The 54,762-nt window shown below is 53.7% G+C and carries 50 protein-coding genes and 2 tRNA genes (1 of these 52 only partly in view); 34 read left to right on the plus strand and 18 right to left on the minus strand.

All coding sequences use genetic code 11. From position 1 onward, the window contains the following. Positions 1-3,092 carry the 3' portion of a YhdP family protein gene (locus TH25_RS04325; protein WP_147252986.1) on the plus strand. 703 nt of this gene lie to the left of the window's left edge, so 3,092 of the gene's 3,795 nt are visible here — the last part of the coding sequence; the start codon falls outside the window, past its left edge; its stop codon occupies positions 3,090-3,092. A gap of 77 nt (positions 3,093-3,169) precedes the next feature. On the opposite strand, the gene tyrS is transcribed toward TH25_RS04325, so the two are convergent. Further along, the gene (gene tyrS / locus TH25_RS04330) at positions 3,170-4,423 is read right to left on the minus strand and encodes a tyrosine--tRNA ligase (RefSeq protein ID WP_114087194.1); all 1,254 of its coding nucleotides are present in this window, start codon (positions 4,421-4,423) and stop codon (positions 3,170-3,172) included. Positions 4,424-4,681: 258 nt separating this feature from the next. Here tyrS and TH25_RS04335 point away from each other — a divergent pair, with 258 nt between their 5' ends. Beyond that, positions 4,682-5,797: an anhydro-N-acetylmuramic acid kinase gene (locus TH25_RS04335; protein ID WP_114087195.1), complete on the plus strand. Its 1,116-nt coding sequence runs from the start codon at positions 4,682-4,684 to the stop codon at positions 5,795-5,797. A gap of 44 nt (positions 5,798-5,841) precedes the next feature. Here TH25_RS04335 and TH25_RS04340 read toward each other — a convergent pair whose 3' ends face one another. Continuing rightward, positions 5,842-6,480, minus strand: coding sequence for an alpha/beta hydrolase (locus tag TH25_RS04340; protein WP_114087196.1), 639 nt, complete (start codon positions 6,478-6,480; stop codon positions 5,842-5,844). Between the two features lie 244 nt (positions 6,481-6,724). Between TH25_RS04340 and cysE the strand changes: the two genes are divergently transcribed. From cysE to TH25_RS04420, 16 genes are all read left to right on the plus strand, one after another. After that, positions 6,725-7,459 (plus strand): serine O-acetyltransferase, encoded by a 735-nt coding sequence (gene cysE / locus TH25_RS04345; RefSeq protein ID WP_114087197.1) that lies wholly within the window; start codon positions 6,725-6,727, stop codon positions 7,457-7,459. A gap of 95 nt (positions 7,460-7,554) precedes the next feature. After that, the gene (locus tag TH25_RS04350; protein WP_114087198.1) at positions 7,555-8,034 is read left to right on the plus strand and encodes an Rrf2 family transcriptional regulator; all 480 of its coding nucleotides are present in this window, start codon (positions 7,555-7,557) and stop codon (positions 8,032-8,034) included. A gap of 70 nt (positions 8,035-8,104) precedes the next feature. Beyond that, a complete protein-coding gene (locus TH25_RS04355; protein ID WP_114087199.1) occupies positions 8,105-9,235 on the plus strand; it encodes a cysteine desulfurase family protein in 1,131 nt (376 codons plus the stop codon). Between the two features lie 24 nt (positions 9,236-9,259). Beyond that, complete coding sequence (locus TH25_RS04360; protein WP_114087200.1) at positions 9,260-10,483, plus strand: IscS subfamily cysteine desulfurase; 1,224 nt, start codon at positions 9,260-9,262, stop codon at positions 10,481-10,483. A gap of 59 nt (positions 10,484-10,542) precedes the next feature. Then, positions 10,543-10,947, plus strand: a complete 405-nt coding sequence (iscU, locus tag TH25_RS04365) for a Fe-S cluster assembly scaffold IscU (RefSeq protein WP_114087201.1) — start codon at positions 10,543-10,545, stop codon at positions 10,945-10,947. A gap of 41 nt (positions 10,948-10,988) precedes the next feature. Continuing rightward, on the plus strand, positions 10,989-11,330 hold the full coding sequence (locus TH25_RS04370) for a HesB/IscA family protein (RefSeq protein ID WP_114087202.1): 342 nt from the start codon (positions 10,989-10,991) through the stop codon (positions 11,328-11,330). A 220-nt stretch (positions 11,331-11,550) separates the two neighbouring features. Next, positions 11,551-12,192, plus strand: a complete 642-nt coding sequence (gene hscB, locus TH25_RS04375) for a Fe-S protein assembly co-chaperone HscB (protein ID WP_114087203.1) — start codon at positions 11,551-11,553, stop codon at positions 12,190-12,192. A gap of 21 nt (positions 12,193-12,213) precedes the next feature. Beyond that, positions 12,214-14,121, plus strand: a complete 1,908-nt coding sequence (hscA, locus tag TH25_RS04380) for a Fe-S protein assembly chaperone HscA (RefSeq protein WP_114087204.1) — start codon at positions 12,214-12,216, stop codon at positions 14,119-14,121. 114 nt (positions 14,122-14,235) lie between these two features. Further along, positions 14,236-14,571: a ferredoxin family 2Fe-2S iron-sulfur cluster binding protein gene (locus TH25_RS04385; RefSeq protein ID WP_114087205.1), complete on the plus strand. Its 336-nt coding sequence runs from the start codon at positions 14,236-14,238 to the stop codon at positions 14,569-14,571. Between the two features lie 54 nt (positions 14,572-14,625). Further along, positions 14,626-14,826 (plus strand): Fe-S cluster assembly protein IscX, encoded by a 201-nt coding sequence (gene iscX / locus TH25_RS04390; protein ID WP_473243021.1) that lies wholly within the window; start codon positions 14,626-14,628, stop codon positions 14,824-14,826. A 110-nt stretch (positions 14,827-14,936) separates the two neighbouring features. Continuing rightward, positions 14,937-15,635 carry a thiaminase II gene (gene tenA, locus TH25_RS04395; protein ID WP_114087207.1) on the plus strand — a complete coding sequence of 233 codons (699 nt, stop codon included), beginning with the start codon at positions 14,937-14,939 and terminating at the stop codon, positions 15,633-15,635. 147 nt (positions 15,636-15,782) lie between these two features. Next, entirely contained in the window at positions 15,783-16,940 is a 1,158-nt protein-coding gene (mnmA, locus tag TH25_RS04400) for a tRNA 2-thiouridine(34) synthase MnmA (RefSeq protein ID WP_114087208.1), read from the plus strand. Between the two features lie 313 nt (positions 16,941-17,253). Beyond that, a tRNA-Met gene (locus TH25_RS04405) sits at positions 17,254-17,330 on the plus strand. Positions 17,331-17,629: 299 nt separating this feature from the next. Beyond that, the gene (locus TH25_RS04410; protein ID WP_114087209.1) at positions 17,630-18,970 is read left to right on the plus strand and encodes a hypothetical protein; all 1,341 of its coding nucleotides are present in this window, start codon (positions 17,630-17,632) and stop codon (positions 18,968-18,970) included. Between the two features lie 47 nt (positions 18,971-19,017). After that, positions 19,018-19,878, plus strand: a complete 861-nt coding sequence (locus TH25_RS04415) for a DNA adenine methylase (protein ID WP_114087210.1) — start codon at positions 19,018-19,020, stop codon at positions 19,876-19,878. Between the two features lie 167 nt (positions 19,879-20,045). Beyond that, positions 20,046-20,339 carry a hypothetical protein gene (locus tag TH25_RS04420; protein WP_114087211.1) on the plus strand — a complete coding sequence of 98 codons (294 nt, stop codon included), beginning with the start codon at positions 20,046-20,048 and terminating at the stop codon, positions 20,337-20,339. 38 nt (positions 20,340-20,377) lie between these two features. Here TH25_RS04420 and TH25_RS04425 read toward each other — a convergent pair whose 3' ends face one another. Continuing rightward, positions 20,378-21,304: an AraC family transcriptional regulator gene (locus TH25_RS04425; protein ID WP_114087212.1), complete on the minus strand. Its 927-nt coding sequence runs from the start codon at positions 21,302-21,304 to the stop codon at positions 20,378-20,380. A gap of 139 nt (positions 21,305-21,443) precedes the next feature. On the opposite strand from TH25_RS04425, the gene TH25_RS04430 reads away from it, so the two are divergent. Beyond that, positions 21,444-22,331 carry an SDR family oxidoreductase gene (locus tag TH25_RS04430; protein WP_114087213.1) on the plus strand — a complete coding sequence of 296 codons (888 nt, stop codon included), beginning with the start codon at positions 21,444-21,446 and terminating at the stop codon, positions 22,329-22,331. A gap of 59 nt (positions 22,332-22,390) precedes the next feature. Here TH25_RS04430 and TH25_RS04435 read toward each other — a convergent pair whose 3' ends face one another. Continuing rightward, positions 22,391-23,290: a LysR substrate-binding domain-containing protein gene (locus TH25_RS04435; protein ID WP_114087214.1), complete on the minus strand. Its 900-nt coding sequence runs from the start codon at positions 23,288-23,290 to the stop codon at positions 22,391-22,393. A 100-nt stretch (positions 23,291-23,390) separates the two neighbouring features. On the opposite strand from TH25_RS04435, the gene TH25_RS04440 reads away from it, so the two are divergent. Continuing rightward, positions 23,391-23,669 (plus strand): hypothetical protein, encoded by a 279-nt coding sequence (locus tag TH25_RS04440; RefSeq protein ID WP_114087215.1) that lies wholly within the window; start codon positions 23,391-23,393, stop codon positions 23,667-23,669. Positions 23,670-23,750: 81 nt separating this feature from the next. Here TH25_RS04440 and TH25_RS04445 read toward each other — a convergent pair whose 3' ends face one another. The 5 genes from TH25_RS04445 to TH25_RS04465 all read right to left on the minus strand — a co-directional run bounded on the left by TH25_RS04445 (position 23,751) and on the right by TH25_RS04465 (position 27,904). After that, positions 23,751-23,963 (minus strand): alkylphosphonate utilization protein, encoded by a 213-nt coding sequence (locus TH25_RS04445; protein ID WP_073956407.1) that lies wholly within the window; start codon positions 23,961-23,963, stop codon positions 23,751-23,753. Between the two features lie 191 nt (positions 23,964-24,154). Continuing rightward, positions 24,155-25,225 carry an EAL domain-containing protein gene (locus TH25_RS04450; RefSeq protein WP_258549027.1) on the minus strand — a complete coding sequence of 357 codons (1,071 nt, stop codon included), beginning with the start codon at positions 25,223-25,225 and terminating at the stop codon, positions 24,155-24,157. 192 nt (positions 25,226-25,417) lie between these two features. Next, positions 25,418-26,458, minus strand: coding sequence for a DMT family transporter (locus tag TH25_RS04455; protein ID WP_114087216.1), 1,041 nt, complete (start codon positions 26,456-26,458; stop codon positions 25,418-25,420). A gap of 100 nt (positions 26,459-26,558) precedes the next feature. Further along, positions 26,559-26,852, minus strand: coding sequence for a hypothetical protein (locus tag TH25_RS04460; RefSeq protein ID WP_114087217.1), 294 nt, complete (start codon positions 26,850-26,852; stop codon positions 26,559-26,561). A gap of 143 nt (positions 26,853-26,995) precedes the next feature. Next, positions 26,996-27,904, minus strand: a complete 909-nt coding sequence (locus TH25_RS04465) for a DMT family transporter (protein WP_114087218.1) — start codon at positions 27,902-27,904, stop codon at positions 26,996-26,998. 195 nt (positions 27,905-28,099) lie between these two features. Here TH25_RS04465 and TH25_RS04470 point away from each other — a divergent pair, with 195 nt between their 5' ends. Continuing rightward, positions 28,100-29,041 (plus strand): AraC family transcriptional regulator, encoded by a 942-nt coding sequence (locus TH25_RS04470; protein ID WP_114087219.1) that lies wholly within the window; start codon positions 28,100-28,102, stop codon positions 29,039-29,041. Positions 29,042-29,060: 19 nt separating this feature from the next. Here the strand turns inward: TH25_RS04470 and TH25_RS04475 are convergent, their stop codons facing one another. Further along, complete coding sequence (locus TH25_RS04475; protein ID WP_114087220.1) at positions 29,061-30,647, minus strand: adenylate/guanylate cyclase domain-containing protein; 1,587 nt, start codon at positions 30,645-30,647, stop codon at positions 29,061-29,063. Between the two features lie 194 nt (positions 30,648-30,841). Between TH25_RS04475 and TH25_RS04480 the strand changes: the two genes are divergently transcribed. The 4 genes from TH25_RS04480 to TH25_RS04495 all read left to right on the plus strand — a co-directional run bounded on the left by TH25_RS04480 (position 30,842) and on the right by TH25_RS04495 (position 35,840). Further along, entirely contained in the window at positions 30,842-31,741 is a 900-nt protein-coding gene (locus TH25_RS04480; protein ID WP_181847399.1) for an AraC family transcriptional regulator, read from the plus strand. Positions 31,742-31,836: 95 nt separating this feature from the next. Continuing rightward, positions 31,837-32,733, plus strand: a complete 897-nt coding sequence (gene yddG, locus TH25_RS04485) for an aromatic amino acid exporter YddG (protein WP_114087222.1) — start codon at positions 31,837-31,839, stop codon at positions 32,731-32,733. Positions 32,734-32,921: 188 nt separating this feature from the next. Next, a complete protein-coding gene (locus TH25_RS04490) occupies positions 32,922-34,703 on the plus strand; it encodes a sulfotransferase family protein (RefSeq protein WP_181847401.1) in 1,782 nt (593 codons plus the stop codon). A gap of 159 nt (positions 34,704-34,862) precedes the next feature. Then, positions 34,863-35,840 carry an adenosine deaminase gene (locus TH25_RS04495; protein WP_114087224.1) on the plus strand — a complete coding sequence of 326 codons (978 nt, stop codon included), beginning with the start codon at positions 34,863-34,865 and terminating at the stop codon, positions 35,838-35,840. 24 nt (positions 35,841-35,864) lie between these two features. Here TH25_RS04495 and TH25_RS04500 read toward each other — a convergent pair whose 3' ends face one another. The 3 genes from TH25_RS04500 to TH25_RS04510 form a co-directional block, all read right to left on the minus strand. Then, the gene (locus TH25_RS04500) at positions 35,865-36,860 is read right to left on the minus strand and encodes an alpha/beta fold hydrolase (RefSeq protein WP_114087225.1); all 996 of its coding nucleotides are present in this window, start codon (positions 36,858-36,860) and stop codon (positions 35,865-35,867) included. A 124-nt stretch (positions 36,861-36,984) separates the two neighbouring features. Beyond that, positions 36,985-38,280: an alpha/beta hydrolase gene (locus TH25_RS04505; protein ID WP_114087226.1), complete on the minus strand. Its 1,296-nt coding sequence runs from the start codon at positions 38,278-38,280 to the stop codon at positions 36,985-36,987. A 158-nt stretch (positions 38,281-38,438) separates the two neighbouring features. Beyond that, positions 38,439-38,843, minus strand: coding sequence for an OsmC family protein (locus TH25_RS04510; RefSeq protein ID WP_114087227.1), 405 nt, complete (start codon positions 38,841-38,843; stop codon positions 38,439-38,441). Positions 38,844-39,102: 259 nt separating this feature from the next. Between TH25_RS04510 and TH25_RS04515 the strand changes: the two genes are divergently transcribed. Further along, on the plus strand, positions 39,103-39,456 hold the full coding sequence (locus TH25_RS04515; RefSeq protein ID WP_114087228.1) for a hypothetical protein: 354 nt from the start codon (positions 39,103-39,105) through the stop codon (positions 39,454-39,456). 138 nt (positions 39,457-39,594) lie between these two features. Beyond that, positions 39,595-41,310, plus strand: a complete 1,716-nt coding sequence (locus TH25_RS04520; protein ID WP_258549028.1) for a sensor domain-containing protein — start codon at positions 39,595-39,597, stop codon at positions 41,308-41,310. 205 nt (positions 41,311-41,515) lie between these two features. Here TH25_RS04520 and glnA read toward each other — a convergent pair whose 3' ends face one another. After that, positions 41,516-42,925, minus strand: coding sequence for a type I glutamate--ammonia ligase (glnA, locus tag TH25_RS04525; protein ID WP_114087229.1), 1,410 nt, complete (start codon positions 42,923-42,925; stop codon positions 41,516-41,518). A 62-nt stretch (positions 42,926-42,987) separates the two neighbouring features. Continuing rightward, positions 42,988-43,326 (minus strand): P-II family nitrogen regulator, encoded by a 339-nt coding sequence (locus tag TH25_RS04530; RefSeq protein ID WP_007091888.1) that lies wholly within the window; start codon positions 43,324-43,326, stop codon positions 42,988-42,990. Positions 43,327-43,820: 494 nt separating this feature from the next. Between TH25_RS04530 and TH25_RS04535 the strand changes: the two genes are divergently transcribed. Continuing rightward, a complete protein-coding gene (locus TH25_RS04535) occupies positions 43,821-44,987 on the plus strand; it encodes an aminotransferase (RefSeq protein ID WP_114087230.1) in 1,167 nt (388 codons plus the stop codon). A 90-nt stretch (positions 44,988-45,077) separates the two neighbouring features. On the opposite strand, the gene TH25_RS04540 is transcribed toward TH25_RS04535, so the two are convergent. After that, the gene (locus TH25_RS04540) at positions 45,078-46,082 is read right to left on the minus strand and encodes a Gfo/Idh/MocA family protein (protein ID WP_114087261.1); all 1,005 of its coding nucleotides are present in this window, start codon (positions 46,080-46,082) and stop codon (positions 45,078-45,080) included. A gap of 306 nt (positions 46,083-46,388) precedes the next feature. On the opposite strand from TH25_RS04540, the gene TH25_RS04545 reads away from it, so the two are divergent. Further along, positions 46,389-46,465 (plus strand) — tRNA-His (locus TH25_RS04545). A 179-nt stretch (positions 46,466-46,644) separates the two neighbouring features. After that, positions 46,645-47,691 (plus strand): dihydroorotase, encoded by a 1,047-nt coding sequence (gene pyrC / locus TH25_RS04550; RefSeq protein WP_114087231.1) that lies wholly within the window; start codon positions 46,645-46,647, stop codon positions 47,689-47,691. Between the two features lie 92 nt (positions 47,692-47,783). On the opposite strand, the gene TH25_RS04555 is transcribed toward pyrC, so the two are convergent. Continuing rightward, positions 47,784-48,659, minus strand: coding sequence for a putative metalloprotease CJM1_0395 family protein (locus TH25_RS04555; protein ID WP_258549029.1), 876 nt, complete (start codon positions 48,657-48,659; stop codon positions 47,784-47,786). A gap of 320 nt (positions 48,660-48,979) precedes the next feature. Beyond that, a complete protein-coding gene (locus TH25_RS04560; RefSeq protein ID WP_147252987.1) occupies positions 48,980-49,213 on the minus strand; it encodes a hypothetical protein in 234 nt (77 codons plus the stop codon). A gap of 307 nt (positions 49,214-49,520) precedes the next feature. Here TH25_RS04560 and TH25_RS04565 point away from each other — a divergent pair, with 307 nt between their 5' ends. From TH25_RS04565 to TH25_RS04580, 4 genes are all read left to right on the plus strand, one after another. Next, positions 49,521-50,447, plus strand: coding sequence for a DMT family transporter (locus TH25_RS04565; protein WP_114087233.1), 927 nt, complete (start codon positions 49,521-49,523; stop codon positions 50,445-50,447). Between the two features lie 156 nt (positions 50,448-50,603). Beyond that, entirely contained in the window at positions 50,604-53,411 is a 2,808-nt protein-coding gene (gene gyrA / locus TH25_RS04570) for a DNA gyrase subunit A (protein WP_258549030.1), read from the plus strand. Between the two features lie 14 nt (positions 53,412-53,425). Further along, a complete protein-coding gene (gene coaD / locus TH25_RS04575; protein WP_114087234.1) occupies positions 53,426-53,953 on the plus strand; it encodes a pantetheine-phosphate adenylyltransferase in 528 nt (175 codons plus the stop codon). A 66-nt stretch (positions 53,954-54,019) separates the two neighbouring features. Continuing rightward, on the plus strand, positions 54,020-54,550 hold the full coding sequence (locus tag TH25_RS04580; protein WP_114087263.1) for a peptidylprolyl isomerase: 531 nt from the start codon (positions 54,020-54,022) through the stop codon (positions 54,548-54,550). Positions 54,551-54,762 lie beyond the last annotated feature (212 nt).

Raw genomic sequence — 54,762 nt, forward strand, 5'->3', positions numbered from 1 at the left:
GGCAGGTCGATAGTGAAAGTGGATCTGAGCAACAGGCAGGGCAGCTTGGCAAATCAGAAGTCGAGGGGGCTGCGGATGCCGAAAATGCAGGTGATGCGGGCGATGAAACCGAACAGGAACTGGTTTCCGGTAGTGCCCTGATGCGACGTGTTGTTGCCATTTTGTCAGGCGAGGCGGCGGATTTTCCGGCAGCGGCCTATTTTGAAAGCTTCGGTATTTATGATGCCGATCTCAGGGTTGAGGACCGCCTGCTGGGTGTAACCTGGTCGGCCCCGAAATCGCAAATTCGTCTGGCGCGCCGCCCCGGCGGGATTGATGCGGACATGAAGCTGTCCATTAATGCCGGTGCTTTGACAACCGATTTAACGGCAACCGCCAGCTACTCTACCCATGACGAACGTATTGCCTTAAAGGCGCATATTGGCAAGGTTATTCCGGCCTCGCTTTCGACGATTTCGTCCGACTTTATTGGCTTGGACCGTTTTGATTTGCCGGTATCAGGCACCTTTGACGCCGATCTTGGCGCGGATGGCAGCGTCTTTGACATTGTTGCCAATCTTGATGTCGGTGCGGGTCGGGTACAACTGCCCACACCACTGAATTCGGTTTACGATATTGATGGGGGCCAGGCGACGGTTCAATACCAGCCGGGAAAGCTGGTCTTTCGTAACGTCAGTGTGACCACGGGCAAAACCGGCATTAAGGTAAATTCCGAAATTGATCATCCGCTGGGCAATTGGGCGGTACAATTGACAGCAGAGGCGACGGATGTTGCAACCGACGATCTGAACAATTTATGGCCCGAAACACTGGGTGACAATCCGCGCGACTGGGTTATCAAAAATCTTTCAGGCGGTGGTGTTCAGGTTGCCACGATCAATCTGGCCATGCACCGGGGGGATGATGGCGCGGCTGCGATAGATCATATCAAGGGTGATATGACGATGTCGGATATCGACGTGCAGTATCTGCCCGGTATGCCCAAGGTGCAAAAGGCCGCGGGCCGGGCGGAATTTGATGCCAGCAGCTTTAGCATTTTTGTCGATAAAGGGGTTGCTGACGGTATCACCGTTGATAGTGCCAAGCTGGTTTTCTCCAAACTTGATACCGATAATGAATGGGCGGATATCGAATTTGTTGCACATGGAGGTGTGCGCGACGCCCTTAAGCTGATTGACCATGAACCACTGGGATTTGCCAAAAAGCTCCAGATCGATCCCGGTCAATTATCCGGGCAGCAGGCCACCCGGGTAGAACTTTCGTTTCCGTTGCTATCGGATTTGTCGTTTGATGATGTCAAGGTCGCGGCCGCATCCCGCCTTGAAAAGGTTGCCGTTAAAAAGGCGTTTCGCAATCTGTCTCTTAAGGATGGCAATTTTGAACTCCAGGTCAATACCAAGGGGCTGGAGCTTTCGGGGGATGCGGCAATTGGCACCGGGCATAATACCATTAACTGGGTTGAAAGTTTCGATGGTCAAACCCCGCTGACCAGTCATTATCAGATCGGTGGTACATTTGACCTGGCGGCCCTGAATGATATTGGCATTGATGTTTCGTCGTTTCTTTCGGGCAAGGCGGATGGTGATGTTGAAATCAGGGTAATCCGGGCCGGTGGTGTTGAAGTGATCGCCAAAGGCGACCTTGCCAACAGCGTGATGGACCTGAAAGAAGCCGATTACCACAAGGATGCAGGCCAGCCGTCAAAACTGGCATTTGATATTCTGTTTACGGCTGATGGCGGTGGAAAGGTTCGGAATGTCGATTTGACGGCACCCGATGTCGCCATTCTCGCCAGTGGTTACTGGCGCGGTGACAATGCCCTGGATGACAAATTGCATTTCAATATTGCCAATGCGCATTTCCGTGAAAACAGCGCTGTAAGCGGCACCTTTGTGGTCAATAATGCCAGTGCTCTAAAAATTGACCTGGCAGGCGATCAGCTTGACTTGCGGCCTTTCCTGACCGCCAGGGGGGTGGCAAAGGAACCAACTGCCGACACCTCGGACAGCAGGATGGATGGGGCGGCCAGTACCACGGGCATGGGCGGTGAATTTTCGGCAATCGACATAAACCTCAAGGCCAGCCGTTTTTATGCCAAGGGGGAAACCCCGGTGATCGAAGATGGTCGCATTACCTATCGACGTAAAAATGATGATTCAGAAATCGACGTGAAAGCCGCGCGTTTTGATGCGCGTCCGTGGCTGGTTTCGCGCTCTTCGCAAAAACCGGCCAAACCTTCCGATGCTGATGAAAAAGCCAAATCGGCCAATAAAGGTCCGGATAGTGGCGGGATAGGGCAGGAAACCACGCGTCAGGGCGGCAAGATGGAAATCTATCTTGATGTTGACGAGTTGCTGGCCGCCCGCGACCAGGTTGTCAAAAAACTTAAAGGCTCCATTCATGTCGAAGGCGAGGAATGGCGCTCGATTGTTTTGAATGGCAAACTTGATGGCACGGCCAATGTGTTTGCCCAGGTTGAACCGCTTGCCGATGGCAAGCGCAAGGTGCAGCTTACAGCCGATGATGCCGGGCGTTTTCTGGCCGCGATAGACCTGTATGGCGATATGCGTGAGGGGAAAATGAAGGTTCAGGGCACGGTGGATGATCATGCCTATTCACAGCCCTTTACCGGCACTGCCCATATTGAAAATTTCCGCATTGTGAATGCACCGCTTGCCGCGCGTGTGTTAAATGCCGCTTCGTTGCTGGGGCTGGTTGACTCCCTTCAGGGCAAAGGCATTACCTTTGATGCGATGGATGGTGATTTTACCTATGCCAGCAATGTGCTGACCCTGACCAAGGTTGCGGCAAACGGTTCTGCCATCGGTGTTACGGCGAATGGCAATATCGATCTGGCACAGGATAAAATCAAACTGGCAGGATCCATCGTACCGTTTTATGCGCTGAATTCCGTGTTGGGTAAAATCCCGCTGATTGGCGATTTGCTCGTTGGCGAGGAAGGGGGGGGTGTGTTTGCGCCGACCTATACGGTTGAGGGACCAATTGAAAATCCCGATATATCGGTGAACCCGCTTTCAACCTTTGTGCCCGGCGTTTTCCGCAATTTGATCACCGGTGCCAAGCCCGGATAAACCGGCCCAGTTAACGAAAAAACGCCCGGCCGTTCTGGCGCGGGCGTTTTTCACGGTTTTGTTGTCAGTGTGGGTTATTAAACTGGCCGCACCAATACATGGCGTTTTTTACCAGCCGAAAGTTTGATGACACCGGTTTCATCAATTGCATCGGCACCGATGATCCGGTTTTCATCATCAACCTTTTCATCATTGATTTTGGCACCACCGCCTTTGACCAGGCGGCGGGCTTCTCCGCCCGATTTGGCAAGGTCGGCCCGGCGGAACAGGTCAAACGCCGGAATACCGGCATCCAGGTCAGCCCTGGCAATTTCAACGGTTGGCAGGCTGTCGGTCAGAACGCCTTCTTCAAAGGTTTTGCGCGCGGTTTCGGCAGCGGCAAGGGCGGCTTCTTCGCCCCGGCACAGCTTGACAGCTTCAAATGCCAGGACTTTTTTGGCATCGTTAATCGCCGCACCTTCAAGTTTGGCATATTCATCGATCTGTTCTAGCGAAAGCTCGGTGAACAGCTTCATGAATTTGATGACGTCGGCATCTTCTGTGTTGCGCCAGAACTGGTAATAATCATAGGCCGAAAGGCGTTCTTCATTCAGCCATACCGCACCTGATGCGGTTTTGCCCATTTTGGCACCCGATGCGGTGGTGATCAGCGGGGTGGTCAGGCCAAATAGCGAACTGTCATCCACACGACGGCCCAGTTCAACACCATTCACGATATTGCCCCACTGGTCCGACCCACCCATTTGCAGGACGCAACCATATTTGCGCTGCAGTTCGACAAAGTCATAGGCCTGCAGGATCATATAGTTGAATTCAAGGAAACTAAGCGACTGTTCACGGTCCAGACGCAGCTTGACGGAATCAAAGCTGAGCATGCGATTGACCGAAAAATGACGGCCAAAATCACGCAGGAATTCGATGTAATTGATTTTATCGAGCCAATCGGCATTGTTGACCATCACCGCATCGGTCGGGCCATCGCCAAACGTCATGAATTGCTGAAAAACCCGTTTTATGCCTGCCATGTTATTGGCAATGATTTCGTCGGTCAGAACCGGGCGGGCATCATCACGGCCGGTCGGATCGCCAACGCGGGTGGTGCCGCCGCCCATCAGGACAATCGGCTTGTGGCCGGTTTTTTGCAGCCAGCGCAGCATCATGATCGACACCAGGGATCCGACATGCAGGCTGTCAGCGGTGCAGTCATAACCCACATAGCACACCACCTTCTTTTCTGACGCATAGGCATCAAGGCCTTCAAGATCAGTGCACTGGTGGATGTAACCGCGATCGTTCATGACGCGGAGAAAGTCAGACTTGAGTTCAGTCATGGTTTTTGCGCTATGTTGGTTGTGATCAAAATTGCGAGCCGCCAGTTTTGGCGGAGGCGATGATCTAGCACATTCCGGGCAAAAGGAGCAATAATGCAACCTGTTTGAGTTGCCGATCTTTGCTCTGCTGTGGCTTGTTGCGCATTTTCTGTTCAAAAAATGAATAAAATACCTCTCGCTGTGGTGCATGGATTGAGTCTTGTCGCGTTTCGATATTTGGCGATAAGCTGCCTTTCCCGGTGAGGAGTGAGGGACGAGATGAAAAACGACTGGATCACGGCAATCGGCATGATGAGTGGCACGTCACTGGATGGTGTTGATGCCGCCCTGATTGAAACCGATGGCGTTGAGGTGCGTCGCCTTGGGCAGTCGGTGTTTGTGCCTTATACCCCGGAATTGCGTGACCGCATGCGGGGCTGTTTTGGCAATCGTAGCGCCACCAATTCAGAACATGTCGTTGCCGACGATCTGACCCGGGTACATATTGATGCCGTTGACATGTTGCTGGGCAAGGCAGGTTTGTCGCCCGGTGACATCGGTGTGATCGGTTTTCACGGGCAAACCGTGTTTCATGAGCCGGCATCCGGCCTGACCCGGCAAATCGGAACGCCTGATATGCTGGCCGAAAAAACCGGCATCCCCGTTGTTGCCGATTTTCGCCTGGCCGATGTGGCTGCTGGTGGCGAAGGTGCCCCCTTGGCACCGGTTTATCATGCCGCATTGATAAAAAGTGCGGGTGTCGAGGCGCCTGTTGCGGTGCTTAATATCGGTGGTGTATCGAATGTAACCTGGATTGGTGCGGATGACGCGCTGCTGGCCTTTGATTGCGGGCCGGGCAATGCGCGCATTGATGACTGGATGCTGCGCCATACCCGCAATCCGGTGGATTTAAACGGGGCGACGGCGGCATCAGGCCGGGGGGATCTGATGGTCGAGGTCAGCTTCCTTGAAGACCCGTATTTTGACCGTACTCCGCCCAAGTCACTGGATCGGGAAGATATGGCGTCTCTTCTCGACGGGCTGGTGATCGAGGCAAAACTCAATGTCGCGGACGGTGCGGCCACACTGGCCAATTGCACAGTGGCGGCGATTGTTGCCGGTGTGAATCATTTGCCCGTTGCCCCAAAAAGCTGGTTTGTCTGCGGCGGCGGACGTCACAATGATTATGTGATGGCACAACTTGGCGCCCGCCTTGGCGTGCCGGTACGATCGGTCGATGAACTTGATTGGGATGGTGATGCCCTTGAGGCTGAATGCTTCGGGTATCTCGCCGTGCGTCACCTGCGAAACCTGCCGCTGAGTTTCCCGGGGACAACCGGGGTTCCCCAGCCATGTTGTGGTGGCAAGCTTTATATACAGAAAAAGGCCGCCTGACGCGGCGACCTTTTGTCTGTTTTCCGGTTCTGGTAGCGGGCGTATCAGGCGCCGCGTTTGTCCAGATAGGCCGATGCGTGGCGAATCACTTCATCCTGCTGTTTGGCAAAATAGTGATCGGCACCCTCGATCAGGCACATATCAACTTCAATGCCTTTTTGTGCATTCAGCTTGTCGCCCAGTTTGGTTACGGAATTGACCGGGATGTTTTCATCGCGTTTGCCGTGAATCAGAATCCCCGACGACGGGCAGGGGGCAAGGAAAGTGAAGTCGTAATCGCTGGCCGGTGCCGCAACCGAGATGAAACCGTCAATTTCCGGGCGGCGCATCAAAAGCTGCATGCCGATCCAGGCACCAAAAGAATAGCCGGCCACCCAGGTTGAGCGGGAATTGGTGTTGTAGGTTTGCATCCAGTCCAGTGCAGAGGCGGCATCCGACAGTTCGCCGATGCCATGATCATAAACGCCCTGCGAGCGGCCAACACCGCGAAAATTGAACCGCATCACCGAATAGCCGCGGTCTTTGAACATGTTAAACAGGTTAAAGCACAGCTTGTTGTTCATTGTCCCGCCCTGCTGGGGGTGCGGGTGAAGGATAAGGGCGATGGGCGAATCGTCGGCACCGTTGTGATGATAACGCCCGTCTAGGCGCCCTTCGGGGCCGTTAAAGATGACCTCAGGCATGGATCAGACAGCTCCTGTCCGCAAATGGGTGTGCAGTAGGAAGAATATACCCGAGTAGTTTTGTGAGTTTTTTTGTTCTGCTGCCATAAATTGCTTGGGGCAAATACTTGACCACGTTACTCGGTTATCCTATATTTCGGTCAACCGGACAGCCAAAACGATACGTGTTGCGTGAAACGCGGCGCTGTTTCGATGCGGTCGGTTGCCGGGAATCGAAGCTACTTATTACACAGGGGACAGCCCCATGTTCAAGATAATTCGCCAGGAAATAGATGCGATGATCGCCCGCGATCCCGCGGCGCGCTCCCGTTGGGAGGTCGTATTAAGCTATCCGGCGTTTCACGCGATCATGGGATATCGCTGTACCAACTGGTTATGGAAGCGCGGTTTTCGCATCACCGCCCGGTTTTTTTCGCAGATCATGCGCTGGCTGACCGGGATTGAAATTCATCCGGGTGCCACGATCGGCAAACGCTTTTTTATCGATCACGGCATGGGTGTTGTGATTGGTGAAACCGCCGAAATTGGCGATGATGTAACCCTGTATCAGGGCGTTACGCTGGGCGGAACGGCACCAAGTGTTGATAGTGACGGGCAGCGCGGCTTGAAACGCCACCCGACACTGGAAGACGGCGTGATTGTGGGTTCCGGGGCGCAAATTCTGGGCCCGTTTACCGTGCGCAAGAACGCCCGTATTGGCGGCAATGCCGTTGTGCTGGCCGAGGTGCCTGAAGGGGCAACCGTGGTGGGTATTCCGGCAAAAATCGTTCGCCGTGAAAAAGATGACCGGTTTTGTGCCTATGGCACGCCGGTGGGCGACCTGCCAGACCCGGTGGCGCGCGCCCTTGATGAGCTTTCGCGCGAGGTGCAGGGATTGCGCCAGCGCGTTGTGGAACTTGAAAGTGAACAAAAGCAGCAGGAGGGTTACACACCTGCTGCCAGCCCGGAAAAGCCGCGTATTGTGGCCGCTTCGGAATAGGGCTCATCTTCTGTTCGACGGCCGCGTTGCGGCAAACTGAAATCGAAAGCCTGGACATTGGTTGATAATGCGATGCACAGGCAGGAGGACATGCTGTGAAGTTAAGTACGAAAGGCCGCTATGCGGTGATGGCGATGGTGGATCTGGCAGATAGTGGCCGGGAACGCCCCGTTGCCCTTGCCGACATTGCCGAGCGTCAGGAAATTTCGCTGTCCTATCTGGAACAACTGTTTGGCAAGCTGCGCAAGGGCGGGTTGGTCCGGTCGGTGCGTGGGCCGGGTGGTGGTTACATGCTGGCGCGTTCCGCACAGGAAACCCGCATTGCCGACGTGATCCTGGCTGTGGACGAACCCATTCGCGCCACGCGCTGCAAATCCGGTTCGCCCAAGGGCTGCAAGTCCGATAAGGGCCGCTGCCTGACCCACGAATTGTGGGAAGAGTTGGGTAACCAGATTTATTTGTATTTGTCATCGGTCAGTCTGGCCGATGTGGTGGATCGCCGGATTTCCGGTGTGGGCCGGATGTTTGATCGCCGGACAAGCCAGATTCACGAACCACAGGTGGCCGCCCAGTAGGAAGGTTTGACCACCGGTTTCGCGATTTGATTTTGTTTGGCCCCGTAACGTAAAGATAGTAACCGACGTGATGAAAAAGCAGGTTTACCTGGATTACAACGCAAGTGCGCCGATGATTGCCGCCGCAAGGGATGCGGTGGTGGCAGCCCTTGATGTTGCGGGAAACCCCTCGTCGGTGCATGGGGCCGGGCGCGAGGCGCGCAAGATTATCGATCATGCGCGTCGTGACGTGGCGGACATGCTTGGTGGTGATGCCGAACGGATCATTTTTACCAGTGGTGGCACCGAAGCCAATAATCTGGCCTTAAACGGCCTGGATGATGTTGTGGTGCTGACCAGCTCTGTGGAACATCCCTCGGTAATAGAGGCCCGGCAGGATGCCCGGCGCATTCCGGTGGATGGTAACGGGGTCATTGACCTGGCCGCCTTGGAAGACATGTTAAGGGCATGTCAGGAAGCTGGCGAAAAGGTGCTGGTATCGATGATGCTGGCGAATAATGAAACCGGTGTGATCCAGCCCGTGGCGAAAGCGGCCCTTTTGGCCCGTGAATATGGTGCCAAAACCCATTGTGATGCCGTGCAGGCCATTGGCCGGATGCCGGTGGATATGGGGCAGTTGCTGGTTGATATGCTGTCTGTTTCCGCCCACAAATTTGGCGGCCCCAAGGGTGTTGGCGCGCTGGCGATTGCGCCTGGCACGATGCTGGTGCCGCAAATTCGGGGTGGCGGGCAGGAAAAATATCGCCGGGGCGGTACGGAAAATATTGCGGGCATTGCCGGCCTGGGTGCCGCAGCCCGGCAGGTAAATGTCCGCTGTGCCACTGCCGATGACATCAAAGTCAAACGGGACCGTTTGGAAAGCGAAATTCTGGCCCATGCGCCAGAAGTGGTGATTGCGGGCCAAAATGCCGAACGCCTTGGCAATACCAGTTGCCTGATCCTGCCCGGTATGCCCGGTGAAACCCAGGTGATGGCAATGGATCTGGCCGGGGTGGCAATCAGTTCGGGGTCTGCCTGTTCGTCAGGCAAGGTGCGCGAAAGCCACGTTTTGAAGGAAATGGGTGTTGCAGAACCCGGTGCGGCCATTCGGGTCAGCCTGGGGCCTGAAACAACGAACGAAGAGATCGATCTGTTTATCCGTGTTTGGAGCCGGATGCGGGACAATGCAGAGCGCAAGAAACTCGCGCGTAATGCAGCCTGAGAAAATGAGTGAGGATGCCTAAAAATGAACGAGCTTAAAGCAAAGCCGATTTATCTGGACTATCAGGCGACAACGCCGACCGACCCGCGTGTCGTGGATGCCATGCTGCCTTATTTTTATGAAAAATTCGGCAATGCCCACTCGCGCAACCATTCCTTTGGCTGGGAAGCCGAAGACGCGGTCGAGCTTGCCCGCGGGCAGGTCGCCTCGATTATCGGTGCATCATCCAAGGAAATTATTTTTACCTCGGGTGCGACGGAATCCAACAACCTGGCCCTTAAGGGCGTGATGAAGTTTTACGGCAAGAAAAAGCCGCATCTCATCACCACCGTGACGGAACATAAATGTGTTCTCGACAGTGCCCGCCATCTCGAACAGGAAGGGTACAAAGTGACCTATCTTCCGGTTCAGCAGAATGGCCTGGTTGACCTTGAGCAGCTTAAAGCCGCGATCACCGATGAAACGGCCCTGGTTTCGATCATGGCGGTTCATAACGAAATCGGTGTGATCCAGCCGCTGAAGGAAATTGGTGAAATTTGCCGCGAACGTGGTGTGTTCTTCCACTGCGATGCCGCCCAGGCAGTTGGCAAAATTCCGCTGGATGTCAATGACATGAAAATTGACCTGATGTCGATTTCGGGTCACAAGATTTATGGCCCGAAAGGCATTGGTGCCCTGTTTGTCCGCCGTCGTCCGCGGGTGCGTGTTGTCGCCCAGATCACCGGTGGTGGTCAGGAACGCGGCATGCGTTCGGGAACGTTGCCGACCCCGCTGATCGTGGGTCTTGGCAAGGCATGTGACATTGCCCAGAACGAAATGGCCGAAGAAAACGCCCGCATCATGGAATTGCGGAACTATACGCTCAACCGTTTCCGTGAACGTCTGGCCGACATTTACCTGAATGGCGACGAGGAAAACCGCGTTGCCGGAAATCTCAATATCTCTTTTGCCTATGTCGAGGGTGAAAGCCTTCTGATGGGGATCAAGAATATTGCGGTATCCTCGGGTTCCGCCTGCACCTCTGCGTCGCTCGAGCCGTCCTATGTGCTGCGTGCCCTGGGTGTTGACGAAGAACTTGCCCATACCTCGCTTCGTATCGGCATTGGTCGCTTTACCACCCGCGAAGAACTCGACCAGGCTGTTGATGCGATCTGCAACGAAGTGGAACGTCTGCGTGACATGAGCCCGCTTTGGGAAATGGCGCAGGAAGGTATCGACATAAAATCGATTGAATGGGCCGAGCATTAATCGGTAAACGTACTATATTAAAATCAAGAGAGACACAGGACTTCTAGGAGGGTTCTAAAATGGCCTACAGTGAAAAACTCATCGATCATTATGAAAACCCGCGCAATGTTGGTTCGTTTGACAAAAACGAAACCTCTGTCGGGACCGGCCTTGTTGGCGCTCCGGCATGCGGTGACGTGATGAAACTGCAGATCAAGGTTTCGGCAGAAGGCATCATTGAAGATGCGAAATTCAAAACCTTTGGCTGTGGTTCGGCAATTGCGTCCAGCTCGCTGATCACGGAATGGGTTAAGGGCAAGACGATTGCCGAAGCCGGTGCGATCAAGAACTCGCAGATTGCCGAAGAACTGGCATTGCCGCCGGTCAAAATTCACTGCTCGATCCTTGCGGAAGACGCGATCAAGGCCGCGATCAGTGATTACAACACCAAAAACGGCAAAGCCGAGGTTGAAGCGGCTGAATAAGCCGCTTTATCAACCGACGATCTGGAGACAAGGAGACCAGGATGGCATTACCGGCCCCTATCAATGTAACACCCAATGCGCTTGAGCATATCAAGGCATTGCTGGAAAGCCGCGGCAAGCCGTCTGCGGGCATTCGTCTGGGTGTTCGCAGCAAGGGTTGCTCGGGTCTGTCATACACGCTGGAATACGCCGATGACGAAAGCGGATTTGACGAAGTCGTCCAGCTTGATGACGGCGTGAAGCTGATGATTGATCCCAAGGCGATCATGTTTGTGCTGGGTACCGAAATGGATTATTCGGTCGATAAAATGGAAGAAGGTTTCGTCTTTCGTAACCCCAATGAAAAAGGGCGTTGCGGCTGCGGGGAATCCTTCCACGTTTAATGTCGCCGGGTTTCCGGCCCTGATCTGGAGGTTGGCCCCGGTGCTTGCGCCGGGGCCAACCCTTGATAGCCGCAAATTTACAGTCGGCTGACAGTCGGCATTTGAAACCCGGAAAACCCGTCAAACAGGGGACAGAACGGGTTCCATATGGCGGAAAAGTGCTGTGATCGGCAATATTGCAGTGCCGTTTGCATGACCAAAATACGATACAGGCCAGAATATGATGACTGCTGCGTCAGAACAGAGCAAATCCAACCCCAGTGGCGATAAAACCTGCTGGTCCTGCAAGGGGCCGGTGGCGGCGGTTGCGCTGTTTTGTGATACCTGCGGGGCCATTCAGGCCCCCGGGCAGTTGGATCATTTTGCCCGTTTTGACATCCCGCGTGATTTCAATGTCGATATTGATGCCGTTGAGGCCCAGTACCTCAAGCAGCAGCAGGCCCTGCACCCGGATCGTTTCGCCACCAAATCGGCGCGCGAAAAATCCCTGTCGCAGCAACAGGCCGCCAGTCTGAATGATGCCTTTGAAACCCTGAAAAACCCGGTGTCGCGTGCGGAATATATGATGCGCATGAACGGGGTGGAGCCCGAAGGCGGCGAGGGACAAACCGTAAATGACCCCGCCCTGCTGATGGAAGCAATGGAAATGCGTGAGGCCCTGGACGATGCCGGGGACCGTGCGGCGATTGATGCGATTATTCGTGATGTGCGCAAAATGGCGCGCGACTGCGAAAAGGAAGTGGCAACCGCGATCAATGGCGGGGCCTATGATGCGGCCCGCAAATTGACGACGCGGTTGCGTTATCTGTTAAAAATGGCGCAGGAAGCGCGGGCCAAAAAGGCGCGCTTGGCTGCGGCCTGACACAAAAAACGGATTGAATTTATGGCTTTGCTGACCATCCACGAACCCGGACAAACCCCGCTTCCTCACGAGGAAGAACGTAAACTGGCGGTCGGGATCGATTTGGGAACAACCAATTCGGTCGTGGCGATGTCGCGCAACGAAAAATCCGAAGTCCTGCGCAATGCCGATGGCGGATCGGCGATTGTGCCCTCGGTCGTGCACTACGCCACGGATGGCACCGTCACTGTTGGCGAGGATGCCCGTGATTTGATCGACAGCGAGGCCAGCCAGGTGGTGTCCTCGGTCAAGCGGTTGATGGGTCGGGGCCTTGAGGATGTGAAATCGGTGGCGGGAACGCTGCCGTATCATGTTGAAATTCCTGAAACGCCGACCGATGCAAATGCTGCGGAACCGCAAATGGTGCGGTTGAATGTGGGCAACCGGGTGTTAACGCCGGTCGAGGTATCGGCCGATATTTTACGCACCCTGAAATCCCGCGCCGAGCAGGCGCTGGAACAGGATGTGGAACAGGCGGTGATTACGGTACCCGCCTATTTTGACGATGCGGCGCGAACGGCCACCAAGGATGCCGCCAAACTGGCCGGGATCGAGGTTTTGCGCCTGGTCAACGAACCAACCGCAGCAGCCCTTGCCTATGGCCTCGATAACGGGGCAGAGGGGCTTTATGCCGTTTATGATCTTGGTGGCGGCACCTTTGATATTTCGCTTCTGAAAATGCAAAAGGGCGTTTTTCAGGTGAAATCCACCGGTGGTGATGCGGCCCTGGGCGGTGATGATTTTGATCATGTGATTGTCGAAACCATTTTGGCCGCCCGCAAGGAACAGGGCATTGTCGATACGATCGATTCTTCCGCGGCCAAGCGTCTGCTGAAAATTGCCCGCGCCATCAAGGAAGCCCTGACCGATCAGGACCAGGTGGATGTTGCGGTGGACATTAATGATGCCGAAACCACGCACCGCGTCACCCGTGCCGATTTTGATGCCATGATCGCGCCGATGATTGCGCGCACGGTATCGATCACCGAACAGGTGCTCGATGATGCCGATATATTGCCCGAAGATGTGAAGGGTGTGGTGCTGGTCGGTGGTTCTACGCGCGTGCCCGCAGTGCGTGAAGCTGTTGCCAGCCTGTTTGAGCAGGAGCCGCTTTCCAATATTGACCCGGACGAAGTGGTTGCCGTCGGTGCCGCCCTGCAGGCGGAGGCGCTCACGGGCGGGTCCGATAACCTGTTGTTGGATGTTATTCCGCTGTCACTGGGCCTGGAAACAATGGGCGGGATCGTTGAAAAGGTGATTGACCGCAACACGCCGATCCCGGTCGCCAAGGGCCAGGAATTCACCACCTATCAGGATGGCCAGAGTGCCATGATGATCCATGTGGTGCAGGGTGAACGCGAAATGGTCGATCAGTGCCGCTCGCTTGCGCGCTTTGTGCTCAGCGGTATTCCGCCAATGGCGGCGGGGGCGGCGCGCATCCGTGTGACTTTTCAGGTCGATGCCGATGGGTTGTTAACCGTTTCCGCCCGTGAAGAAACCACGGGGGTCGAGCAGGAAGTGGCCGTTAAGCCCACCTATGGCATTAGCGAAAACGACATGGCCAATATGCTGCGTGACAGTATGGTCCATGCCCGTGACGATATGGAACTGCGCCTGCTGACCGAAGCGCGGGTAGAGGCACGGCGCAATATTCTGGCTGTCCAGGCGGCCATGAAGGCCGATGTCGAATTGCTGGATGATGAAGACACTGCCGCCATAAACGCTGCCGTCGCTGAACTGGAAGCCGCCATGCAGGGTGATGACCGCCAGGTGATCAATGATCTGGCCGAAGCACTGGACACCGCATCGCGCCCCTTTGCCGAAAAGCGCATGGATCGGGGGATCCGCCGGGCGCTGGCGGGCCAGAATGTAAACAATGTCAGCCCGTGAAGGGCTGCTGATGAATTGACAAATTGTGTTTCCGGGGCGATTGTCCCGGCACATCGCCATAGCGGATCGATAAACAGAGATCGAAACAGATGAAATTCGAGGAGAAAGGCGCACATGCCCAAGATCGTTTTTGTAGAGCCTGACGGTACGGAAAAGGAATTCGAGGTCGCCGACGGGTTGTCCGTTCTTGAAGCCGCGCATAAAAACGGCATCGATCTGGAAGGGGCCTGTGAAGGCTCGCTGGCATGTTCGACCTGCCACGTTGTTGTCGAAGGTGACTGGTTCGACAAACTCGACGAACCCAGCGAAGACGAAGAAGATATGCTGGATCTGGCCTTTGGCCTGACCGAAACCTCGCGTCTTGGCTGTCAGATTATCATGAGCGACGAACTGGACGGTCTGCGCGTGAAGCTGCCTTCCGCGACCCGCAACATGATGGTCGATAAATAATCAGGCCTGTTTGCCGCTTGACCCGTTTTTCCTTCCTTCCCGCGAAAGGGGACGATGATGCGCTGGACAGATACCATCGATATCGCGATCGAACTTGAAGAAGCCCATCCTGACAAGGATAACCTGCATCTTCGCTTTACCGATTTGCACAAATGGGTATGTGAATTGCCGGGCTTTGATGACGATCCCGAAGCATCGAACGAAAAAATCCTTGAGGCCATCCAGATGGCCTGGATCGAGGAACGCGAAGATTAAGGCCAATTGCCGGATCTTTGCCGATTTTAAAGATGGACCAGTCCCGCCAACGCGGGCTGGTCTGATCTGTTTTTAAACCGTGATGTTTTTGCAAAACAGGATCAGATGCGATGACCAGCCCCTTTACCGACATTATCCCGCAAAGCAGCCTGTTTGGCCGTTTGCGTGCCAATGCGCCGGATGTCTGGCAAAGCTATGTGGATCATGAATTTGTCCGCAAGCTGGGCAATGGGTCCCTGGCCGAGGAATGTTTTCGCCATTACCTGATCCAGGATTACCTGTTTCTGATCCAGTTTGCCCGTGCCTATGCCCTTGCGGTCTATAAGGCCGATGACCTGGCCGCCATGCGCCAGTTTTCGCAAACGGTGTCGGCGATTCTCGATATGGAAATGAGCCTGCATCTTGAATTTTGCAAAGGCTGGGGCCTTTCCGAAAGCGATATTGTCAGCCAGCCGGAAGCCCGCGCAACGGTGGGTTATACTCGCTATGTGCTGGAAAAGGGCCATCAGGGCGATGTGATTGACCTGCATGTGGCTGTGATGCCCTGTATGGTGGGCTATGCCGAAATCGCAAACCGGTTAATCGCAAGTTCTGATACAAAACTGGACGGTAATCCTTATCGCGCATGGATTGAAATGTACGCGTCAGAGGATTTCCAGAATGTTGCCAAGGCGGAAATTGCCTTGCTCGATGCCCTGGCGCAAAAACGCGGCGGCGAAGGCCGCATTGCCGATTTGACGCAAACCTTTGCGATGGCAAGCCGCCTTGAAGCCGATTTTTGGCAAATGGGCCTTGATCTGGCAAAATAGGCGACACCGCCCATATGGGCATAACAGAACAGGCATGACGGTGCAGAAAGACCAAAAGCACCGGAAGCATGACCACGAACACCTGATCAGAGATCGACAATCTGGTCGCCATCGCCTTGACCGATGGTGGGCCAAGGGAACTTGACGATGAACAGTCTTGGAATAGACAAAGCCCCCGAAGATACCCGCGTGGTTGTAGCCATGTCGGGCGGGGTTGATAGCTCGGCCGCTGCCGCCCTTTTGAAATCCGAAGGGTATGACGTGGTGGGGATTACCCTGCAACTTTATGATATGGGCGCAAACGCACCATCGCGGGCGAAATCCTGCTGTGCCGGGCGCGATATTTACGATGCCCGCAAGGTGGCCGAGGATATTGATATTCCCTATTATGTCCTTGATTACGAAAGCCGCTTTCGCGAGGAAGTGATCGACGATTTTGCCGATAGCTATTTGCGCGGCGAAACGCCGATTCCCTGCGTGAAATGTAATCAGACCGTCAAATTCCGTGATTTGCTGGAAACCGCCCATGATCTGGGGGCGGACTGCATGGCAACCGGCCATTATGTGCAGCGCAAGCTGGGCGCAGGCGGACAGGCGGAACTGCACCGTGCAGCCGATGCCAACCGCGATCAAAGCTATTTCCTGTTCACCACCACCCAGGACCAGCTTGATTTCCTGCGATTCCCGCTGGGTCATCTGACGTCCAAGGCCGAAACCCGCGCTCTGGCTGCGCGGTTTGGCCTGGAAGTGGCCGACAAGCCCGATAGCCAGGACATTTGTTTTGTGCCCGATGGCAAATATGCCCGTTTGGTTGAAAAACTGCGTCCCGAAGCTGGCGAACCGGGCCAGATTGTCGATGTGGATGGCAATGTGATGGGTGATCATCGCGGGCTGATCCATTACACGGTCGGTCAGCGTCGCGGCCTTAATATCGGTGGTACGGCGGAACCGCTTTATGTGGTGAAACTGGTGCCCGAAACCCGGCAGGTCATTGTTGGCCCGAAATCGGCCCTGGCAAAGCACAGCATCTATATCAAGGAACTGAATTGGCTCGGTGCGGCAGCGATTGACCCCGAAGGTGTCGAGGTCGAAGTCAAACTGCGTTCCGCAATGGCGCCGGCCACGGCAACCATCTATCCGGTGGCCGACGCCCCTGGTCAGGCCCGTATTGATTTGCATGCGCCACAATTTGGCATCGCGCCGGGGCAGGCCGGTGTGATCTATCAGGGCGACCGTGTGCTGGGCGGCGGCTGGATCAGTAGCCAGGAACATAACAGTGCCACAGATGGTGCCCATGCGGCTTAAAATGGCCTCTCGGGGCTGTTGGCTGGTGTGTACTACATACACCCCTTAACCCGGATTATCGGGCGCGCTGTCATCGCAAATAACGGCGCGCCCGCTATACCATGTCATTCCGCCGGGTTTGCGCCTGCCATAGCGGGCAGGGGCGGCCCCTTGGGTCCTGTCACAGGGCGTTTTTTCAAGGCTTTGTGCCACTTGCGATTTTATCGGACTCTTTTTTGACAAAAACGTCAAAAAGGCGCTTGACGGGGGCGGTTCCCTGACGTAAAAACCGCCCCGTTCCGGACAACACGGAACGCCGAAGACAAAGCCATATGGCGGAGTAGCTCAGCTGGTTAGAGCAGCGGAATCATAATCCGCGTGTCGGGGGTTCAAGTCCCTCCTCCGCTACCAATTCAAAAGCCCGGTTCTGACGAGCCGGGCTTTTGCGTTGGTGCGTTGAAAATGGGCTATAATGCCGCGTGATTTCTCGCGTGAGTTGAGCAATGATTTTGCAAAAGTGCGATGACGATAAAGCGGGACAACCTCTCGGCCATAGTCAGCATGCTACATTTTAAAATAAAATTTTACCCGATATTTTTGCCACCTATGTAATTCCTGAACACTGTAAGGGTGGGTTGAGGGGAAAGTGTTGAAATATGTGCAATTTTTGGTAATTGTTTGATTTGTGATCGTAAAAATAGGGGGGGATGATGAGCTCAGAAAAAAAAATTAAGCTGTCCAAGCTGTATCTAGATAATGAAAACCCAAGGCATGATCCTATCGATAATGAGCCAGAAATAATTCAATATTTGCTTGATAAGCAATCCGTTAAGCCGCTAGCGAAGCACATAGCTTCTAAAGGTAGAATAAGCCCTTTGGAAAAAATTGGAGTAGTTCCACATGGGAGGGTGGCGGGGGCTTATGTCGCAGCAGAGGGAAATAGAAGGACTTGTGCGTTAAAGCTGTTGGGTGACCCTGACAAAGCACCGAAAGAGTCGGATAAGAAATTTTTCAGAAAACTTAAGTCGGAAATGTCAGATCCTATTGTGGAGCTCGACGTTGTTGTTTTTGAAGATGAAGATGAAGCTGAGCCCTGGGTGTCGCTTCGGCACGAGGGCGAGCAAGGTGGCGTAGGCACCAAGCCTTGGAATCCAGAGCAGCAGGCACGATTTCATACCAAGAAAGGTGGAGCAACCAACCCAAATCTGCAATCTTTAATGTTGTTGGAGTATGCCCTTGTAAAGGAACTGATCACAAAGCCTCAGGCTGACGGGATAAGTTTAACTACAGTTACGCGGTTCTTGAGTAATCCTGAGTTTCGACAAACGCTAGGTTTGGTTGATAATAAGTCGCTGATTATCTCTGTACCGCAAAATCAATTTGATAATGTTGTCAAAAGGTTCCTGTTGGATGCACTTGCTGATGACGATGAAAAAAAGAAGGTTCACTCTCGTACGTCTGCGGAACAAAGAAGAGAGTATGCGAAACAGCTAAGGGAAGAAGGTGTTGCCCCTACGATTAGGGAGCCCGAAAATTTAGATGTCAGAATAAACGCTGATATTAAACCCTCAGATAATCCCAAAGATGTTCGCTTGCAAGGTCCAGCTACACGAAACAATCGCAGTCCTGATCTTCGACATAAAGTGGTGCCGGCCAATTTCCGAGTTTCAATTACTGATCCTATTCTCAAGCGGCTCTATGACGAGCTCCGACTAATAGATCCCAATGTGTTTTCATTTTCTTCGGCTTATCTTGTGCGCGCTGTAATTGAGAGGTCTAGTGAGCTGTTCGTTCGCCAGAGATATGGTAGCGCACCTCCCGAGCTTCACAGAAAAATTGGAAAGGTTGTGGCGATTCTGCTCGAAGACGGAGTCGATGAACGGGAACTAAAGGTATGGCGAATTATGGCAAATGACAAGGAAAGTCGTTATTCGCCAGAGAGTATCGGGCATTTTGTCCACGGTGGCGCGGTGCCGACAAAGACGGATCTTATCCGCACGTGGGACTCAGTGCAGAGTGTTTTGGCGATGGTCTTTGACAGATTAAGATAGCCAATGTTTTTGTGGCCAAGTGTCTCAAATTTTGGTATTCCACTTTCATGCCAGTTACAGACTCACCTCTACGCTATCCCGGCGGCAAAAGTCAGCTCATTCCTTTCATCATTGACCTGATGAGAAAGAATGATTTGTTCTATGGGCAATACGCGGAACCGTTTGCGGGTGGAGCCGGCGTACCATTGAAGTTATTGTTGGATGGGTACGTCGATAAAGTTTATATAAACGATTTTGATGAAGCTATTTATTCGTTCTGGGCTTCCGTGCTTGAAGAGCCGGAAGAGTTGAGCCGAATGATTAGAGATGTGAAAGTGGATATAGATACTTGGCGTGAAATGCGAAGGATTTACTTTGATAGAAAAGAAGTAACGCGCCTTGAACTCGGGTTTTCTACATTATTTCTAAATAGAACTAATAGGTCAGGTATTATAAAAGCAGGAGTGATAGGTGGGGTGCAGCAGTTAGGAAAATACAAACTTGATTGTAGATTTAATAAAGATGACCTCATTCGAAAGATAATGAGAATAGCTGGCCGACGTGATGGCATATGTCTGACAAATCTTGACGCATTAGATTTCCTCGATACAGTAATTCCAAATACTGATAATAATATATTGGTAAATTTGGATCCTCCTTATTTCGGCAAGGGTAAGGATCTTTATGCTAATTATTATAATTTTGATGACCATCAAGCGTTGGCGGAAAAAATATATAGTTTAGGAAGAAAGTGGATTGTAACTTATGACGATGTAAGTGAAATTCGCGACCTGTATTCACATTTTCCAATGTATACAAATCAGCTAAATTATTCGGCGCAAGTAAAGCGTGTGGGAACTGAGCTGTTAGTTGCAATGCCTGGATTGGTGTTGCCAGAAGGGACGGCATTGAACCCAGTAGCTTTGTAAATGCCATGAAGATCTGCCCTTAATTATTGTCACGCAGGATCCATTTCATCTATGTTTTATGCTAGAAGAACCTGATTATGGCAATCAAAGCCTCTACTTATGACTGGAGGAACATTGAGGCGCAGGTCACTATCACTAAGGCGTTATCACCAAGCTAGGTTGTACACATGAGCGAAGAAAACCAGAATTTCAGTCCGACGGCCTGGACACCTGCGCGCTGTGTGCTTTGGGAAAGCCTGGAGGCCGAGGGGCGGCGGGAGCTTGAAGCGATTGTTGCCAAGGGCAGCGAGATTGAGATTCCTAAGAAATTCGAGGCCCAGTACGAGGCCGTGAAGGGCAGGGAAAAGAAGGTGGCGATTGCGCCTGTCGTGCTCGATTGCATGCGTCGCATCGGCTGGACCGACGCCGTGATTGAAAGCGTTTATGCGCCTTATTCCGACGAGGAAGCGCCCGCCAGTTAATTCATCTGGCGGGGTTTGTTGGCTTCGACGATCCCGCGTTATGCGGCACGAGTCTTGCTGAGTTGCTGTCCATATTGCCGGGGCGAGACGCCCATTTCACGTTTGAACGCGGTGCTAAACGCACTTTCGGATTCGTATCCCAGATCCAGTGCGATTACGGAAATCGGATCGCGGGCGGCCTCCAGTCTTTCCCCTGCCAGTAACATTCGCCAATGGGTCAGGTATGCCATTGGGCTTTTGCCAACACGTTCCCTGAATTTGGCGGCAAAGGCGGAGCGGGACATACCGGCATGATTTGCCAGAAGTGCAACACTCCAGGAATGGGCCGGATCATTGTGAATGGCATTAATGGCCGCCGCCAACTGCCGGTCAGACAGGGCAAAGAACCAGCCAACGCCGTCCTGAATAGTATCAAGGTGCTGGCGCAGCGCCTGAACCAGCATCATATGGGCAAGGTTTTGCAGCACAAGGGTGCTGCCCGGTTCGTTGCGGCGCATTTCTTCCATCATCCGTTCAATGGAATGGCGCAATGCCGCCGTTTCCTCCTGTTGGTGAATATGCACGATGGGTGGCAGCAGGGCCAAAAGCATATCGGCCTGTGTGCCATCAAGGATAAAGCGGCTGCTGGCAATCAGATAGTCGCCGCCACCCTTTACGGTGCGGATATGACCGTATGCCGAGTTTGCGGCAAAAAAATCATTGGCATTCACAGCATCGGCATCCAGGCTGCTGCCAAGAAAAAAGGCCGGTCCATGTGGCAGCAAAAAGCAGTCCCCGGTTTTAAGGTGAACCGGGTCTTTTACGCCCTGAACCGCGAGCCAGCAGTCGCCCTTCGCCACAGCCCCGGTTTTGATCCCCCGGCCCAAAGAAGGAAAATCAATGCCCCACGGCCCGGCAATATCCATGCCCGCCGACATATAGGCGCGCGGTTTGAGCAAAGACAGAACATCGGATAACGGGTCCATAGACCTTCCTTTTGGACGAATGCGAAATTATTGCGGAGTTTAACGCATAGTTCGTCCAATCGCTATCACCTATCTTGCATCTATTCAAACGGGTCATATGGCCTGGGCAGATTCAATTGATAGCAAGCAGGAGACGGCAATGCGTGTTTTCGTAACAGGGTCAACGGGGTTTGTGGGCAGTGCAGTGGTGCAGGAATTAATGGCACGGGGCCATCAGGTTTTGGGGCTGGTGCGATCAAGCACATCCGCACGGGCGCTGGCACAAACCGGGGCAGAGGTTCATCGTGGAGATCTGACCGATCGCGAAAGCCTGCGCAAGGGGGCGGCCGAGTGTGACGCGGTGATCCATACGGCCTTTAACCATGATTTTTCCAAATTTGCCGAAAATTGCGAACATGACCGCCAGGTGATTGCGGAAATGGGGGCGGTGCTGGCCGGGTCGTCCCGGCCCCTGATTGTGACATCGGGTATCGGTTTAATCGCAACCGATGGCATTGCCACCGAAGAACACCAAGTCAGCAGCAAAATCCCGCGTGTGGCATCGGAACAGGCAACACTGGCCTTGCGGGAGAAAGGGATTCGGGCATCGTTAATGCGTTTGCCACCATCGGTTCATGGCGCGGGGGATCACGGGTTTGTACCAATCCTGATTGGCCTTGCCCGGCAAAAGGGCATGGCAGCCTATATTGAAGACGGACAAAATTTGTGGCCTGCGGTGCATCGGTTTGATGCGGCAAAGGCCTATTGTGATGCGATAGAAGCGCATGATCCATTGCCGGTTTATCACGGGGTGGGTGAAGAAGGCATTGCGTTTAAGGATATCGCCAGCGCAATTGGCGCGGGGTTGAAGTTGCCGGTCAACAGCCTGACGCGAGAGGAGGCGTCCGATTATTTCAGCTGGTTCCTTCATTTTGCTGAATTGAATGTGCGAGCCTCGGCCGCCATGACCATCGGCCATCTGGGATGGAAACCCGTCGGGCCGGGCCTGTTGGAGGATATGCGCGATACTGACTATTTCGACGCATAAATCTTGTATGTACAGGCGGAAAAACCGGGGCCGTTTTGCGGTCCCGGTTTTGTTGGTTTTCAGGCAAATAAACGCATGCCACGTTCGGCGATGGTTTTAAAACCCGCCACCATATGTTCGGCCAGAACATCCTCGATTTCGCCGGTCCCTTCGCGCTTGGCCAGGGTCATGCGATATTCGCCCAAATCGGGCAGGCCATGCGCCGAACCCAGATGCACCAGTTCGGGGGAAATGACGCTGATCGGCAGCGGGGCAATGGCAAGGTCGGCCCGCACGGCGGCGATTTGGGCCTGGCAAAATTCGCTGGTATAGGCAATGCGGTAATTAAGCCCGGCATCGTCCAGCGCCTTGAGCGCCATTGCCCGCCAGTAACATCCCGGTTCTGCCAATGCCATCGGTAGCGGGCGTTTTTCCTGGGCCGTGCCATTGCGCGCGCCAAGCCAGACCAGCGGTTCGGCATGAATGGGTGGTTGCGGGTCCAGTTCGGGGTCATAGCTGAAGATGGCAATATCAAGCTCGCCCTGGGCGATGCGGCGGCGCAAATTAAGGGTTGGACCCAAATGCACATCCACCTCGACATGCGGGTGGGTGGCGGCAAAGCGGTGCAGAATTTCCGGCATCGCCACGATGCCGTTGTCATTGGGCGCACCCAAACGGATGCGCCCGCTAAATTGCGGGTGCAGGAACTTGGAAAAGGCCTCGTCATTGAGTTTCAACAACCGCCGGGCATAGCCCAGCAACACTTCCCCATCCGCGGTAAGGCGTACCTTGCGGGTTTCACGATAAAAAAGCTCCCGCCCGACCATTTCCTCCAGCTTCTTGACCTGAAGGCTGACAGCCGATGCACTGCGATGGACCAGCTCTGCTGCGCGGGAGAAATTGCCGCTTTCACAAATGGCAACAAAGGTGCGGGCCAGATCAAGGTCGAGATTGGGAAGGGTGCCTGAAATCGAATTCATGGTTCTCTCTTTTGAGTTTTACTCACAGATAAGCTTAAATCTTCTCGTTTGATTAATCAATAGCGGTGCGGCAGGGTTGATCACAACACAGGAGGTTTTGATGATGACCCAGACAATGAATGCACCTTCGTCGCTTATCCGCAGCCGTCATTTGGCCGGAAAAACCGTTGCGCGCCGAAATGTTGGTTTTTTGCGCCGCCTTTATGAATCCTGGCAAATGCGGCGGGAGGATCGTAACCGGATCCGTGCGCTGGAAAAGCTCGATGAAATGATTTTGCGCGATGTGACCGGGCTGTCGCGTGCACAGTTGGAAGTCGCACTTCGCCTGCCGGAAAACGTGGCCCGCCGCGAAATTGCCCGCCATATGTGCCGTCGGTAAATTGTGCTGCTGCCAAAAAAAGGGACGATCATGGACAGAGTGTTCTGCCTGTGATCGTCCCTGTGCTTAAAGCCGTATGGATCAGGCTTTTTTCAGAAATTCGGTTTTCAGAACAATGGTGGTTTTGCCATTGCGGCATTCCACTTCGCTGTCCTTGTTGGTCAGGCGTACATTTTTCATCAGGGTACCGCGTTTCAGGGTGGTCGAGGTTCCCTTCACTTTCAGGTCCTTGATCAGGGTGACGGAATCACCGTCATTCAATTCGGTGCCGTTGCTGTCTTTAACGTCGCTCATCGGGTCCTCGTCTATGTATCGGCGGGTTGTTGGTCATGCCGCGAAAGGGTCAGGTCGTTCTTGTAACGGGTGAAAACGGTCTGGCAACAATTAATATCTACATATTGCTTTTGTTGATTTGTGCCAAAACAAAACGGCCCGGCAAATGGACCGGTCCGTCGTTATTGTTTGCAGGCTGTTCTGCTTGGTTTTTATGCGTTGTTGTTTGCACCAAAGCGGGTGGGCGCTGGCCTGCCCAGCAAAAAGCCCTGGATATAATCCACCTTGTGATGCAGCAGGAAATCAAGTTCGGCCTGGCGTTCAACCCCTTCGGCCACCACTTCGATGCCGATCTGTTTGGCAAGGTCGATCAGTTTGCTGACAATGGCCTGTTTATAGATATCCTGATCGACATAATCGATCAGTTCACGGTCGATTTTGATAATGTCGGGCTGTAATTGCGAGAGCATGTTAAGGGTCGAATAACCGGATCCAACATCATCTAGCGCCACGCGGAACCCGGAATCCCGATAGGATTTCAAAATGGCGCGAAGATGATCCGTGCTGTGAATTTTTTCGGTTTCAATCACCTCGAATACCACTTTGCTGCGGTCAAACCCGCAGTCATCAATGATCTGAAGGGTAGAGCGCAGGCAGGAATTGGGATCGTAAATGGATGAGGGGGTGAAATTGATGAAAATATTGTCGATCCCGGCAGCATGGGCATTGCGCACATTTGCCGCCCGGGCCGCCCGGTCCAGTTGAAAAACAAGTTCCGCCGAGCTTGCTGCACCAAAAAGCCGGTCAGGCGCGATGATGTTTCCCTGACTATCAACCGCGCGGATCAGGCATTCATGGGAAAAGGGTGTTTTCAGGTTCGAGGCGGCAAAAATTGGCTGAAAAACGGAACGAAGTCGGCTTTCACTTAAAACATCAACCAGCCAGCTTGCGCCAATGCGGGCATGAATGGCGTATAATGATGTAACGCGCGCAATGTCATCTACGCCGGGTTCTGTTGTGCTGTCCATGATCAACGCCTTGGTATCCGCCATTTCTTCGGGCAAAAGAACGTTGTTCAGGGCCTGCATCACATGAGGCAGTGTTGCGATATCGAAATCGGTATACAGGGTGGAAACCGTGACGTTATTGATGACGTCATGGCCGCTTTTGCGTATTTCCGCGATGATTTTTCCACCTGTATGGGCAACAGGCGGCCAAATATAAAGTCGCCCGTGCCGGGGGAGTGGCAGGGGCATGGTGTCACATTTTTTGCAGTCAGGCACGGGCGACTTCCTTTGGAACGCGGTATTTCAAATTTTGATCAGGTTAGATGGTTTATCCGTTATTTTGTTTACATTATTGAAAATACAATGCTTCGGGTCATCTTTATCAAGCTGTATCGCTGCATTTGTGTGACCCTGTGCATTGTCGTCCGGTTCTGGTCACGAGATATTCCCTTTTTCAGGGAACAGTGTTCACTTTATTCTTCTAGAGGGTGTTGCGGATGGCGATTTGCGGGCGCTGTTAAACAGCCATGCCAATGGCCGACCATCAATAATCGCAAGGCCCAGTCCAATGACCATCATGCCGACAATATCCGTCATATGCAGTTGTTCGCCCAAAAAAGCCACCCCCAGCAGAATGGCACTTACCGGGATCAGGAATGTGACCAGTAAAAGATTGCTGGCACCGGCACGGTTTAGCAGCTTGAAATACAGAATATAGGCCAGTGCGGTCGAGATACTGGCAATACCCAGCACCGCCAGCCAAGCCGGCAGTCCCGGCATCGCCAATTGCCAGGGTTTATCAACCAGCAAAGCGATCGGGGCGAGCACGATGCTGCTGCCTGTGGTTTGCCCGGCAGCGGTGACTATTGGCGGAACGGATTTGAAACGACGGCCAAAAACACCTGCACATCCATAGGAAAAGGCGGCACCCAGTACGGCAAGCGGTGCGATGGCAGAAAGGGACAGGCTGGTTGCAGCGGACAGACCCGTGACAATAACAACTCCCATAAAGCCTGTGATGACACCGGTGATTTTCCGCCAGGTCAGCTTCTCGGTATCGGTGGCGATATGGGCGATGATCAGCGTAAAAAGTGGTGTGGTGGCGTTCAAAATGGCGGCAAGGCCACTTGCGATATGGGTCTGGCTCCAGACGATCAGGGAAAAGGGGATGACATTATTTAAAATTCCCATGATCAGAAAACTGGGCCATAGCATGGGCGCGCGCGGGATCGAAACACCGCGCAATCCAATTGCCAGCCACAGAATGGCCGTTGCAAGGGCAACCCGCGCAAGCACCAGGGTAAAGGGTGGCACCGCGCGCAGGGCAATTTCGGTAAAGAAAAACGACCCGCCCCATAAAATTGAAAGCGTGATCAAAAGAACCCAGCTTAGGCCATCCATGCTTTGCGATGCGGTGCCGGGTTCTTTTTTCTGCAAATTGGCAGGCGGCGGTGAAATGGCGGGAGGCAGGCGCCGCGATGGGGCGCCCTGGCGGGTTGCGTGCGACATGATGGCTCCGTAGCTGTGAATCTCGGGAAGATCAGGTTAAGGGAGCTTTCTGTTTGTCGCTCGCCATCTTCGGACTCTGTGCTGGCAGTGAAAGGCGGCTTTAAAACCGGACAAGATAGCGATGGTTGCGCAAATCCCGCGTGTCGCGCTCATATTGGCGGGGTGCCAGGCCAATATCGGCCCGCTGGCTGTTTGTCAGGTCGTCTACCCGCAATTTGTTTTTGCGACGGACGAGGCAGCCTGCCAAATGGTCGATAAAATCGTTCACGCCTTTAAGAAAGCGGTTAAGCCATTTGGGCCAGTCTGTGCCGGGCTTGGGGACGTGCAATGTGTGTGACGCTAAATCGACAGGCTTGGCGTTGTCGATGGCGGGCTGGCAGGGCATGTCGGACATGTTATTCCTCCTGGAATTGCAAATCTGAAAAAAGGTTTTGGCTGCAATTCCAGAAGGGTAGAGGCGGTTCTTGTGGCGTGCTCGCCGTTTTCGGAAGTGAACCTTTGTGATCCTAATGTGCGTTAGGATCGTGGTGGCCCGAATTATTGCGCAATTTCCGGTGCCGGTATTTTGCGTTTGCGCATCGGCATCCGGGCAAAAATGGTAATATTGCCCAGCAGGATCAGGGCAAGCCCGGCCGCTCCTGTTGGTGTCCAGATATAGCCTTCCAGGAAGGTTGAAACCGTAAGTGCGACCACGGGAAACAGAACCGTGACATAGGCCGCCTTGCCCGCACCAACTCGGTTAACCAGTGCCAGATAGGCCAGAAATGCAATGATCGAGCCGGGAATAGCCAGATACAGCAATCCGGCAATGTAGTACGGGTCTGTTGGTAAAACCGGCACTTCGCCGCGCAGCAAACCAAATACCAGCAATAATGCGGCACCATAGGCCATGCCCCGTACCACGGCATCGCGGGTGGGAACGCCCATTTTATGCAATTTTACCGATACCATATTGCCAGCGGCAAAAACGGCGGTACCCCCCAGGGCGCAGGCCATGCCGGTAATGGCGGCTGCATTGTGCGACAGTGTTGCCAACTGGTTGGCAAACAGGCAAACAATGCCACCCAGACCCAGGATGGCGCCTCCGACAAAGCGCATACCGGGGCGCTGGCCGTAAAACACCCAGTTCCCCAGGGCATTAAAAATGGTTGATGTGGTAAATAACACGGCGATAATGCCGCTGGCGATGTAGGACGACGCGGTATACATCAAAATGAAGTTGATGGCGAAAAGCCCGCAGCCCAATAGAAATATCCAAGGATGGGCGCGCCACGGCACCGGGCGCAGACGACCCGTCAGCCCCATAAAGCCCGCGAGGACTATCGCGGCAAGACCAAAGCGGTAGAAGATCGATATTTCAATCGGTATCGGGCCAATTTGCAGTTTGATGGCATACCAGGTAAATCCCCAGCACAGGGTGACAATGGCAAACAGGATTGCGGTCATGGGGCGCTCTTGCATTTGATGTTATTGACCGTGATATAGGCAGGAATTTGCTGCGTGGCTTTCACGATATTGCGGTCTTTTTCACAATCTTGCGCAAAAATGTCCGATGATCAGGGCAGGGCTGGTCAAAACCGGTTTGGCGGTTCAGTATAAGGGCATGGTTTGTCGCCTCCCGGCTTTGGAACACCTTATCAAATGACACTGCCCCGTTATCAGAATTACACGGTTTTTAACGAACTGAAAAACGATGCCGATATTGTGTCGGCAGGGGATTTTGGTGACGAAATTTCCGCAGTGCGCTGGCATCGGGATTCTTATGCCCAAAGCCGTTATGACGACCCGGATCATCATACACTCAGCCTGTATCTTGATGGCGGAACCGGCATTTTGCGCGAACAGGGGTCGGTGCCATTATCGGGTGGTGGTCCTGGCCGTGTGTGCGTCATGCCCGCGCATATTTCGTCGGACTGGATGGTGCGGGGGCAGGTGGAACTGTTTCATCTTTATATTCCCGTCGCTGCCTGGGATCGCGCCGTTATTCAAATGCTTGATCGCGATCCCGCCCGGATCGAATTGACAGAGAAGGTTTTCTGGATTGATCCGGCGGTTGAAAAAATGGTGCGTCAGGTGATTTTGCCGCTCGACTGGGATGCACCGGCGGATCGTCTCGTCATGTCGGCAGCGGGTTATGGTCTTTTGGGGCATTTGCTTTCTGAGTATACCGCGCAAAAACCCGGTATGAACGTTATTCGTGGCGGGTTGAGCATGGCGGTGCGTCGGCGTGTTACCGATTATATCGCCGCGCATCTGGAATGTGCTATTACGCTTGATGATCTTGCTAGTGTGGCCGGGCTTTCGGTATTTCACTTTTCACGCATGTTTCGTGCCTCGCTGGGCGAGGCCCCGCACCAGTTTGTGTTGCGCAAACGGGTCGAACAGGCGCGCCATATGCTACGTGACCGTCAATTGGGCCTGGCGGAAATTGCCGTGAGGTGTGGTTTTTCCAGCCAGGCACATTTTACCACCCGTTTTGGTCACATCGTTGGGGTTTCGCCAGCCCGCTATCGCCAGATCGTGCAAGATGGCACCCTGCGCGATCAGGAGATGACAACCGCTTTGTGGCGATTTTCACCATAAGATCAAGGGAAACAGGCGGTTACCTATCGTTGGTTTCGGGCGGGTTTGGCGACGTGTGGGTGTCTGCCACAGTGAATAGTCCGACAGGTGACTGGCGTCCGCGTATGGCATGCTCGCCCAAATCAATAAAGCTGACATCGCGCTGTAGATCACGATGAGCCATAATCAGATCGCGGGTTGTTTTGCTGATCAGGATTTCCGTCCCCGTTTCCTTGTTATAGTTTTCCAGCCGGGATGCCAGATTAGCCGTATCGCCCTGAATGGTAAAATCGATGCGGTCACTGGAACCGACCGGCCCTGCCACAACCGGCCCGGAATGAATGCCAATTCTGGTTTTCATCATCAGGTTGTCGTCCCCGAAACGGGAATTGCGGGTAATGTTGCGAATACCCAGGGCGGCGTCTAAGGCATGTATCGCATGATAAGGGTCATCGTGCAGAACATTGAAGGCGGCATGAAGGGCATCGCCGACATAATTCATGACAACGCCGCCATGATGGCGGATGGGCGCATTAACCTGGTCAAAATAGTCGTTCAGCAGGCTGATAACCTGTTGCGGTGCCAAGTTTTCCGACATGGCGGTAAAATCGCTGATGTCGCAAAACATGACGGTAGCAAATCTGAGTTCGCCTGCCGCACGCGGGTCACCGCTTTGTTCGCGCTGCAGGGCCAGTTCCACAACATCGCGGCTGACATAACGTTCAAAGGCGCGACGCATGTTTTCGCGTTCGGCAAGGCCGGCGGCCATATGGTTAAAGTCGGCGGCAAGCTGGCCGATTTCGTCGTCACTGGCAATCGGACTGCGTGCCGTGAAATCGGCCCGGGCGATTTTTTGCATCACATCACGCAGATAGCGGATGGGGCGGGTCAGGGTGCGGTTAATAAAAAACAGGCACAGGATGGCCGCCGTTTCGGTTGCAATCACATCAAGAATGACAGCCTGCTGCGTCGAAAGGCCTTGCAATGCCCTGATTTCGGGAAACAGGGTAAGGTCAAGCAAAATGGCGAGCGATGAAATCAGAGTTAACAGCAAAAAGACAATGGCCAGACGTGGCCCGATGCGGGCCTGACCGGGGGCAAAGGCAACTTGCCAGTTCTCGAACATGTTGCGTCGCACGGTTTCCGCCCGGTCAAGGGCAGCAAAATAGGCATAAATGGCAAAATGCGCGGCATAGGCAAAGCTGAACCACAAACCCGCTGTTATGCGTGTTGCCAGCGGCACGGTGCTGGCAAGTGCGGGATCATGAACCAGAAAAACGCCGCTGCCAAAGGCGGCGGTACAGTAAATCAGCCCAACACAGAAGGCCCATAAGGTGGAATGGATATGCAGGCTGTTAAGCCGTCTTTTTGCGTGTGCAAGTTGGGTCCTGTCGCCAGATTGCAGGCTTTTGATCGCCCGGTTGATAGGGCGGAACAACAGGGCCGCACCAACGGCATTTACCCCGATCAAAACGACAATATTTAACATCAGTGCGCGCGCCAGCACACTGCTGTGCCCGGAAATCAGGACATAGGCCCCGGTAAAACAGAAATCGATGGTTGCCATGCCCGCCATTGCGATGACATAGCGGCGCAGTTTGCTGGGGTGCTCGTGCTTTGCCTGCATAATATTTTCTTGTTTGGGGCGACAGGGGGATTGAAAGTGATGATGGTGTTCGCCCGTTTCGTCAAAATTGAAGCTGGAACTTTATACGTGGCGATTTGTCAGCTTGATTAATCACGATAATGTGTCGCAAAATCCGTCTGGTGATCCCGGTGTTTTATGAAAACCTTCAGGGATACGTAAACAGGAAGGAAATCGTGCTTAGTTTTCGCCATTATCGGTCTGAAACCCTGACACACAGCCATGATGATTTTCACCAGATCATCATTTCGCATCATGGTGTTTTGGATTTGGATGTTGACGGGAAAGGGGGCGAGGTCCGGGGGCGGCAAATTGCCTTTGTTCCGGCCGGGGCCAAACATGCCTATCGTGCCCAGGGCATGAACCGGTTTCTTGTCATCGATCTGGATGCCCGACTGGCGGCAAATGCGGGAATAGAACAGCTTTGGCATCAGGCAGGTGGCGGGGCCTATCTTTCGGTGGCGCGCGATATCCGTTTTGGCGACCTTGAAAATCTGCTGGCGGTAAAACCGGCTTTTAGTCAGGCCGGGTCTGACCTTTCGTACCCCGGGGCAAGGGACTTTCCCCTGATGACAGGGGTAAATGCGAATGCTGCTGTTGCCAGTTGGGAACATGCACGGGATTTGTCCGGTCAGTATCATATGTTACCGTTCCTCAATGACCTGCTGCGGGCAGCCCACACGGGCACAAAGGCCGGAAATGTCAGATATGATCCCTTGCAAGAGCAAGCAGGCGGTATCCCCCTGCGTTTGACACGGGCAATGGAATGGGCTGCCGCGCGTTTGAACGAAACTGTCAGCATTGCCGGAATGGCCCGGATTGCCGCCCTGTCTGAAAGTGCGCTTTTTGCCGCGTTCGAGCGATATGTCGGCTGTTCCCCCATGCGCTGGCTGGCGGCAGTGCGGCTTGATTTCGGGCGTGATTTGCTGGCGGACAGTAAAAATACCGAAACGATCGGCGAGATCGCAAGGCAGGTAGGGTTTCAGGATCAGGCGGCCTTTTCGCGGGCTTTTTCACGCCGTTTCGGGCGATCACCCGCGCAATATCGTAAACAGTGCCAATTAGGCGACAAGTGACGCCCCTGGAAAACAGGAGTTTGAGCAAAGACACATCCGGGATCCGCTTTTAGGATCCAAAGCCATCGATGTGACACATGTAATGGAAAACGATGATGTCTTTGCTCGCGCCGAGAACCAGGGCAACCTTGATTGGGACGATTGCCGTTTTGCTGTGGGCCTTGCTGGCTCTGTTTACCACCCAGGTTAAATCCATTCCGCCGTTTCAACTGGTCAGCCTGTGTTTTGCCATTGCCGCCATCTTTAGTGGCCTTTGGATTTCCCGCAGGGGTTTGTCATCCTTTCGTGCCTTGCGTCAACCGGTTGGGGCGTGGGTTTTGTCGGTGGGCGGCTTGTTTGGCTATCATTTTTTCTACTTTGTCGCTCTTGCCAATGCCCCTGCCGTTGATGCCAGTTTGATCGCCTATTTATGGCCTTTGTTTATCGTGCTGCTATCAGCCCTGCTGCCAGGAGAACGACTGCGCTGGTTTCATATTGCCGGGGCCATATGCGGGCTGGGCGGGGCGGCGGTACTTGTGACCAAGGGGCAGGGGGTTCATTTTGACCCCGCATTTGCTGTTGGTTATGGCGCGGCACTGGTTTGTTCCGTTTTATGGTCCGGTTATTCGGTTTTGAACCGTCGTTATCGTGCTGTTCCGGTGGAGGCCGTGTGCGGGTTTTGTGCCGGGGCGGCGATATTGGGTTTTATCACGCATGGTTTGCTTGAAACCTGGGTAACACCCGATGCCATGCAGTGGCTTGCCATCGCGGGATTGGGGCTTGGCCCGGTCGGCGTTGCCTTTTTTGTCTGGGATTACGGCACCAAACATGGCGATATTCAGGTGCTTGGTGTCTCGGCCTATGCCGCCCCGCTGTTATCGACCCTGATTTTGATCGCCGTTGGCCGTGCGCCAGCAAGCCCGGCGGTTATCTGGGGATGTTTGCTGATTGTTGGCGGCGCACTGTTGGCGTCCAAAAACATGATACGGCGACGCCCTCAAAAAGTAGTTTGAAGGTTGTTTTTTATTTCCCATTGATAAACCTGGCATTTAACTGCCGGGTTTATTTTTTGGTGGATTATTTGTGACGGTGAAACATTTTTAGATTGTGCGTCGCGATATAAATGACTTAAAGTCATAGATGCGCCGGGGAATTTCGGGGGAAATGACACCACGGTTTTAAAATGCTTCGGGACACAATTATGAAGCAAACGCATAATAAAGAATCGCTATCCTCGATGAAGGAAGCGATGGCGGGACGAGAGTTTGACAGGGCGGCGGCTATTGGCGCTAAACTGCTTAAAACCCACCCAAAAGGGGTGGAATTGCTGTTGATGACGAGCGTTGCCGAACTTCAGGGTTCGCAGCCGCGCCGTGCTTTCCCCTATTTGTCCAGATTATTGCCCATTGTGCCGGTGACGGGGCGTCATATCGGTATGGTATTGCAAAACCTGCTGGTTTTTGCGCGCGCAACAGGTGACTATCATTCAGTAATTGCGCTGGCGGAAAAACAGTATCGCCAAAACCGGCACGAACCGCTTTTTGCTGAATATCTGGCAAATGTCATTATTGAACATGACAAGTATATTTCGGCAGCGCCCACCTATTCGCCCGATATCATGCGGGCGATGACATTACTGGAAAACATTCCGCCGACATTTTCGCGTTATTATGAAAGCCAAAAGGCACTTGCCCAGCTTTATATTCGGGTTGAAATGGCCGACAAAGGCCTGGCTTTATATGATAAACTGGTGGCTGACAGACCGGATGACAGACATTTGCGTCTTTTGCAGGTTTCCGCCCAGGCCCTGAGCGGTCAGGTGGATCCGGCTGTATGCAACAGCCTTGACCTGATTGAAAATCAAGGGGAAACCAACACCCAGCCTTATCTGGTTGTGTCGTTTTTGCGCCCGCATGTTATGCCAGATCGGGCAATACCGTTTCTGGAAGGGGTGTTTGCCGATACAAAGCAACATTCGCAGCATCGTTTTAATGCGGCCTTTGCCCTTGCCCGGACTGCGGAAGTGCGCCAGCAGTTTGAAACGGCCTTTGAATGGTATCAAAAGGGGCATACCGCGCATCGCGCCGCTGTCGCCTATGATGGCCAGAAGGAACTGGCCGAGATTGACCGCATCATCGCGTTGACCAGGCAGGATGCCGCCCGCATGGCCGGGCATGATGCCATTGTGGCGAAACTTGCTGCCGATGATGACAAGGCCGCGCCCCGGCCGGTTTTTATTGTGGGAATGCCACGATCGGGCACAACCCTGACAGAACGCATTATCGGGGCACATCGTGATGTTTATGCGGCGGGTGAGGCAGGCGATTTTGCCCGTGCCGTGGCGGAAGTTGTGGGGCCGGGCGCCATTTCGACACAAATGGAGCGCATTGACGACAGGGCGGCCCGGGCCATCCGAAAAAAATACCTCGCCGCCATGAAGGGCTATGCCCCTGATGCCAAAATGGTTGCCAACAAAACACCGGCAAACTTTTTACGACTGGGGCAGATCCGCCGTGTTTTCCCTGATGCGCCGGTCATTCATTGTCAGCGGCATCCTTTGGCGACCACGCTTTCGATCTATACAACGCCATTTGCGACCCCCATGCGCTTTGCCGATAGCCTCCAGGACCTTGCGGATTATTACCGCGGCTATGAAAAGATCATGGCAGCGTTTTCATCCGTGGATGAAAACGGGCAGATTTTTGATTTGTCCTACGAGGAACTGGTGGGGGACCCGGAAACGGTTGCGCCAAATGTGCTGGCCCATTGCGGGCTGGAATGGCAGGCTGAATGTCTGGAATTTTATCGCAGCCGCCAGGCCGCCCGGACCGCCAGCCTGATGCAGGTCCGCCGACCGATCAACGCTGAATCGGTTGACAAGTGGCAGCGTTTCAAGCCCTACATCGGCCCGCTTGCCGAACTGGCCGGGACCGAAGAAAAGGTTGGCAAACCCGAAAGCGATAAACAGACCGAAGCCGCCTGACGGTTCTTTGACAGTGTTTCCCAATTGCTTATCGTTTATGCAGCCGTTCCGTTATCGGGACGGCTGTTTTGGCTTCGGGGTAAAAACAGGCTTCATTTTGCTGTGCAAAGCCGCTACCTGTGAATAATTATAAACCGTTGTTCAAACCATGAGGGCACCATGACACTGACCCTTCCCAAGGCGGAACTGCATTTGCATCTGGAAGGGGCGATGACGCCCGATCTGGTTCGATTGTTTGCCGCACGTAATGGTATCACTGTCGAAGATGGTCTTTATGACGAAAATGATCGTTATATCTGGGCCGATTTTCCGCAGTTTCTTGATTGTTATGATCGCGCCAGCGGTGTTATTCGCACGCGCCAGGATTATAGCGACCTGACCTGCCATTATCTGGTCCAACAGGCCAAAATCGGCGCGTTATATGTCGAACTGTTTTGTTCGCCCTCTCATGCGGCAATGCAGGGGCTGTCCTTTGACGATCATTTGCTGGCGGTGGCCGATGGCATTGACCAGGCCTATCAGCAAAGCGGAATTATTGGCCGTATCGTTATGACCTGTGTGCGCCATTTGGGGCCGGAACAGGCCGTTGATGTTGCCCGCCAGACGGTCGCCTGTTCGCACCCCTATATTGTTGGTTTTGGCATGGGCGGTAATGAAAGCCTTTTTACCCAAAAGGACTTTTATCCGGCTTATAAACTGGCTGCTGACGCCGGCCTTGGCTGCACCACCCACGCCGGCGAGGTTGTCGGCCCCGAAAGTGTGTGGGATGCGATTGACCATTTGCCTGTGGACCGGATTGGTCACGGTGTGCGCGCAATCGAGGACGAGAAACTGGTTGCAGAACTGGCAAAACGCGGCATTGTGCTGGAGGTTTGCCCTGGCTCCAATATCGCCCTTTCGGTTTATCCCGATTATCAAAGCCACCCTTTGCGCAAATTGTACGATGCCGGGGTCAAGGTGACGCTGGGGTCGGACGACCCGCCGTTTTTCCATACAACCCTGGCCGATGAATATCAGCGTGCCAGCGATCTTTTCGGGTTTACGGATGATGAATTGCGCGGCATGACCCGGACGGCCCTTCAGGCTGCCTATGTTGATGCGGAAACCAAAGCCGTGCTTCTTGCAAAATGTGATTAACGGGTGTTAGCGGCTGACGAATTGTCAGCCTGCTGCCTGTGCTTCGGGCATGGTGGGCACAGGGTGTTTTGCCGCGTCGTTCAGCCAGTCACCATGATGTTGAGCCACATGTTTTTCAAAAATATCCCAGAACCGGTTGCGCAATTCGTCGCGTTCCTGAAGGATTTCGTGGCGTGACCCTGCCACTTCATGCAGGGTGACATCAGGATGTTGCGAAAACAGCCGTTTGGTTGCCGCATTGCTGACGACCCGGTCATTCCCGGAAATGATCATGGTTGTTGGCGGCAGAGAACGGGCGTTTTTTTGTGTCGCTTTGCCCGCTGCTTCGGCCAACTGGAAGTCCAGTAACGCCTGGGCACGAAAACAGGCGTCAAGCCAGCCCGCCGATACACCGCCGATCATGAGCTCCGGCTGTTTGTGCAGTAACGCAAAGCTGCGTTCATAACGCCCCTGGTCCGAGGTCAGCAGATTATCGGGGTTGAAGGGTTGAAGCGGGGACAACATCTTTTGACCCGGCAGGTATTTTTTATCCATCCCGGCCTTGCACAGGCTGCCCGAGATCACCTTGGCCAGGCGTACCATCCAGTCCGGCCCTGCCAGGCCAAAGAACGGCGCAATCATCAAGGCTGATGAAAACTGTTCTGGTGCAGCAAGCAACAGATTAATGCCCACCAGGCCCCCGGTTGAATGGGTCATCAGCATGGGGCAGTCAATGTCGTGGCGTGCCTTGACATAATCGGCGACAATGTGGGCATCTTCGACATAATGGGCAATATCGCGGACATAGCCCATTTCCGGAACCGGTGTTTCACGCAGGGAACCACCCTGTCCGCGAAAATCAAAGGTTACACAGCCAATGTTGCGCGCTGCGAGGTCGCGGGCGGTTTCGCTGTAACGCTCGATGAATTCGGCCCGGCCCTGAAGAATAAAAATATGGCCGCGTGCATTTTTTGGCGACGAAATGCCATATCGCAGTTTCGTCCCGTTCGAGGACAGGCAATGCTGAATTTCAAATGGCATGCGATTGGTCTCGTCTTGGCGGCATCACAAAGGACAGGGGATAAACAAAACCCGCAATATCGGGACAGGGCTTTGCCGCAATGTTGTTGGATTAATAACTAAATGGGGTAACGATTGGAAAAGATCAATGTTCCAGCGCCTTATGGACGAAATCGGACATTTTTATCATCATGCGTCCGAAATCGGGGTTAAAGGTTCCGCGCCGTAAGGTGCCGGGCGTGGCAGAGTCCACAAGGTTGGTTTCGCCGTAAATGGCGTCCTCATTATCGGCCTTGCAGGCTTTTTGATTTTCAGGTTCGCTGTAATGGTCGCAACGGCGAAAATCGCCATTCAGGCCATAGTGTGGGTTATCGGGGCGCATGGTCAGGGCGGTATGGGCCATATTGACGGTTCGATAGTCCGGATTGGCCGATTTGACACTGTCAATATTGTCGCATATCGGCTGTATCCTGTCTTCGACAGCCTTTTCCTCGCCCTGGTACCATATCATGTAACGGTCATCAGATTCGACTTTGCCGCAAAAGAAATGCAGGGCCACTTCTGCCCGAACCGTACGATCATCCGAGGACGCGGCCATAAAAACCGGTACAGTTAGCGGTGGCAGCGTGTATTCGTCAAACGGAACGGTTAGCAGCTGAAATTCCGCTGCCGCATTCATCGGCAGGGATTCATATTTTGCCACGTCATGATCGCCGCGTTTTTCCACCCAGGGCATCACATAACGCAAATAGGGACTAAGCCATGCGAGGTCGCTATAGGCCTTGAAACCGGGCGAGAGCAATATCATCGCGGCAAGTTCCGGATCTTTGCGATGGTCCTCTGCCGCGCGCGCCAGCAATGCCGCCCCCATTGAATAGCCAACCGGGATGATGTGCCGAATATCGGTGTCAAAACTTTCAAAGCCGTATGTGACCATATTTTGCCAGTCATCGCGGCTTATGTCGCGCAAGTCGCCGGGTACGGTGCCGTGGCCTGGTAACAGAAGGCCATGCACTGTCGCGCAGGGGAACGCCTCATGCAGGGAGTTCGCAACATCACTTAGCAGATAGGGGCCATCAGAAAGCCCGTGGACCATTAAAAACCCTACGCCATCGCCATTGGTAACGGTTTTGCCTTTTTGGCGACAGGCAGCACTATCGGGTTTTATCTCGTAGGGGGCACGGATATTGACCGCTTCTTCAAGGGAATAGGGGCCAAAAGGCTGCTTTTCGTGCTTAAACCGGATGTCAGACAGGACCGTGCGAATTTTATCCCGGCTGTCGCTGATATATGCGTCATAAGGGGTGCCGGGCGGGGGCGTGGTAATGGCATGTCCGGAGGCCTCATAACGTTCAGGCCCTTTGTCGCAGGCGCTAACAAGGCAAAGACCGGCCAGAACAAGGCAGATTTGCGCACGGGCGGTGAACCTTGAAAACAGCATGAAGAGGAATCCTGTGGTGACGATAATATCCGGCCCCAATTGTAAAATAGGGGCAGGGTTATTGCTTCATATCACATGACGGCGGGACAAAAAATGGCAACGGCGTTCCTGTCGCTGCCGTTGCCATTTAAAACCGGTTGCAGGGTATCAATACCCGGTTAATCCAGCAGTTCCCAGCTATGGGTCAGTTCGGCAGCCTTTGACAGCATAATAGAGGCCGAGCAATATTTTTCAGCTGAAAGGTGAACCGCCCGTTCAATTTTGGCTTCGTTAAGGTTTTCACCGCGCACTTTGAAATGCAGATGGATTTTGGTGAAAACCTTGGGATCAGTTTCGGCGCGTTCGGCGGTGATGTCGGTTTCAACATCCTGGACGTTTTCACGCCCCTTTTGCAGGATGTGTACCACGTCGATGGACGAACAACCGGCAACCCCCAACAGCAGCATTTCCATCGGGCTGGGGCCATAACCATTTTCGCGATCACCGTCCATGACAACACCATGACCGGATCCACTGGTGCCGGTGAAAGTCAGGTTATCGAGCCATTTTACGCGTGCTTGCATTTTGCCTGTTCCTTTGCATGTCGTCCCGTTCAACGCGGGATAAAAATCCGTATGGATTTACCTCTAGCCGGACACACGGGTGCTATCAAGCCCGCAATTGGTCGAAAGAAAAGTCGTTCGGGTGATGGTAAACGGGTAAATCATGCAAATATCATAAAAAATGCCAGCTTTAGGCATTTTGTGATGATAATGAATGCGTTAATATAACCTTATGTACAATATGGTTTGCTTGGCTGTTAACCATAGGGGGCACCTCGAAATGACCGATGATCCTGGCCGCACAAAAAGCCGTTTTCGTATGGCACTTGAACATGTCATCCGGGAGATTAACCATGAGGTGATCAGTCCGGCGATCCCTGATTTGACGGTTGATGAAATTTTGCCGTTAATGGTGTCCGTCGCCCGTTCCCGGGCGGAGTATTTGCGCTATGCCTTCAAGCTGGCGGGGGATGGTAAAGCCAACCATCCTACCGAGGCGGAAGTTCTTAAATTGCGCCAGTTACGTGAGGCGTATGAGGAAATGAAGGCCGCAAGCCAGGAGCTCGAACATTGCGTTGATCGGGGATATATCGATCTGGCGGATAACCCGACGGCCAAAAAGCCTGCCAGTTGAGCGGTTATCTTCGGGTTCTGTGCGATACGGGGAATGCAGCTTGTTTTTCAACGGTAACGCCGTGTGGGCACAATATGTTTGTAAATTTGTTTTTGACGTAAGCAGGGGGTGCGCCGAAATTCGGCGCGTATAGGTGCATTGGCGATCAGCTCTGATATTGTTGCGACGGCGGCCTTGGCACGTGACGGCATCATATTTCTTTCCGCATCCGATTTGTCCATTCAGCATGCCAATCCGCATGCGCTCGATATGCTCGCCAAGGTCTCTCTTGGTCTTAAGCCGGGAACGGCGTTAAAGCAGTTTTTGGCTCTGCTCTCGCGCGAGGTAAAGTTTGACGATAGCGACGGGGTGGAAGCTGTCCGCAAGGCGTTGTCGCAAATCGGCAAGAAAGGCGAACAGGAATTACCCGGCTTTGGTGTCGGGGATATACGTGTCTCCTGGTGCAAGGTGGATGGGCCGTCGGGGATGCAGGTTTTGATGTTGCGTGACATTACGCGCAGCGAAGCCATGACCCGTGCGCTGACCGATCACAAGTTTTTCATTCAGCATCTGATCGATGTTTTGCCTATTCCGATTTATGTCAAAAATCTTGAAGGTGTGATCAATCGTTGCAACACCGCCTTCTCGGCCTTGATCGGCAGCAAACTTGACGCGGTTTTGGGGCGCAAATCGGCCGATGTTGCGCCCACCCAGCTTGATAAAACCATGCAGTCAAAGGAAAAGCCGCTTTTGACCCGTGAAGGGAATATCAGCGAAGAAATTACCTTTGAAAATCATGAAGGTATGGAAAAGACGGCGATTTTTGCCGCCTCAACCCTGAAAACCCCTGGTGGTGTGATCGGCGGAACCATTGGGTCGCTGATTGATATTACATCGCTGAAAAAGGCAGAGGCCGAAGTGGCCGGTGCGGCCGCACGATTGACCGATATTTTGCAAAAGGCCCCGATCGGGGTCGGGATTTCGGATCGGGAAACCGGCAAGTTTCTGTTTTTTAACCGCACGTTTATCGAATTGCTTGGCCTTAAAGTAGACTCTGACGGGGAAGGCGACGACGATGCTGACACCCCCGAGGAAATGAAGAAAAAGCTTCTGACCGATGCGACGGACAGTATTTTACTGTCCGAACGCTATCGTGAAAAAAGTCTTTTTGAAATGGATGCAATGGGCGAACTGCACGATGTGGAGTTGCGCATCCGCCCCCAGGGGGCGAAGGAGGCCCGCTGGCTCAAAACATCGCTGGAACCGGTACCCTTTGAGGGCCGGGAAGCCGTTTTGTGGTGGGTTGCCGACATTACCAAACAAAAAATGGCGGCGCGCGAATTGCAAAACAAGGCCAATAATGACGAATTGACCGGTCTGGCCAACCGCGCCCGTTTTATGCAGAAGCTCAACCATTGTGAATCGGTACTGCGTGGGACAGAAACCCCTGCGGCGGTGTTTTTGCTGGATCTGGATGGCTTTAAACAGGTTAACGACACGCTGGGACACGCGGCGGGGGACTATGTTTTGGTGGAAACCGCGCGTCGCCTGGTGCGGGTTGCCCGCCGGGCAGACGAAATTTCCCGTTTGGGGGGTGATGAATTTACCATGGTTTTTGTCAATAAAGGTCGGGCACCGGAAATGGCAAAAATGGCCGATGAAATTCTCAAGGCGCTGGCGGAACCCTATGTCTGGCAGGGCAAGCCCTGTCCGATTGGGGCGTCTATCGGTATTTCCGTCTTTGATGGCGGGTTTTGTGACATGAACGAACAGCTTCGCCGTGCTGACAAGGCGATGTATCAGGTCAAACTGGCGGGCAAAGGAAAATATGCCATCTATGACGCAGCCAGGGATGCTGACCTGATCGAGGAATAAACCTGTTTGTCCTTCTGTCACCCCCGTTCGCAAATCTGTGTGGACGGGGTTTTTATTGCCAAATGAACACTTCCAGTCAGTCCTTTGCCTTTATTTGACTGCGGGTTTTCGATGCCGGCAGGGTGTGGTCCGATAAAGAAGCCGATAAAGAAAACGCCCGACAAAATGCCGGGCGTTTCCAAAAACAAGGTAATTGGCGAACCAATCAGCCGCTGTAATACATGTCAAATTCGACCGGGTGCGGCGACTGTTCAAAACGGATGACTTCTTCCATTTTCAGACCGATATAGGCATCGATCAAATCGTCGCTCATCACGTCGCCCTTCTTCAGGAACTCGCGGTCCTTGTCCAGGCTTTCCAGGGCTTCACGCAGCGATGCGCAAACGGTCGGAACTTCTTTGAGTTCTTCCGGCGGAAGATCATAGAGGTTCTTGTCCATTGCTTCGCCCGGATGGATCTTGTTTTCGATGCCGTCAAGGCCAGCCATCAGCATGGCAGAGAATGCCAGGTACGGGTTGGCAAGGGCATCGGGGAAGCGGATTTCAACGCGCTTGCCCTTCGGCGAAGCGGTGTAGGGAATACGGCAGGAAGCCGAACGGTTACGGGCAGAATATGCCAGCAGAACCGGTGCTTCAAAACCCGGAACCAGACGCTTGTAGCTGTTGGTGGTCGGGTTGGTAAATGCGTTCAGCGCCTTGGCGTGCTTGATGATACCGCCAATGTAGTAAAGGGCGGTGTCAGACAGGTCAGCATAACCGTTACCGGCAAACAGCGGCTTGCCTTCGTTCCAGATCGACTGGTGGGTGTGCATGCCAGAACCGTTGTCGCCCCATACCGGCTTCGGCATGAAGGTTGCGGTTTTGCCATACTGGTGTGCAACCATGTGGATGCAGTATTTGTAGATCTGGATCGCGTCAGCATGTTCGATCAGGGTGCCAAAACCGATACCCAGTTCGTGCTGCGACGGAGCAACTTCGTGGTGGTGCTTTTCGCAACGCACGCCCATTTCGTTGATGTAGTTGACCATTTCTGCACGGATGTCGTTGGCCGAGTCAACCGGCTGTACCGGGAAGTAACCGCCCTTCGGACCCGGGCGATGGCCGCGGTTGCCGCCTTCAAATTCGGTGCCGGTGTTGTAGGGGCCTTCTTCGGAGTCAAGCTGGTAGCCCATGCCTTCGCCAGCGGTGGTCCAGCGAACGTCGTCGAACATGAAGAATTCGGGTTCGGCACCGAAATAGGCGGTATCGCCAATGCCAGCCGATTTCATGTAAGCAAGTGCGCGTTTTGCAGTCGAACGCGGGCAGCGTTCGTAACCCTGGCCGGTTGCCGGTTCGATAACGTCACAGAAAACAATCAGGGTCGGCTGTGCGGTGAACGGATCAACAACAGCGGTCGAGGGATCGGGCATCAGAACCATGTCGGATTCATTGATTTCTTTCCAGCCCGAAATGGACGAACCGTCAAACATGATGCCGTCGGTGAAAACGTCTTCATCGATCGAGCAGATGTCCTGTGCGGTGTGCTGCCATTTACCTTTGGAATCGGTAAAGCGCAGGTCCACGAACTGGATGCCTTTTTCTTTGATCAAATTCAGTACTGAAGCAGCGTCAGACATGATGCAACCCTTTAAAACTCAATAATTAGCGACCGTCGTGCAAACAGGAGTAAAATGACCGATCAGATCGCGTCATTGCCCCGTTCGCCCGTACGGATACGGATCGCGTCCTCAAGCGAGGATACGAAAATTTTACCATCGCCGATCCGGCCGGTATGGGCGGCCTGCTGGATTGCCTCGATTGCACGCTCGACCAGCGTGTCTTCGACAACAATCTCAAGCTTCACCTTCGGCAGGAAATCGACCACATATTCAGCGCCACGGTAAAGTTCCGTGTGGCCTTTTTGACGGCCAAAGCCCTTGGCTTCGGTAACGGTAATCCCTTTAAGGCCGATCTCCTGAAGGGCCTCCTTAACCTCGTCAAGCTTGAACGGCTTGATGATGGCTTCAATCTTTTTCATTAAGCGCCCTCTGCTTTTTGCGAGAGTTGCGATGAACTCGGTCAATATGGTTAGCACGGCGCGTGCCAGTTTCAAGCTACCGCTGCCGAGTGGCGATATTCTAGGGAGTCTTATGATGAAAACCTAGCAAAACCCATCGGTTAACCGAGAATTTTTGTAATTTTGTGGCTATAATTTGAGCAGTTTGCATAAATAATATGCAATTTTATGATGTTGGAACGGGCAGTCGGTAAATTTATAACATCAGTATCTGCCAGATGCCTATTTCCCTGTGCAGAACGGGCAACGACGTTTCGATATTTGGCTGGTCGATTCTATTTGCACGGGTGCACGGAGAGCCTTGCGCCGTTTTATTGTCGATTGTGACGCGCGATGCTGGTCATTGGCGTGTCATCGTGGCAGAAACGTATGAATAAACATGGATATGCGTTCCCGTTACAAAAAGTCGACCGGAACGCATGCAAACCAGAATCAGGTAAAAAGGACGGTTCACGATGTCGGATTTCATAGGCAATCCACTGTTTGCATCGGGCGGCATTACGATTTTCGAGGTGATGAGTGGGCTTGCGCGCAAACACAATGCCATCAATTTGGGGCAGGGTGCACCCGATACCGATGGCCCGGCAGATATTCGCCAGGCGGCCGCCGATGCGACAATGAACATGTCCAACCAGTATCCGTCGATGATGGGTATTCCCGAGCTGCGTGAAGCCGTTGCCCGTCACAATAAGCGGTTTTATGACCTTGATATTGATGCCGATCGCGAAGTGATGGTGACAGCAGGCGCGACCGAGGCCCTGGCAAATGCCATTCTCGGGCTGGTCGCGCCGGGCGACGAGGTTGTCCTGATCGAGCCGCTTTATGACAGTTATCTGCCGATTGTGAAACTGGCGGGCGGTATTCCCAAGCTGGTGCGGGTTACACCGCCCCATTGGGAGTTGCCGCGGGATGAGCTGGCGGCGGCCTTTTCGGATAAAACCAAACTGGTGTTGATCAATTCGCCGATGAATCCCTGCTCCAAGGTTTTTAGCGATGACGAACTGGGTTTTCTGGCAGAGCTTGTGAAACGCCATGATGCCTATGCCCTGTGTGACGAGGTTTACGAACATCTGGTGTTTGATGGCCGCAAGCATCATCCGCTAATGACCTTTCCCGGGATGCGGGATCGCTGCGTGCGTATTGGCTCTGCGGGCAAAACCTTTTCGCTGACCGGCTGGAAGGTGGGCTATATCACGGCCTGTGCGAAATTGCTGGAGCCGATCTCGAAAGCGCACCAATATCTGGTTTTTACAACACCGCCCAATTTGCAATATGGCGTGGCCTATGGCCTTAATCAGGATGACAGCTATTTTAACGGCTTTACCGCCGTTATGGAGAACAAGCGCGATTACCTGATGAAAGGATTGCGCGAGGTGGGTTTTGATGTGCTCGATTCCCAGGGTACTTATTTCATTACCTGCGATTTTCGGCCATTGGGTTTTGAGGGCGATGACGAGGCCTTTTGTCAGTATCTGATCGAAAAGGTCGGGGTGGTCGCCATCCCCGTTTCGGCCTTTTATCAACAGGGTGATGTGCGCCATTTTGTTCGTTTTTGCTTCTGCAAGCGCGAAGCCATTATGGAAGAGGCGATAGAGCGGATGAAAAAGGTTTTTGCCGCCTGATTATTCAGCCTTTTGAAAAAAGTAAGGACATCGCGAAATGGGCGATGTCCTTTTTTAATTCAGGGGTCGATCAGGTGTGTTTTGCGGCTGTTATTTGTGATCGACCATTTCCCAGCTTCCGGTACGGGCAGAGCGGGCAAGGCTGTCGAGAATTTTCATATTGTTGATCGCATCTTCGATCGGATAATCGACCTCAATGCTGCCATTGAAGATCGCCGTCGCGTTTTCGCCCTGCAGGGTATACTGGTTGCAAACCGGGAAGGAAATTTCGCGGGCTTCGTCAAAACTGGGCTGTTTTTGGGTGCCAACACGTATGACGGCGGGGTTTTCCGGCACCGGGTTATAGGGCATGACAATTTCGATACGGCCTTCGGTGCCCAGGATATGCACGCGCTGCACGGCGGCAGACTGGGTGCCACAGACAAAGCTGGCCTGAACGCCGCTGCCAAAATCGAGCAGGCCGGAAACCAGCCGGTCGGTGCCAAATTTCGGGTCTTTATCCATCAGCGAGACAACGCGCACCGGATCACGCCCGGTAATGTAGCGCGGGCCGATCACGCAATAACAGCCAATATCAAGCAATCCGCCGCCGCCAATGTCCTTTTTATTGCGCACATCGGCCGGGTTGGTGTTGTGATAGGTGAAAATGCTTTGAATGGTGGTTAATTCGCCAATCTGGCCGCTGCTAACCAGTTCCCGGGCGTGCTGCCATTGCGGGTGGTGACGCACCATAAAGGCTTCCAGCACCTGTTTGCCGCTTTTAGTGCGTGCTTCGATCAGGCGTTCGGCATCTTCGGTGTTCAGGCCGATGGGTTTTTCACAGAGAACGTGTTTTCCGGCTTCAAGCGCCTTGATGGTCCATTCAACATGCAAATGGTTGGGCAGCGGGTTGTAAACGGCTTCAATCGATGGATCGGCCAGTAATTCTTCATAAGAACCATAGGCGCGTGGAATGCGCAAATTTTCGGCGACCTCGCGGGTTTTTTCAAGGTCACGGCCGGCAATGGCCCGAATTTCCAGCTTGTCGCTTTGCTGCATTGCCGGAATGACTTTTGCCGTTCCAATATTGGCTGTGCTGATCACGCCCCACTTCATCGGATTCTCCGTTTTTTCTTTCGGCCTGCATATGATGATGAACTCGGAATATGCCGGATTCATGATATCGCGCTGATTTAATTGTTTCCATTTTGTCCTGACGCAAGAGAAATATGCGAATGAAAAATCGCCAGCCTGGTTTGATGCAGGAAAAAAGGCAAAGAATAACGTTGGAAAATCGCGGTGATTTGCGGGTTCAGGGGCAGGTGAGGGCCAGATATGAAAAAAAGTCGAAATCTCCGCTTGACGTACCATGCCCGCGGCGATAAAAACCGCGCCACACGATGGCGGTAACGCCAAATGATGGCGGGTGTAGCTCAGTCGGTTAGAGCACCAGATTGTGGCTCTGGGGGCCGTGGGTTCAAATCCCATCACTCGCCCCATTGTGAAAAGGTCAGGCTTAACAGCCTGGCCTTTTGTCTTTTGCGGCATATGACCGTTAAAATGCCTGTTGGTCGATGTTTATAATTCCCAAAAAAAACGTCATCTGGTACTGAGCAACCACGCATTGCCCGCTGGCCTTGCCGGTTGCGCCTGAATCTGATGTCCGAGGAGGTTTTTTATGTCGTCCCATCGCATTACCATCCATCGCCCGGATGACTGGCACCTTCATTTGCGTGATGGCGACATGCTGCGCGCGGTTCTGCCCGAAACCAGCGCCCATTTCGCCCGCGCCATTATTATGCCCAATCTGGTGCCGCCGGTTCTGACCAGGGCCGATGCCATCGCCTATCGCAACCGCATTGTTGATGCGCTTCCTGCCGGTCATGATTTTAGCCCGCTGATGACCCTGTATCTGACCGAGGGGACCGACCCGGACGATGTTGAGGCAGCCTATAAGGAAGGTGTTATCAGCGCGCTAAAACTTTATCCTGCCGGGGCAACCACCAATTCCGCCAGTGGGGTGCGCGACTTTGAAAAGGCGATGCCGGTGCTCGAACGTATGGCGGCATTGGGTATTCCGCTTTGCGTGCATGGTGAAGTGACCGACCCTGATATTGATATTTTCGACCGTGAAGCGGTGTTCATTGACCGTATTTTGGCCCCGCTGCGCAAGCGTCTGCCTGAATTGCGCATTATTATGGAACACATCACCACGCAGGATGGTGTCGATTTTGTCAAATCTAATGACACCAATGTTGGCGCGACGATCACGACCCATCATTTGATCATTAACCGCAACGCCATTCTGGTTGGCGGGATCCACCCGCATATGTATTGCCTGCCGGTGGCAAAGCGCGAAAAGCACCGTTTGGCCTTGCGCGCGGCAGCTACCTCGGGGGATGCCCGTTTCTTCCTGGGGACCGATTCCGCCCCGCATACCGATGATCGCAAGGAAAGTGCCTGTGGCTGTGCCGGTATTTTTACCGCCAATAATACCGTCCAGTTGCTGGCACATGTTTTTGAAGAAGAGGGGGCCCTTGACAAGCTGGAGGCCTTTGCCTCGCTGAATGGCCCGGCTTTTTATGGTTTGCCGGTCAATGACGCCAAAATTACCCTGGAAAAGCGCGATGTCCCGGCCAGCTTTGCCGACAAGATTAACACCAAAGACGGCCTGGTAACGGTGTTTAACCCCGGCTTTGACGTTTACTGGCATTACGCGAAATAGGCTGTCAGTACGTTATTGTGACATGACATTAAAGCGTCTGTTGTGGCAGGCGCTTTTTTCGTTGCGGGCTGGGGGTAGGGGCAGCGGCAGATTTATGCAACCAGCCCGGCAGATTTTGGTTGTTGCTGGCTGAACATCATGGCTGTTGTCTGATTATAAGATTTACTGGCTGCCTGTTGCTGCTGGCTGAGAATATGGCTGATATTGCCAGAGGCCCCTTTGTGGGCGGCAAAATCGGCCGTGGACGTGCCAACAGATGCCGCACGGCCAATGGCGGCCTGGTTGGCAATCGCCTGGATGCCTTCAAGGCCCTGTAGCGGCATGATCGATACATGCCCGCTGGTGGCGTAAAGCCGCCCGTCCGGTCCCACGGAGTAATCATAACTGATCATGCCCGCATTGGCACCCGCAAGGGCCTTGTGGCTGTTTTCTTCGGCGCGAACGGCGGCATCGCGGTCTTGCAGGCGACGGACCTGTTCCTGTGCGCCGGTACTCAGGGTGTCGGGGGCACCATCCGGGGAATCGGCGGTCGCTGGCGCGGGGCTGGCATTGGCATTTTCTTTGCTGCCAGGCAAATCAATGTCCACCGTCGATCCGCCGCCCGGAAGGCTTCTGGGATCTACCTGCTGGATAACTGTAACCGATGCGGCTGAAATGGGTGCGGCAGGGCGGGAGGCGCCGGGTGCAGGCATTGCGGCCTGGTCAGAAGAGACGCTGCCGGGTTCGGCATTGCCTGATAGCGATGGGGCAGAGCGGTTTGTCGCGGGGGAAGGCGCGGTTTTGCTTGCTGATGTGTCCAACGGAACCAGCGATATCGCCGCCATTTGGCGTTCCAGCAGGGCAGCCGGGGACGATCCTCCGTTAGAGGCTCCCGCGTTGTTGGCGCTGGCAAGGCCGTTCATGGCGATAACTTCGCCAAGCCGACCGCCGCTACCCGGTATGGTTTGAATACTGCCAATTGCTGTCATGGTGCCAATAGTATAGCAAAATCGCGGGTTGATGCCAGCATTTGTCGATGGTCAATGTCAGATAGGTTGCACTTGTTCCAGTGTAGTCGGGAGTGGATGGAAGGTGCTGGTATTGGGGGATGGCTTTTTGTGACTTTCGCGGCGATGCAAAACGCCAGGCAGTAAAATTTCAGGTTGAAGAGCGCGTTGGAAATCCCGGTTGCGGCGGGTAAATGCAATTGACAATGGTTTAAACGCGATTGCGACCCTGCAAGCCGGTATCGGCGAGGGTCGCAATCGGGAAATCGGATTTTACGGTCGGTCCGTTAGGGAACAGTCATTCACGCCGCTGTTTTGGGGGCGTTTATATGAACCGACTGTTGTGTCCAGCTTTTAAGGGGCTGCTGTGTACGATGCCGTGCCAGGCGAGGTGCATTTGTTTCGCGGGCAGAGGCGACCCGAGCCAGCGTTTTGCGAATGTCTTTTTCAGTGATGCGGTCATAGGCCATGAGTGTCCGGACAATCGGATCGGCCAACATTTCGTCAATGCTCAGTTCGTGATCGACATAACTCATTTTGTTGCTCGCTTCGTTTTTTTGTCGTGGATACAGCTTAACGCAATTGCAAATCATTATCAATAACTTGTTTACGCCGCTGTCCCTGATTATGTGCCAGGGTTATTCCGAACCTTCTGGTGCGATATGGCATGTCACCTGTGGGTGATGTTTGTATCTGAAGTTGTGTATCACATAAGAGGCATCTATTTAGTTGATCTTTCTCAAGATACTAGCTAACGCAAAGACCCAGAGGATGTTCCCGTCGCCCCGACGGGAAAACCAAAGCCATATGCACCAGAAATTATGGCGATAATAGGCGGGAAACATGTCACGTCCGGGAATGATTGATTACTTTTTATTGATATTGCTCGCCCTGATGTGGGGGAGCTCCTTTGCTTTTATCAAGCTCGGGGTCCATGCCTATTCACCGCTGGTGGTTGCCGCCGGGCGGATCACGCTGGGGGCTGTTGTTTTGTGGGGGATCGTGCTGCTGCGTCGCGGGGGCTTGCCCAAAGGGCGCCGGGCGTTGGGGGCAGCCTTTATGTGTGGCCTTTTGGGCAATGCCATTCCGTTTTTTCTGATCAGTATGGGTGAAACCCGCATTAACGCGGGCCTTGCGGCTGTTTTGATGTCGGTTGTGCCCTTAACCACGGTGATTTTGGGGCATCTTTTCACCGATGATGAAAAATTGACTGTCGGCAAGGTTATGGGGCTTGTTTTGGGGACATGCGGGGTTGTGGTGCTGGTCGGCCCCGAAACCCTGTCAGGCCTGGGCGGGGATTTGCCCTATCAATTGGCGGTTCTGACGGCAGCGGTGTGTTATGCCGTGTCGTCTTTGGTGGCGCGTCATTTGCGCGATCAGCCCAGGGCCGGGTCGGCTGCCCTGATTCTGACCTTTGCTTCCCTGACCATTTCGCCAGTTGCCCTGTTGGTTGACCGGCCCTGGACCATGACATGGTCGGCACAGGGCGCGCTGGCGATTGCCTATCTGGGGGCCGTGCCCACGGGGCTTGCCATGTTTGTGTTGTTGGTGATGGTGGCGCGTACTGGTGCCGGGTTTTTGGCCTTCAACAATTATCTGGTGCCTGCGGTGGGGATTATTGTCAGCCTTGCCGTGCTGGGCGAGGTCCCGGCCCCCAGTACCCTGATTGCGATGGTGATTATTCTGGCCGGTATTGCGGTGGCGAACATTCGGTTCGGGGCGCGTGCGCGGGCGGTTGGTGCCGTGTCTGAACGCGCAAAAACGGACTGAAATATACAACCATTGCGATTTGCCCTAAAAGGCCTCCGTCATATGTTGTTTGTGGCGGTTAAACCTGATACTTTCCGCCCTCAATAGCTTGTTATGCGAAAGCAGGGCGGGCTGCATTGATTCCTTTTTGATTAAGCGTTTAAGAGGTTACGGCCTTTGTCCTCCGAAGTGTCAAACACTGCCAGCCGCGATATTTTCCCGGTATCGATCGAAAACGAAATGCGCCGCAGCTATCTCGATTACGCGATGAGCGTGATTGTCAGCCGTGCGCTGCCCGACGTCCGTGACGGTCTGAAGCCTGTTCATCGTCGTATTCTGTATTCCATGCAGGAAAACGGCTTTGACTGGAACAAGCCTTTCCGCAAATCGGCGCGTGTCGTTGGTGACGTCATGGGTAAATATCACCCGCATGGCGATAGCGCGATTTATGATGCGATGGTGCGCATGGCGCAGCATTTTTCCATGCGCCTGCCGCAAATTGACGGCCAGGGGAACTTTGGGTCGATGGATGGCGACAAGGCTGCCGCCATGCGTTACACCGAAGCCCGCCTGGCCAAGGCTGCGCATTACCTGCTCGATGATATCGACAAAGATACCATCGATTTTCGCGCCAACTATGACGAAACCACCAAGGAACCATCGGTTCTGCCCGCGCGCTATCCCAATATGCTGGTTAATGGTGCCGGTGGTATTGCCGTGGGGATGGCCACCAATATTCCGCCGCATAATCTGGGCGAAGTAATTGATGGCTGCATGGCGGTGATCGATAACCCCGATATTTCGGTTGAAGGCCTGATGGAATATGTCAGCGGGCCGGATTTTCCGACCGGCGGGCTTATTTTGGGGCGCTCGGGTATTCATTCCGCTTTCAAGACCGGCCGTGGCTCAGTTGTGATGCGCGCGCGTACCCATGTCGAGGAAATCCGTGCCAATCGCGATGCCATTATCGTGACCGAAGTTCCCTATCAGGTGAACAAGGCAACGCTTTTGGAAAAAATTGCCGATCTGGTGCGCGACAAAAAGCTGGAAGGCATTTCGGACCTGCGTGATGAATCGGACCGTTCCGGTGTGCGCATGGTGATCGAGCTCAAGCGCGATGCCGTTGCCGATGTTGTGCTGAACCAGCTTTTCCGCTTTACCGCCCTCCAGACCTCGTTTGGTGTGAACATGCTGGCCCTGAATCGGGGCAAGCCGGAATTGATGAACCTGAAAGAAATCATTCAGGCCTTTGTCGAATTCCGTGAAGAGGTCATCACGCGCCGGACCATTCACCTTTTGAAAAAGGCGCGGGATCGTGCGCATGTTGTTGTTGGTCTGGGAATCGCTGTTGCCAATATCGACGAGGTGATTCGCCTGATCCGCAATGCGGCCGACCCGACGGTGGCGCGCGAACAACTGATGTCAAAAAGCTGGCCGGCCGGCGATATTGTACCGCTGATCGAACTGATTGCCGATCCGCAGCAGGTGGCGTCGGATGATGGCAATTACCGGCTGTCCGAAGCCCAGGCCCGTGCGATTCTGGAACTGCGTCTGCATCGTTTGACCGGCCTGGAACGGGACAAAATCGCCGCTGAATTGACCGAATTGGGTGAGAAGATTAAGGACTTCCTTGATATTCTGGCCTCGCGCGAGCGCAAATTGATCATTCTGAAAGATGAATTGACCGAAATGCGCAACGAATTTGCCGATCCGCGCCGCACGGAAATCATCGAAGCCGAATTCGAGCATGACATTGAAGACCTGATTGCCCGCGAAGACATGGTCGTGACCGTGTCGCATTCGGGTTATATTCAGCGTGTGCCGCTTTCGACCTATCGGGCGCAGCGCCGGGGTGGCAAGGGGCGTTCGGGTATGGCAACCCGTGACGAGGATTTTGTCTCCAAGCTGTTCGTTGCTAATACCCATACGCCAGTGCTGTTTTTCAGCTCGCTGGGCATGGTCTATAAAATGAAGGTGTGGCGCCTGCCGCTGGGCACGCCGCAATCGCGCGGCAAGGCCCTGGTCAACCTTTTGCCGCTGTCCGAAGGTGAACATATCACCACCGTCCTGCCGCTTCCTGACGAGGAAGAATGGCCAAACCTGCACATCATGTTTGCGACATCGACAGGCAATGTCCGTCGCAACAGCCTTGCCGACTTTGTCAATGTCAAAGCCAACGGCAAGATTGCGATGAAGCTGGAAGAGGATCGGGGTGACAGCCTGATCGCGGTTCAGACCTGTACCGATGACGATGATATTTTCCTGACCACCCGTCAGGGTAAATGTATTCGTTTCCGGGTGGCGGATGTGCGCGTCTTTACCGGCCGTAATTCGGTTGGTGTGCGGGGTATTCGCCTGGCCGATGGTGACGAGGTTATCGCCATGTCGGTGCTGTGGGGCTCCCATGCGACGATGGAAGAACGCAGTGAATATCTGTCCATCGCCTCTAAGCTGCGTCGCGAGGAAATTCGTGCCGAAGATGGCCTGCCGCTCGAGATTCTGACCCAGGAACGCTATGACGAACTGCTTTCGGGGGATCAGCTTATTCTCTCTGTCACCGAAAATGGTTATGGCAAGCGGACCTCGGCCTATGAATATCGGGTGACCGGACGTGGCGGGCAGGGCTTTGCCAATATCGACATGTCCGAACGTAACGGCATGGTTGCGGCCTCCTTCGTGATCGAGGAAGGTGATGAATTGATGATGGTCACAAATGGTGGCAAAGTCATTCGTATGCCGACCCACGATATTCGTATTGCCGGGCGCAAGACACAGGGTGTGACCCTGTTCCGCACGGCCGAAGACGAACAGGTTGTCGCGGTTGAACGTCTTAACAACCTTGGTGACAGTGCCGAGGATGATGAGGTGGAAGACGGTGCCGAAGGTGCAGATGACAGTGTTGCAAAGCCGGAAGGTGATGCCGCTGTGAATGCCCGGGCCGATGATGGCGATGAAGGTGAAACCGATCCGTCCCTGACGGATTAACGGGATCCGGGGAAATGGTGAAAAAAACGATCGATCCTGACCGTATCGGCATTTACCCGGGAACCTTTGACCCTGTAACCCAGGGGCATATGGATATCATTCGCCGGGCAACCCGTATTGTGGACCATCTGATTGTCGGTGTGGCGATCAATGCGGGTAAAGGGCCTATGTTCTCGGTCGAGGAACGGTGCGAACTGGTACGCGAATCCCTGAAGGCGTCGGGCGGTGATGTTGCCGCCCGGACCGAGGTCAAGCCTTTCGGCTCGCTTTTAATGCACTTTGCTGAAGAAAACCGGTCCTCCGTTATTGTTCGCGGTTTGCGTGCCGTGTCGGATTTTGAATATGAGTTCCAGATGACGGGCATGAATGCGCGTCTGGCACCCAATATTGAAACCGTGTTTTTGATGGCGTCGGACAAACAGCAGTTTGTTTCGTCGCGTTTTGTTAAGGAAATTGCCCGGTTGGGTGGTTCCGTCACCGAATTTGTGCCAGCCCCTGTGTTGCAGGCTTTGCAGCAGAAACTGGCACAGGAAAAGGAATAGGTTGCTAGGGCCATGCGTCTGCTTCGGTTTCTTTCTCTTGTTATTATTGCTTTGGGAATCTTTACAATGTCGAACGGTGGAATCAACACGGCACAGGCTCAAACAACGGATGCTGCCGCGCTTGACCCTGAAAACACCCTTTATCTTGATCTGAAGGATGGCCGTGTCGTCATTCAGATGCGTCCTGATCTGGCACCCAAAACGGTTGCGCGAATCAAGGAACTGGTTCGGAGCGGTTTTTATGACGGGCTGGTGTTTCATCGCGTGATTGATGGCTTTATGGCTCAGACGGGCGATCCCAAAGGGGACGGTACCGGTGGTTCGGGCACCAAGTTGCCAGCCGAATTCTCCGATGCTCACCACGTGCGCGGTACTGTTTCAATGGCCCGTGCGGCTGACCCGAACAGTGCTGATTCGCAGTTCTTTATCTGTTTTGCCGATGCACCGCACCTGGATGGTCAATATACCATTTGGGGCCAGGTGGTTTCGGGCATGGAATATGTTGATAATATCAAAAAGGGTGCGCCCTGGGCCAATGGCCGCGTGGCAGACCCCGATCATATTGTGAAAATGCAGGTTGCTGCCGACGCACAATAAAGGCGAATTTGTTTGTGCAAATTCAATCGAAAACCGCTCTTTTCAGGGCGGTTTTCTGCTTTTTGGGCAAAAAACCCGGATATTGTGAAAAAACTGCCTTAAATCGGCAAATCAATGGTTGACCGGGTGGGGGCATGGCTTTAAAACGCCCGTCAACGCCGTGAGGGCCCGTAGCTCAGTTGGTAGAGCAACTGACTTTTAATCAGTTGGCC

The organism is Thalassospira profundimaris (assembly GCF_003326755.1).
GTDB classification, from domain to species: Bacteria; Pseudomonadota; Alphaproteobacteria; order Rhodospirillales; family Thalassospiraceae; genus Thalassospira; species Thalassospira profundimaris_B.

Excerpts from the sequence above, each read along its gene's own strand:
- TH25_RS04540 (WP_114087261.1), bottom strand. The coding sequence starts at position 46,082 with ATGAAGTGGGGCGTGATCAGCACAGCCAATATTGGAACGGCAAAAGTC.
- TH25_RS04580 (WP_114087263.1), top strand. The coding sequence starts at position 54,020 with ATGTCGAACGGTGGAATCAACACGGCACAGGCTCAAACAACGGATGCT.
- TH25_RS04355 (WP_114087199.1), top strand. The coding sequence starts at position 8,105 with ATGAAAAAGCAGGTTTACCTGGATTACAACGCAAGTGCGCCGATGATT.
- TH25_RS04495 (WP_114087224.1), top strand. The coding sequence starts at position 34,863 with ATGACACTGACCCTTCCCAAGGCGGAACTGCATTTGCATCTGGAAGGG.
- TH25_RS04410 (WP_114087209.1), top strand. The coding sequence starts at position 17,630 with ATGAGCTCAGAAAAAAAAATTAAGCTGTCCAAGCTGTATCTAGATAAT.
- glnA (WP_114087229.1), bottom strand. The coding sequence starts at position 42,925 with ATGTCTGACGCTGCTTCAGTACTGAATTTGATCAAAGAAAAAGGCATC.
- TH25_RS04530 (WP_007091888.1), bottom strand. The coding sequence starts at position 43,326 with ATGAAAAAGATTGAAGCCATCATCAAGCCGTTCAAGCTTGACGAGGTT.
- TH25_RS04335 (WP_114087195.1), top strand. The coding sequence starts at position 4,682 with ATGAAAAACGACTGGATCACGGCAATCGGCATGATGAGTGGCACGTCA.
- TH25_RS04475 (WP_114087220.1), bottom strand. The coding sequence starts at position 30,647 with ATGCAGGCAAAGCACGAGCACCCCAGCAAACTGCGCCGCTATGTCATC.
- yddG (WP_114087222.1), top strand. The coding sequence starts at position 31,837 with ATGTCTTTGCTCGCGCCGAGAACCAGGGCAACCTTGATTGGGACGATT.
- TH25_RS04435 (WP_114087214.1), bottom strand. The coding sequence starts at position 23,290 with ATGAATTCGATTTCAGGCACCCTTCCCAATCTCGACCTTGATCTGGCC.
- TH25_RS04420 (WP_114087211.1), top strand. The coding sequence starts at position 20,046 with ATGAGCGAAGAAAACCAGAATTTCAGTCCGACGGCCTGGACACCTGCG.
- TH25_RS04455 (WP_114087216.1), bottom strand. The coding sequence starts at position 26,458 with ATGTCGCACGCAACCCGCCAGGGCGCCCCATCGCGGCGCCTGCCTCCC.
- TH25_RS04490 (WP_181847401.1), top strand. The coding sequence starts at position 32,922 with ATGAAGCAAACGCATAATAAAGAATCGCTATCCTCGATGAAGGAAGCG.
- cysE (WP_114087197.1), top strand. The coding sequence starts at position 6,725 with ATGTTCAAGATAATTCGCCAGGAAATAGATGCGATGATCGCCCGCGAT.
- TH25_RS04470 (WP_114087219.1), top strand. The coding sequence starts at position 28,100 with ATGACACTGCCCCGTTATCAGAATTACACGGTTTTTAACGAACTGAAA.
- TH25_RS04415 (WP_114087210.1), top strand. The coding sequence starts at position 19,018 with ATGCCAGTTACAGACTCACCTCTACGCTATCCCGGCGGCAAAAGTCAG.
- mnmA (WP_114087208.1), top strand. The coding sequence starts at position 15,783 with ATGAACAGTCTTGGAATAGACAAAGCCCCCGAAGATACCCGCGTGGTT.
- iscX (WP_473243021.1), top strand. The coding sequence starts at position 14,626 with ATGATGCGCTGGACAGATACCATCGATATCGCGATCGAACTTGAAGAA.
- TH25_RS04445 (WP_073956407.1), bottom strand. The coding sequence starts at position 23,963 with ATGAGCGACGTTAAAGACAGCAACGGCACCGAATTGAATGACGGTGAT.
- TH25_RS04500 (WP_114087225.1), bottom strand. The coding sequence starts at position 36,860 with ATGCCATTTGAAATTCAGCATTGCCTGTCCTCGAACGGGACGAAACTG.
- TH25_RS04370 (WP_114087202.1), top strand. The coding sequence starts at position 10,989 with ATGGCATTACCGGCCCCTATCAATGTAACACCCAATGCGCTTGAGCAT.
- tenA (WP_114087207.1), top strand. The coding sequence starts at position 14,937 with ATGACCAGCCCCTTTACCGACATTATCCCGCAAAGCAGCCTGTTTGGC.
- TH25_RS04465 (WP_114087218.1), bottom strand. The coding sequence starts at position 27,904 with ATGACCGCAATCCTGTTTGCCATTGTCACCCTGTGCTGGGGATTTACC.
- coaD (WP_114087234.1), top strand. The coding sequence starts at position 53,426 with ATGGTGAAAAAAACGATCGATCCTGACCGTATCGGCATTTACCCGGGA.
- TH25_RS04460 (WP_114087217.1), bottom strand. The coding sequence starts at position 26,852 with ATGTCCGACATGCCCTGCCAGCCCGCCATCGACAACGCCAAGCCTGTC.
- TH25_RS04555 (WP_258549029.1), bottom strand. The coding sequence starts at position 48,659 with ATGACAGCAATTGGCAGTATTCAAACCATACCGGGTAGCGGCGGTCGG.
- TH25_RS04385 (WP_114087205.1), top strand. The coding sequence starts at position 14,236 with ATGCCCAAGATCGTTTTTGTAGAGCCTGACGGTACGGAAAAGGAATTC.
- TH25_RS04510 (WP_114087227.1), bottom strand. The coding sequence starts at position 38,843 with ATGCAAGCACGCGTAAAATGGCTCGATAACCTGACTTTCACCGGCACC.
- pyrC (WP_114087231.1), top strand. The coding sequence starts at position 46,645 with ATGTCGTCCCATCGCATTACCATCCATCGCCCGGATGACTGGCACCTT.
- TH25_RS04505 (WP_114087226.1), bottom strand. The coding sequence starts at position 38,280 with ATGCTGTTTTCAAGGTTCACCGCCCGTGCGCAAATCTGCCTTGTTCTG.
- hscA (WP_114087204.1), top strand. The coding sequence starts at position 12,214 with ATGGCTTTGCTGACCATCCACGAACCCGGACAAACCCCGCTTCCTCAC.
- TH25_RS04425 (WP_114087212.1), bottom strand. The coding sequence starts at position 21,304 with ATGGACCCGTTATCCGATGTTCTGTCTTTGCTCAAACCGCGCGCCTAT.
- TH25_RS04535 (WP_114087230.1), top strand. The coding sequence starts at position 43,821 with ATGTCGGATTTCATAGGCAATCCACTGTTTGCATCGGGCGGCATTACG.
- iscU (WP_114087201.1), top strand. The coding sequence starts at position 10,543 with ATGGCCTACAGTGAAAAACTCATCGATCATTATGAAAACCCGCGCAAT.
- tyrS (WP_114087194.1), bottom strand. The coding sequence starts at position 4,423 with ATGACTGAACTCAAGTCTGACTTTCTCCGCGTCATGAACGATCGCGGT.
- TH25_RS04360 (WP_114087200.1), top strand. The coding sequence starts at position 9,260 with ATGAACGAGCTTAAAGCAAAGCCGATTTATCTGGACTATCAGGCGACA.
- TH25_RS04340 (WP_114087196.1), bottom strand. The coding sequence starts at position 6,480 with ATGCCTGAGGTCATCTTTAACGGCCCCGAAGGGCGCCTAGACGGGCGT.
- TH25_RS04560 (WP_147252987.1), bottom strand. The coding sequence starts at position 49,213 with ATGAGTTATGTCGATCACGAACTGAGCATTGACGAAATGTTGGCCGAT.
- TH25_RS04515 (WP_114087228.1), top strand. The coding sequence starts at position 39,103 with ATGACCGATGATCCTGGCCGCACAAAAAGCCGTTTTCGTATGGCACTT.
- TH25_RS04565 (WP_114087233.1), top strand. The coding sequence starts at position 49,521 with ATGTCACGTCCGGGAATGATTGATTACTTTTTATTGATATTGCTCGCC.
- TH25_RS04440 (WP_114087215.1), top strand. The coding sequence starts at position 23,391 with ATGATGACCCAGACAATGAATGCACCTTCGTCGCTTATCCGCAGCCGT.
- TH25_RS04430 (WP_114087213.1), top strand. The coding sequence starts at position 21,444 with ATGCGTGTTTTCGTAACAGGGTCAACGGGGTTTGTGGGCAGTGCAGTG.
- hscB (WP_114087203.1), top strand. The coding sequence starts at position 11,551 with ATGATGACTGCTGCGTCAGAACAGAGCAAATCCAACCCCAGTGGCGAT.